This is a genomic window from Sphingobacterium chungjuense (assembly GCF_011316935.1).
GTDB lineage: Bacteria > Bacteroidota > Bacteroidia > Sphingobacteriales > Sphingobacteriaceae > Sphingobacterium > Sphingobacterium chungjuense.
Window position 1 is genome coordinate 346030 of the sequence record NZ_WLYS01000003.1, and the last position, 57671, is coordinate 403700.

The 57671-nt window shown below is 40.4% G+C and carries 55 protein-coding genes and 2 tRNA genes (1 of these 57 running past the window's edge); 22 read left to right on the forward strand and 35 right to left on the reverse strand.

Annotated features, from left to right (window positions below):
- Positions 1-739, reverse strand: the beginning of a protein-coding gene (locus GKO22_RS09200; protein WP_166334357.1) for an alpha/beta hydrolase family protein. It extends 2096 nt beyond the left edge of the window; 739 of the gene's 2835 nt are visible here — the first part of the coding sequence; the start codon lies at positions 737-739; its stop codon lies beyond the left edge, outside the window.
- A gap of 104 nt (positions 740-843) precedes the next feature.
- Between GKO22_RS09200 and GKO22_RS09205 the strand changes: the two genes are divergently transcribed.
- Both GKO22_RS09205 and GKO22_RS09210 read left to right on the forward strand, forming a co-directional pair.
- On the forward strand, positions 844-1578 hold the full coding sequence (locus tag GKO22_RS09205) for an SIMPL domain-containing protein (protein WP_166334359.1): 735 nt from the start codon (positions 844-846) through the stop codon (positions 1576-1578).
- Positions 1579-1608: 30 nt separating this feature from the next.
- Positions 1609-2451, forward strand: a complete 843-nt coding sequence (locus GKO22_RS09210; RefSeq protein ID WP_166334361.1) for an MBL fold metallo-hydrolase — start codon at positions 1609-1611, stop codon at positions 2449-2451.
- Between the two features lie 117 nt (positions 2452-2568).
- On the opposite strand, the gene GKO22_RS09215 is transcribed toward GKO22_RS09210, so the two are convergent.
- Positions 2569-3198 (reverse strand): porin family protein, encoded by a 630-nt coding sequence (locus tag GKO22_RS09215; RefSeq protein WP_166334363.1) that lies wholly within the window; start codon positions 3196-3198, stop codon positions 2569-2571.
- Positions 3199-3521: 323 nt separating this feature from the next.
- Here GKO22_RS09215 and GKO22_RS09220 point away from each other — a divergent pair.
- Together GKO22_RS09220 and GKO22_RS16665 are read left to right on the forward strand one after the other, a co-directional pair.
- Positions 3522-3592, forward strand: a tRNA-Cys gene (locus GKO22_RS09220).
- Between the two features lie 43 nt (positions 3593-3635).
- Positions 3636-3815: a spore protein gene (locus tag GKO22_RS16665; protein ID WP_166334365.1), complete on the forward strand. Its 180-nt coding sequence runs from the start codon at positions 3636-3638 to the stop codon at positions 3813-3815.
- A gap of 95 nt (positions 3816-3910) precedes the next feature.
- On the opposite strand, the gene GKO22_RS09230 is transcribed toward GKO22_RS16665, so the two are convergent.
- The 4 genes from GKO22_RS09230 to GKO22_RS09245 are packed head-to-tail and all read right to left on the reverse strand — an operon-like array spanning position 3911 to position 8354.
- Positions 3911-5197 carry a M16 family metallopeptidase gene (locus GKO22_RS09230; protein WP_166334367.1) on the reverse strand — a complete coding sequence of 429 codons (1287 nt, stop codon included), beginning with the start codon at positions 5195-5197 and terminating at the stop codon, positions 3911-3913.
- Positions 5187-6443, reverse strand: coding sequence for a M16 family metallopeptidase (locus GKO22_RS09235; protein ID WP_166334369.1), 1257 nt, complete (start codon positions 6441-6443; stop codon positions 5187-5189). Before GKO22_RS09235 ends, GKO22_RS09230 begins: the two co-directional genes overlap by 11 nt.
- 16 nt (positions 6444-6459) lie before the next feature.
- Positions 6460-7353 carry an oxygen-dependent coproporphyrinogen oxidase gene (gene hemF / locus GKO22_RS09240; protein ID WP_166334371.1) on the reverse strand — a complete coding sequence of 298 codons (894 nt, stop codon included), beginning with the start codon at positions 7351-7353 and terminating at the stop codon, positions 6460-6462.
- A gap of 8 nt (positions 7354-7361) precedes the next feature.
- Positions 7362-8354, reverse strand: coding sequence for an NAD(P)H-dependent glycerol-3-phosphate dehydrogenase (locus GKO22_RS09245; protein WP_166334372.1), 993 nt, complete (start codon positions 8352-8354; stop codon positions 7362-7364).
- 204 nt (positions 8355-8558) lie between these two features.
- Here GKO22_RS09245 and GKO22_RS09250 point away from each other — a divergent pair, with 204 nt between their 5' ends.
- Entirely contained in the window at positions 8559-9995 is a 1437-nt protein-coding gene (locus GKO22_RS09250; RefSeq protein ID WP_166334374.1) for an alkaline phosphatase, read from the forward strand.
- A 4-nt stretch (positions 9996-9999) separates the two neighbouring features.
- Here the strand turns inward: GKO22_RS09250 and GKO22_RS09255 are convergent, their stop codons facing one another.
- From GKO22_RS09255 to GKO22_RS09265, 3 genes are read right to left on the reverse strand one after another with little or no spacing between them, the layout of a single operon-like run.
- Positions 10000-11463 (reverse strand): efflux transporter outer membrane subunit, encoded by a 1464-nt coding sequence (locus tag GKO22_RS09255; protein WP_166334376.1) that lies wholly within the window; start codon positions 11461-11463, stop codon positions 10000-10002.
- Positions 11464-11466: 3 nt separating this feature from the next.
- The gene (locus GKO22_RS09260) at positions 11467-14634 is read right to left on the reverse strand and encodes an efflux RND transporter permease subunit (RefSeq protein ID WP_166334378.1); all 3168 of its coding nucleotides are present in this window, start codon (positions 14632-14634) and stop codon (positions 11467-11469) included.
- A 48-nt stretch (positions 14635-14682) separates the two neighbouring features.
- Positions 14683-15849 (reverse strand): efflux RND transporter periplasmic adaptor subunit, encoded by a 1167-nt coding sequence (locus GKO22_RS09265; protein WP_166334380.1) that lies wholly within the window; start codon positions 15847-15849, stop codon positions 14683-14685.
- A 359-nt stretch (positions 15850-16208) separates the two neighbouring features.
- Between GKO22_RS09265 and GKO22_RS09270 the strand changes: the two genes are divergently transcribed.
- Both GKO22_RS09270 and GKO22_RS09275 read left to right on the forward strand, forming a co-directional pair.
- Entirely contained in the window at positions 16209-17264 is a 1056-nt protein-coding gene (locus GKO22_RS09270; RefSeq protein WP_240920234.1) for a L,D-transpeptidase, read from the forward strand.
- Positions 17265-17339: 75 nt separating this feature from the next.
- Complete coding sequence (locus GKO22_RS09275) at positions 17340-18134, forward strand: murein L,D-transpeptidase catalytic domain family protein (RefSeq protein WP_166334382.1); 795 nt, start codon at positions 17340-17342, stop codon at positions 18132-18134.
- A 9-nt stretch (positions 18135-18143) separates the two neighbouring features.
- On the opposite strand, the gene GKO22_RS09280 is transcribed toward GKO22_RS09275, so the two are convergent.
- The 7 genes from GKO22_RS09280 to GKO22_RS09310 form a co-directional block, all read right to left on the reverse strand.
- Positions 18144-18908, reverse strand: a complete 765-nt coding sequence (locus GKO22_RS09280; RefSeq protein WP_166334384.1) for an MBL fold metallo-hydrolase — start codon at positions 18906-18908, stop codon at positions 18144-18146.
- Positions 18909-19082: 174 nt separating this feature from the next.
- A complete protein-coding gene (locus tag GKO22_RS09285) occupies positions 19083-20078 on the reverse strand; it encodes a glycosyltransferase (protein ID WP_166334386.1) in 996 nt (331 codons plus the stop codon).
- Positions 20079-21029, reverse strand: a complete 951-nt coding sequence (locus tag GKO22_RS09290; protein ID WP_166334902.1) for a glycosyltransferase family 2 protein — start codon at positions 21027-21029, stop codon at positions 20079-20081.
- A gap of 57 nt (positions 21030-21086) precedes the next feature.
- A complete protein-coding gene (locus GKO22_RS09295; RefSeq protein WP_166334388.1) occupies positions 21087-21710 on the reverse strand; it encodes a DUF4199 domain-containing protein in 624 nt (207 codons plus the stop codon).
- Positions 21711-21720: 10 nt separating this feature from the next.
- Positions 21721-22389 (reverse strand): hypothetical protein, encoded by a 669-nt coding sequence (locus GKO22_RS09300; protein ID WP_166334390.1) that lies wholly within the window; start codon positions 22387-22389, stop codon positions 21721-21723.
- A gap of 9 nt (positions 22390-22398) precedes the next feature.
- Complete coding sequence (locus tag GKO22_RS09305; protein WP_166334392.1) at positions 22399-23670, reverse strand: dihydroorotase; 1272 nt, start codon at positions 23668-23670, stop codon at positions 22399-22401.
- A 188-nt stretch (positions 23671-23858) separates the two neighbouring features.
- On the reverse strand, positions 23859-24419 hold the full coding sequence (locus GKO22_RS09310; protein WP_116776421.1) for a UbiX family flavin prenyltransferase: 561 nt from the start codon (positions 24417-24419) through the stop codon (positions 23859-23861).
- Positions 24420-24756: 337 nt separating this feature from the next.
- Between GKO22_RS09310 and GKO22_RS09315 the strand changes: the two genes are divergently transcribed.
- Positions 24757-25407, forward strand: coding sequence for an ankyrin repeat domain-containing protein (locus GKO22_RS09315; RefSeq protein WP_166334394.1), 651 nt, complete (start codon positions 24757-24759; stop codon positions 25405-25407).
- Here the strand turns inward: GKO22_RS09315 and GKO22_RS09320 are convergent.
- Positions 25402-26691: a DUF2851 family protein gene (locus tag GKO22_RS09320; protein WP_166334395.1), complete on the reverse strand. Its 1290-nt coding sequence runs from the start codon at positions 26689-26691 to the stop codon at positions 25402-25404. The two genes, GKO22_RS09315 and GKO22_RS09320, sit on opposite strands and share 6 nt — an antisense overlap.
- 32 nt (positions 26692-26723) lie before the next feature.
- Complete coding sequence (ribD, locus tag GKO22_RS09325) at positions 26724-27776, reverse strand: bifunctional diaminohydroxyphosphoribosylaminopyrimidine deaminase/5-amino-6-(5-phosphoribosylamino)uracil reductase RibD (RefSeq protein WP_166334397.1); 1053 nt, start codon at positions 27774-27776, stop codon at positions 26724-26726.
- 62 nt (positions 27777-27838) lie between these two features.
- Between ribD and prmC the strand changes: the two genes are divergently transcribed.
- The 3 genes from prmC (at position 27839) to GKO22_RS09340 (ending at position 30431) form a co-directional block, all read left to right on the forward strand.
- A complete protein-coding gene (gene prmC, locus GKO22_RS09330) occupies positions 27839-28696 on the forward strand; it encodes a peptide chain release factor N(5)-glutamine methyltransferase (protein ID WP_166334399.1) in 858 nt (285 codons plus the stop codon).
- 179 nt (positions 28697-28875) lie between these two features.
- Positions 28876-28951, forward strand: a tRNA-Lys gene (locus GKO22_RS09335).
- A 247-nt stretch (positions 28952-29198) separates the two neighbouring features.
- A complete protein-coding gene (locus tag GKO22_RS09340; RefSeq protein ID WP_166334401.1) occupies positions 29199-30431 on the forward strand; it encodes a site-specific integrase in 1233 nt (410 codons plus the stop codon).
- Positions 30432-30552: 121 nt separating this feature from the next.
- Here GKO22_RS09340 and GKO22_RS09345 read toward each other — a convergent pair whose 3' ends face one another.
- Positions 30553-31824 (reverse strand): hypothetical protein, encoded by a 1272-nt coding sequence (locus GKO22_RS09345; protein ID WP_166334402.1) that lies wholly within the window; start codon positions 31822-31824, stop codon positions 30553-30555.
- Between the two features lie 667 nt (positions 31825-32491).
- Here GKO22_RS09345 and GKO22_RS09350 point away from each other — a divergent pair.
- Positions 32492-32824 carry a hypothetical protein gene (locus GKO22_RS09350; protein WP_166334404.1) on the forward strand — a complete coding sequence of 111 codons (333 nt, stop codon included), beginning with the start codon at positions 32492-32494 and terminating at the stop codon, positions 32822-32824.
- Between the two features lie 113 nt (positions 32825-32937).
- On the opposite strand, the gene GKO22_RS09355 is transcribed toward GKO22_RS09350, so the two are convergent.
- The 4 genes from GKO22_RS09355 to GKO22_RS09370 are packed head-to-tail and all read right to left on the reverse strand — an operon-like array spanning position 32938 to position 38538.
- Positions 32938-33201, reverse strand: a complete 264-nt coding sequence (locus GKO22_RS09355; protein ID WP_166334406.1) for a hypothetical protein — start codon at positions 33199-33201, stop codon at positions 32938-32940.
- 13 nt (positions 33202-33214) lie between these two features.
- On the reverse strand, positions 33215-34687 hold the full coding sequence (locus GKO22_RS09360) for a RagB/SusD family nutrient uptake outer membrane protein (protein ID WP_166334408.1): 1473 nt from the start codon (positions 34685-34687) through the stop codon (positions 33215-33217).
- Between the two features lie 13 nt (positions 34688-34700).
- On the reverse strand, positions 34701-37898 hold the full coding sequence (locus tag GKO22_RS09365) for a SusC/RagA family TonB-linked outer membrane protein (RefSeq protein ID WP_166334409.1): 3198 nt from the start codon (positions 37896-37898) through the stop codon (positions 34701-34703).
- A 7-nt stretch (positions 37899-37905) separates the two neighbouring features.
- Positions 37906-38538, reverse strand: a complete 633-nt coding sequence (locus GKO22_RS09370) for a TlpA family protein disulfide reductase (protein WP_206367865.1) — start codon at positions 38536-38538, stop codon at positions 37906-37908.
- A 558-nt stretch (positions 38539-39096) separates the two neighbouring features.
- On the opposite strand from GKO22_RS09370, the gene GKO22_RS09375 reads away from it, so the two are divergent.
- A complete protein-coding gene (locus GKO22_RS09375; RefSeq protein ID WP_166334411.1) occupies positions 39097-39348 on the forward strand; it encodes a helix-turn-helix domain-containing protein in 252 nt (83 codons plus the stop codon).
- Between the two features lie 529 nt (positions 39349-39877).
- Here GKO22_RS09375 and GKO22_RS09380 read toward each other — a convergent pair.
- From GKO22_RS09380 to GKO22_RS09385, 3 genes are all read right to left on the reverse strand, one after another.
- Positions 39878-40138: a hypothetical protein gene (locus tag GKO22_RS09380; RefSeq protein ID WP_166334413.1), complete on the reverse strand. Its 261-nt coding sequence runs from the start codon at positions 40136-40138 to the stop codon at positions 39878-39880.
- 123 nt (positions 40139-40261) lie between these two features.
- On the reverse strand, positions 40262-40534 hold the full coding sequence (locus GKO22_RS16870; protein ID WP_240920237.1) for a helix-turn-helix domain-containing protein: 273 nt from the start codon (positions 40532-40534) through the stop codon (positions 40262-40264).
- 131 nt (positions 40535-40665) lie between these two features.
- Entirely contained in the window at positions 40666-41427 is a 762-nt protein-coding gene (locus tag GKO22_RS09385) for a hypothetical protein (RefSeq protein WP_166334415.1), read from the reverse strand.
- A gap of 538 nt (positions 41428-41965) precedes the next feature.
- Here GKO22_RS09385 and GKO22_RS09390 point away from each other — a divergent pair.
- From GKO22_RS09390 to GKO22_RS09410, 5 genes are read left to right on the forward strand one after another with little or no spacing between them, the layout of a single operon-like run.
- Positions 41966-42295, forward strand: a complete 330-nt coding sequence (locus GKO22_RS09390) for an ArsR/SmtB family transcription factor (RefSeq protein WP_166334417.1) — start codon at positions 41966-41968, stop codon at positions 42293-42295.
- Between the two features lie 48 nt (positions 42296-42343).
- Positions 42344-42814 carry a DUF6428 family protein gene (locus GKO22_RS09395; protein WP_166334419.1) on the forward strand — a complete coding sequence of 157 codons (471 nt, stop codon included), beginning with the start codon at positions 42344-42346 and terminating at the stop codon, positions 42812-42814.
- Between the two features lie 10 nt (positions 42815-42824).
- Entirely contained in the window at positions 42825-43241 is a 417-nt protein-coding gene (locus GKO22_RS09400; protein ID WP_166334906.1) for an arsenate reductase ArsC, read from the forward strand.
- A 29-nt stretch (positions 43242-43270) separates the two neighbouring features.
- Positions 43271-44362 carry an ACR3 family arsenite efflux transporter gene (arsB, locus tag GKO22_RS09405; RefSeq protein ID WP_166334421.1) on the forward strand — a complete coding sequence of 364 codons (1092 nt, stop codon included), beginning with the start codon at positions 43271-43273 and terminating at the stop codon, positions 44360-44362.
- 15 nt (positions 44363-44377) lie between these two features.
- Positions 44378-45115, forward strand: a complete 738-nt coding sequence (locus GKO22_RS09410) for a metallophosphoesterase family protein (RefSeq protein ID WP_166334423.1) — start codon at positions 44378-44380, stop codon at positions 45113-45115.
- A gap of 286 nt (positions 45116-45401) precedes the next feature.
- Here GKO22_RS09410 and GKO22_RS09415 read toward each other — a convergent pair whose 3' ends face one another.
- The 4 genes from GKO22_RS09415 to GKO22_RS09430 form a co-directional block, all read right to left on the reverse strand.
- Entirely contained in the window at positions 45402-46358 is a 957-nt protein-coding gene (locus GKO22_RS09415; protein ID WP_166334425.1) for a helix-turn-helix transcriptional regulator, read from the reverse strand.
- A gap of 11 nt (positions 46359-46369) precedes the next feature.
- Positions 46370-46948: a YdeI/OmpD-associated family protein gene (locus tag GKO22_RS09420; RefSeq protein ID WP_166334427.1), complete on the reverse strand. Its 579-nt coding sequence runs from the start codon at positions 46946-46948 to the stop codon at positions 46370-46372.
- A 9-nt stretch (positions 46949-46957) separates the two neighbouring features.
- Positions 46958-47374 (reverse strand): DUF1761 domain-containing protein, encoded by a 417-nt coding sequence (locus GKO22_RS09425; protein ID WP_166334429.1) that lies wholly within the window; start codon positions 47372-47374, stop codon positions 46958-46960.
- Positions 47375-47443: 69 nt separating this feature from the next.
- Positions 47444-47836, reverse strand: a complete 393-nt coding sequence (locus GKO22_RS09430) for a RidA family protein (RefSeq protein ID WP_066754018.1) — start codon at positions 47834-47836, stop codon at positions 47444-47446.
- A gap of 339 nt (positions 47837-48175) precedes the next feature.
- Between GKO22_RS09430 and GKO22_RS09435 the strand changes: the two genes are divergently transcribed.
- Complete coding sequence (locus tag GKO22_RS09435; protein WP_166334431.1) at positions 48176-49189, forward strand: erythromycin esterase family protein; 1014 nt, start codon at positions 48176-48178, stop codon at positions 49187-49189.
- 27 nt (positions 49190-49216) lie between these two features.
- Here GKO22_RS09435 and GKO22_RS09440 read toward each other — a convergent pair whose 3' ends face one another.
- The 4 genes from GKO22_RS09440 to GKO22_RS09455 form a co-directional block, all read right to left on the reverse strand.
- On the reverse strand, positions 49217-49384 hold the full coding sequence (locus tag GKO22_RS09440; RefSeq protein WP_166334433.1) for a recombinase family protein: 168 nt from the start codon (positions 49382-49384) through the stop codon (positions 49217-49219).
- A gap of 599 nt (positions 49385-49983) precedes the next feature.
- Positions 49984-50871, reverse strand: a complete 888-nt coding sequence (locus GKO22_RS09445) for a hypothetical protein (RefSeq protein WP_166334435.1) — start codon at positions 50869-50871, stop codon at positions 49984-49986.
- Between the two features lie 4 nt (positions 50872-50875).
- Positions 50876-51988 carry a DUF3696 domain-containing protein gene (locus GKO22_RS09450; RefSeq protein WP_166334436.1) on the reverse strand — a complete coding sequence of 371 codons (1113 nt, stop codon included), beginning with the start codon at positions 51986-51988 and terminating at the stop codon, positions 50876-50878.
- Positions 51981-53114, reverse strand: a complete 1134-nt coding sequence (locus GKO22_RS09455) for a DUF262 domain-containing protein (protein WP_166334438.1) — start codon at positions 53112-53114, stop codon at positions 51981-51983. Before GKO22_RS09455 ends, GKO22_RS09450 begins: the two co-directional genes overlap by 8 nt.
- Before the next feature lie 613 nt (positions 53115-53727).
- Here GKO22_RS09455 and GKO22_RS09460 point away from each other — a divergent pair.
- The 3 genes from GKO22_RS09460 to GKO22_RS09470 are packed head-to-tail and all read left to right on the forward strand — an operon-like array spanning position 53728 to position 56293.
- Complete coding sequence (locus tag GKO22_RS09460) at positions 53728-54057, forward strand: type II toxin-antitoxin system RelE/ParE family toxin (protein ID WP_166334440.1); 330 nt, start codon at positions 53728-53730, stop codon at positions 54055-54057.
- 21 nt (positions 54058-54078) lie between these two features.
- Positions 54079-55176, forward strand: coding sequence for an ImmA/IrrE family metallo-endopeptidase (locus GKO22_RS09465; RefSeq protein ID WP_166334441.1), 1098 nt, complete (start codon positions 54079-54081; stop codon positions 55174-55176).
- A gap of 7 nt (positions 55177-55183) precedes the next feature.
- Positions 55184-56293 (forward strand): beta family protein, encoded by a 1110-nt coding sequence (locus tag GKO22_RS09470; protein ID WP_166334443.1) that lies wholly within the window; start codon positions 55184-55186, stop codon positions 56291-56293.
- On the opposite strand, the gene GKO22_RS09475 is transcribed toward GKO22_RS09470, so the two are convergent.
- Entirely contained in the window at positions 56290-57060 is a 771-nt protein-coding gene (locus GKO22_RS09475) for a sce7726 family protein (protein WP_166334445.1), read from the reverse strand. The genes GKO22_RS09470 and GKO22_RS09475 overlap by 4 nt on opposite strands.
- Positions 57061-57671 lie beyond the last annotated feature (611 nt).

Consider the following 57671-nt stretch of genomic DNA (forward strand, 5'->3'; position numbering starts at 1 on the left):
TAATTTTCTTCAAGGATTTGTCACCAACAGAATAGATGTACAATCCTGCATCTCTCGCAGCAACACTATCCTTCTCCTCTCCTTTCTTACTCAATAATAGCTGCCGTTCATCTGCGCTCCACTCATATTGATCCACACCAACAAAGTTGGTCGTATCACCTGTAGGCAAATGCAATAGATGCAATATGGTTTTCGTCTTACTCTTTGCCGGAGTTTTTTTGGCTAGGGCTGTGCTATCCTTGGAAGCGATGGTATCAAGCGGTGCAGATGCTTTGCTTTCTGCAAGAAATGCGACATACTCGCGACTATTTCGCGCCATTTTAAAAGACTTCACGTCGGCATATTTTAGTGGAGCAGCTTTGCTTTTCAGATTATATACCAACAAAGAATCTTTGGGCATTTCTTCTGATTTCTTCTTTTTGATCTTCGCTTCTCTAACTGCGGAGAAATATGGCTTGATCCCTGCCACAAAAAATGCGTCATTACTGGTTAGACTCGCACCATCACCGCGTGGCACGCTTAGCAAAAGCGTATTTTTCTGATCTTTTAATTCTAAAACAGCATCACCTTCCTGCGGGGTGATCGTATAGTAAACCAATTTGCCCGATTTACTCAAGTTGGCTGTACCGATGCTCTTCCAATTATCGTATACATCGTGATTCAAAGGTGGTTTTTGCGCTACGGCTTGCACACTCACAAAAGTGCTGAGTGCAAGACATAATTTACTCCAATTATTCATAGTGAATGTTAAGTTGACCGTTTGTGAAGCCCAATAATAGCATTTTTTGTTTAACTTGCTTATGATTGCAATGCAACAAGTTTGGCACAATTAAAAACATGCTTATGAAAAACACCCCCATTATTGTCAGTATTATTGGCGCCATTGCGCTCATTTGTGTGGCTTGGATCTTCGGCTCGTCATACCGGTATAAATACAATAACAGTAATACAATCAACGTGACCGGCAATGCTAAAATGGACTTCGAATCCGACATCGTAAAATGGTCTGCGTCTTACAGTCGCAAATCTACGGATTTGAGTGGAGCGTCTGAACAGCTTGGTAGAGACCGGGATTTAGTCAAAAATTTTCTGCTGCAGCGTGGCATTCAGGAAAAGGAAATCCGCTTCAATGCGGTCAATATCAGTCGAGAATTTAACTACTACACCGATAGCCAAGGAAATAGTTCCAATACCTTCACCGGATACAATCTTTCGCAACAAGTGAGTATAGAATCTAAAGATTTAGAAAAGGTAGATAATGCTTCTCGAGAAATTTCCAGTTTAATTTCACAAGGAGTTGAATTAAGTTCTAACGCTCCCAACTACTATTTTTCTGGATTGGAAGATCTAAAATTGCAACTCATTTCTCAGGCGTCAGAAAACGCCAAATTGCGCGCTCAAAATATTGCGACGGAATCGGCCACTTCTCTAGGACAATTGGTAAAAGCGGATCTTGGAATTTTCCAGATAACGGGTCAGAATGACAATGAAGAGTATTCTTACGGAGGTGCATTCAATACCAGTTCACGTAGCAAAACAGCAAATATTACCGTCAAAGCCAGTTATTTAGCACGTTAGTTGTAGTCTGTTCTGTAAAAACGTAGAGTTATGAACTTATATACCATCGATACCGGATTTTTCAAACTGGATGGCGGCGCTATGTTTGGCGTCGTTCCCAAATCCTTGTGGTCGCGCACCAATCCACCCGATGCTAAAAATCTGTGCACTTGGGCAACGCGCTTGCTCCTGATGGAAGATGGAAACCAACTCACGCTCATCGATACCGGATTGGGCGATAAGCAAGATGCGAAGTTTTTTGGACATTATGATTTGCATGGAGACGCCACCTTGGATTCTTCATTGGCAAAACACGGCTTCCATCGCGATGATATTACCGATATCATCTTGACACATCTGCACTTTGATCATTGTGGTGGCGCGATCAAGCGAGAAAATGAACAATTGATTCCAGCCTTTAAAAATGCGAAATACTGGTCCAATGAAAAGCACTGGGATTGGGCCACTGTAGATCCAAATCCGAGGGAGAGAGCTTCGTTTCTAAAAGAAAACATCTTGCCGATTCAGGAATCCGGTCAGCTTAATTTCTTGGCCGAAGGCCAATCATTCAACGAAAAAGTTGGTATTCGCTACGCGAATGGCCACACCGAGGCAATGATGCTGCCGCAGATTCAGTACAAAGGCAAAACCATCTTGTATATGGCCGATTTATTACCATCGGTTGGTCACATTCCGATTCCATATGTCATGAGTTATGATGTGCGACCGTTAGTGACCATGGATGAACGGAAAGATTATTGGCAAGAAATCGTGGATAATGAATACATCCTCTATTTAGAGCATGATCCAGAACACGAATGTTGCACCCTGCAACACACGGAAAAAGGCATCCGACTGAAGGAAACGTTTAAGTTAAGTGAAATTTACTTTTAGATGACCTCAGAATCCTCCGCTTCATAATGATGATACAACACAAAAAAGGCGAGCTCGCGCTCGCCTTTTTACTGCATAAATTTTATCGTAACAAAAGATATCTACTCGATTCTTTCCTTAGAATTGGAAACCAACTCCGAACGACCAAACGCGGTTGGCAGCAGTCGTATTGCTATTGTTCGGAATCATATTGGTCAGACCTAGACCGTATCCAGCATTGATTAAAAACCCGCTGCTTAAACGGTAGCCTGCCAAAAAGTTGACACCGGCATCTAGTCTGTTCATATTCTTATCGTCTCCGCTAAAGTTGATGTCTCTGTCAACAGAACCCTCATTACCGCCTACTCTGGCAGAAATTTTGTCTTTACCACTTAGATTTAGACCAACATACGGACCAGCTCCTAAGAAAATACTTCCAGAATATCCTGTAGGGATATAGTAAACCGCATTTACAGGAATTTCTAATGACATCGTATTACGTGTTGTCGTCAGACCTGTGGTTTCGTTTCCAGTATCAAATTTTGTACCCTTACCCTGCAATGATAATCCAGGTTGGATGGAGAAATTTGGTGCTACCGGAAGATCCGCATAACCCGTTACGTTGAATGAGGTATTGTTTGATTGATTGTCTCCAAGATTTGAAATCTTTCCTAAGTTCACACCTGCGCGCAATCCATAAGAAACCTGTGCTTGTGCAGCACCAGCTAATAACATAGCTACACCGAATGATAGTAAAACTTTTTTCATCACTTTATTCTTTAAGTTTTGGACGCAGACTTATTATCTAGCGCCTCATACTTGGGTACATTGCAAAGTTCAGACCAAAAACGGATCTCGACATGCATGGTGAATTCAAAACACAGTTATTCAACACTTTAATAACACCACCATCGAATTGATATGACGCAGTACCGACAATGCATCAAATAAAATATCATCATGACCGCTATTGAACTATAGATAATGGCATGGGATCTATAGGTAAGAAAGCAATATATTTAGCAAGCAGATTCAAAAAAAACTTTATTATATCAAAGTAAAAGTATATTTTTGCAAGCCGAAAGGGCAATGGTCGGATGGCCGAGTGGCTAGGCTGAGGTCTGCAAAACCTCCTACAGCGGTTCGAATCCGCTTCCGACCTCGTACTTAAATAACAAAAGGTAAAAAATTAAATTAAGCACAAAATGGGAGTTACTCGTTTAAAAAGAAAAGATAGAAGAAACAAAACTGTTTCTCGTGTTGAAGTTCAGTTCTTGAAATTAGGTCGTAACATCGAGTTAGGTTCTAAAAGCAAAATGTCTGACAAAGACCAAATCTCAAAAAACAACGCGGTCTTAGATCAATTATCTAAAAGCGCAAACTAATCTTTACGATCAGAGATCGTAATTGTCACATAAAAAAAGGAAAGATTAAATAATCTTTCCTTTTTTTATGTGACATGGTATACAATTGGGAATCTTTACATCTTCCCAACCACCACCTTCACCATATCCTCGTATTGCAAGTATTTTTGTGCCATCGTTTGCACCTGTTCGGCATCCATATCGTGTAATACCTTCGTGTAATAGGCGTAATAGCTCAGATCCAAGCCAGACAAATGTACCGCCTTAAATTTGTCTGCGTGCGAGAATATAGATTCTAAACTTCCCAGCATGGCGCCCAGCATATAATTCTTCACTAATTTGATTTCTGCCGCATCGACAAGCTCTGTTTGTAGTAAGTTCATTTCTTTTTGAATCTCTTGCAACGTTGCCGTAGTCACATCGGTGCCTACTTGTGTCGAAATGACAAGCATACCAGTATGCTCAAAGGTCACTGCCGACGAACCGATTCCATAAGTATATCCTTTATCCTCTCGAATATTGCGCATCAATCGAGATCCGAAATATCCTCCAAACAAGGTATTCACAAACTGTATGGCTGGAAAATCTGCATCGGTGCGGCGCAAACTTTGTCTGCCTATACGAATCGACGATTGCACCGCATCGGCACGCTCTTGAAATTGCAATTCCGTGTGGTACGCACTAGAAATATGAATCTCACTTTCTACCGATTTAGAAGCTGTCGTATTTTTCCATTTGCTGCCGCAATAGTCGGACACTTCTCGAATCACATCAGCCGTAATATTTCCCGATAAGAATAAGGTGCAATTCTCCGGTTGGATTTGCTGCGTATATAATTCCGCTAGCTCTCCACGATTCAATGCTGACAACCCCTCATCAGTCACCACAGCGCCATATCTATTACGACCAAACAAGGTTTTATAGAATAATTGCTTGGCAACAAAATCATTTTTCTCCAAAGAGATCTGTAGACTTTGACGATTAGTACGTTTGAAATTATCTAGTTCATGATCTGGTAATTGTGCATCTACCAAAATATCATAAACCAAAGGAAATATTTGCGGCACGTATTTATTAAGCGTATACAGTGTGTATGAGGTGTGATCAAAACTAAACTCGGGCATTAGAAATGCGCCGTAGTAATCCACCGTTTCTGCAATCTGTGCGCAAGTCATACGGCTCGTCCCCTCTTTCATCAAGGCGCTTAACGCGGTATTACGCAATGGATCTTCTGATTTTGCACCAAATTTGTTTTTAAATACAAATTCGGCCTTCACCAAAGGTTGGTCTTGCGATCTAAATATGTAAACAGGCAAGCCATTATCCAATACCATATGTTCTGGATGAACCAACGTCATCCCCTGAATATCGTGCGACTGCGGTGCTTGTGCTCTATTCAACATGTGATTCCTGATTTTTTGCGTGGTAAATTAAGGTAGATGAGTTCTCTGCCCTAAAAATTTCGGCTGAGACTCGCTGAATATCCGAGTTGGTGATAGCGGCATATTTTGCGACTTCGGTATTGTATGCATTCGCATCGCCCAACAACTCAAAATAGGCTAGATTCATCGCTTTGTCCAAGACAGAAAGTTCTGCAAAGACCATGGTCGATTCTACTTTATTTTTGACTTTATCTAGCTCCTTTCCAGCAACCAATTCCGTCTTCAATTGATCCAGTTGCTCCCAAAGCGCTTCCTCTGCCTGGGCTAAATTAATACCTTCCGAAGGCTTACCTTCTACGACAAATAAATTAGTATCTACACTTCCCATCAAGTATGCATTCACATCGACAAACAATTGCTGTTCTTTTACCAAAGCACGGTACAAGCGAGACGAGCTTCCGCGCGAAAGCAGATCAGAAACTAAATCTAGTGTATAATAATCATCATGATGCCGATCCGGCCCATGAAATGCAATATATATACTATCGACAGGTACATCTGCTTCGACCGATTCACGCCGAGCAGCTTGCTGGGGCGACTCCTGTGGCAAAGATCTTTTTTTCACAGGATGATCCGGGATCGTAGCAAACCATTTTTCAACCAGCGCTTTGACCTCCTCGACTTTTACATCTCCTGCTATCACCATAATAGCATTGGAAGGATGGTAAAATGTCGCAAAGAACTGCTTCACTTCATCCATCGTTGCTTGTTCGATGTGCTCGATGTTTTTACCAATCGTAGCCCAACGATATGGGTGTGCTTTATAGGCAAGAGGCCGCAGTTTCAACCACACATCGCCATAGGGTTGATTCAGATAGCGTTGCTTAAATTCTTCGATAACCACTTGTCTTTGCACTTCCAAACTTTGCTCGCTAAAGGCCAAACTCAGCATCCGATCACTTTCCAGCCATAGCGCCGTTTCTAGGTTGACTGCAGGAAGCGTGATATAGTAATTGGTGATATCATTACTGGTAAAGGCATTGTTCTCGCCACCCACTTGTTGCAAAACTTCATCATAATTGGGAATGTTGACTGAACCGCCAAACATCAGATGCTCGAACAAATGCGCAAAACCCGTACGTTCGGGATCCTCATCGCGAGCACCTACATCGTACAAAACATTTACACAGGCCATCGGCGTGGTATGATCTTCATGCACCAATACACGAAGTCCGTTTGCTAACACAAACTTTTTATAATTTACCATCTAAATATTGAAATGATTATACCCACGCAATATCTTGCTTGAGTAACGAAAGTGTTTGTTCTTCACGAGAACCTGGCTCCGCTTGGTAGTTATAAAACCAATTGGCCTGTTCTGGTAAGCTCATCAATATGGACTCTATGCGCCCATTGGTCTCCAAACCAAATTTGGTGCCCGAATCATACACTAGATTAAATTCTACATAACGACCGCGACGCAATAATTGCCAGTTTTTTTCCTGTTCGGTGAATGTTTTGTGCCGCGATTTATTGACCAATCCGCTGTATACTTTGGGGAATAAACGGCCTAAATCACAAGAAAAATCAAAGATTTCTTCGTAACTCAATTCTGTATTCTGTGGCGTGATTTTATCGTAAAATATGCCGCCAATTCCACGTGTTTCCTGTCGGTGCTTGATATAAAAATAGCGATCCGCCCAAGCCTTGTACTTCGCATAAAACTCCGGATGGTGCTTATCACAAACATCTTTCAAGCTTTGGTGAAAATATTGGGCCTCTTCTTGATCAACATAATGCGGCGTGAGATCGATGCCTCCGCCAAACCATTTCACCTGATCATTCAACTCAAAATAGCGTATGTTCATATGAATAATGGGTACCCAAGGATTATTAGGATGAATTACAATAGACACACCCGTCGCAAAGAACTCATCTTCTTCCACACCGAAAGATTTACGAATGGGTTCGGGCAATTTACCATGCACTTCAGAGAAGTTTACACCACCTTTCTCGAAGATAGCACCATGCTGAATCACACGTGTGCGCCCTCCACCACCTCCATCACGTTGCCAGTTTTCTTCTACAAACCGAGCGCCGCCATCCAATTGCTCTAAAGCATCGGTGATTTCTTGTTGAATTTGTTTATAGGTATTTGCGATGTGTTCTCTCGTCATGTTTTTCATTAAGTAAGGGAATCTGCTAATTTTTTGATCTCCTGCATAGGCTGTGCTCCTTGATACAATATTTGATATACCGTATCACAGATGGGCATGTGCAGTTTATTCTTCTTGATAATGGATTGGATACAAGCCGAAGCATAATAGCCTTCGGCAACCATATTCATCTCCACTTGCGCAGATTTCACACTATATCCTTTACCAATCATCGCACCAAAAGTGCGATTGCGACTATATTGTGAATAAGCAGTTACTAATAAATCTCCTAAATAGGCCGAATGGTTAATATCACGATCACTCGGGTCGAGCGCTTTCACAAAATAATCGATTTCACGTATCGCATTGGATATCAATACCGCTTGAAAATTGTCGCCAAAACCTAATCCATGACAAATACCTCCGGCTAAGGCAAAGATATTTTTTAATACTGCCGCATATTCAATACCGATAATATCGGAGGAAATGATGGTCTTGATATAACGCGTTTCTAGCAAACTGGCCACCGTCTTGGCGTGATCCACCGTACGCGAAGCAATGGTCAAGTAAGACAATCGCTCGGAAGAAACTTCCTCCGCATGACAAGGTCCGCCTACGACGACAATTTGCTCCAAAGGAACTTGGTAAGCATAGGGCAGGTAATCGCCTACGACCATATTTTCGTCGGGTACAATGCCTTTGATAGCAGAAACCACTACTTTTCCTTCAAAATCCACTGCTGATAATGGTGCTAACACCGCTTTTAGGTAAGCTGCTGGTGTGTTAAGGATAATAATATCAGATTGTGCGACGACTTCGCGGAGATTGGAAGTGACGAATTCGTCTGCGAAATCCACTTCTACCGAGCTGAGGTAGCTCGGATTATGTTTGTATGCACGAATGTGGGCGACATCTTCTTCTTTGCGGACCCACCAGTAAACTTGCTTTGGCTGTTTGTTGTCGGAAAGCATTTTGATCATGGCTGTTGCCCAACTTCCGCTACCAATTACGCCTATCTTCATACTTTATATTTGCTGCATTTGATAATCTGGTAAAGGTACGTAATCCGAGGCAATACTCGAACGATTAAACCGCTATCGAATCGCAGGTCGCAGGACATACTTTGCAGTGCAATTCGTATATTACTTATCAATTACCAATGTATTAACCTCAAATAGTAACAGTGCCTTAACATGAAGCGCATATCTTTGCAAAAAAAGCAACCCATGAGAAAACAGATTTTTTACGTTATTTTATTATTTGTCCTGCAAATTAGCGCATCATTTGCGCAAAATAAGCCCAAATATATCTTCTATATGATTGGAGATGGCATGGGATTGAACCAAGTACATATTGCTGAATCCTATCAGGCAGCTTTGGAAAACCGCAATACCGTATTTCCACTGACTTTCACCAAATTTCCGTTTAGCACTTTCGCCACTTCCTTTTCTTTATCGCATGGTGTGACGGATTCTGCTGCGGCGGGTACAGCATTGGCCGTAGGCCACAAAACCAAAAATGGGGTGATCGGTATGGATTCTAGCCGTACAGAAACGTACAAAAGCATTGCTTACTTTGCTAAAGAGCAAGGTATGAAAGTAGGAATCACCACGAGTGTAAGTATCGACCACGCGACGCCGGCCTCCTTTTACGCGAACCAAGCAGACCGCAATATGTATTACGAGATTGGTCAGGATTTAATTAAGTCTGGGTTTGATTTCTTCGGCGGAGCCGGCTTCCTTAGTCCTGAAAAAACGTACAAGAAAGAAGCTGCTCCTTCCCTGTTCCCACAATTTGAAAAAGCGGGCTATACGCTGGCTTATGGATTGAAAGAGTATAATAAGATCGCAAAATCGGCCGATAAGGTGATTTTGATGGCCGACAAAGGCACTCCTGCTGATGCGCTCACGTATGCGATAGATCGTACACCAGAAGAATTGACCTTGCAACAAATCACGGCATCGGCCATTCAGACTTTGCAAAAAGATAACGACAAAGGATTCTTCCTCATGGTGGAAGGCGGCAAAATTGATTGGGCTTGCCATAGCAATGATGGCGCTACAGCGATCCAAGAAACGAAGGATTTTGACGCAGCAGTAGCCGAGGCTTTCCGTTTTTATGAGCAACATCCCGAAGAAACTTTGATCTTGGTAACCGCCGATCATGAAACGGGTGGTATGGTATTGGGCAATGGAAGCTCGACCTTGCAACTTGGCCGCATCCAGCATCAGAAAGTATCGCAAGGTGTACTCAGCACCAAGATTTCTGATTTGCGCAAATCTACCCCGAATGCTTCTTGGGATGTCGTAAAGCAATTGTTGGAAGAAAACACAGGATTGTGGAAGTCGGTAAAAGTCAGTGAAACGGAAGAAAATGAGATCAAAGAAGCCTACAACCGCAGCTTTGTGCAACACCAGAGTGAAACTGAGAAAAGTCTATACGCGATCGACGATCGTATTGCGGCATTAGCAGTGAAAGCATTGAATAGAGCAGCTAGCATTTCGTGGGCATCTGGCAATCACTCGGCGGCATATATCCCAATCTACGCGATTGGACAAGGCGCAGATCTATTCCACCAAAAGATGGACAACATCGATATTCCACGCAAAATTGCGGAAGCTGCAGGATTGCCGATGGCACCCCGAGCTACCGCAACTCGTTAAACGCTTATCGCCAACCTCCGCCAAGGGAGCGATATAAATCAATATAAGAGGCTAAGTATTGCTGACGCAATTCTACCAAAGCCAAATCACTGTCCAGCGCGTTGCTCTGGGCAGTGATTACTTCTAAATAGGAAGCATAACCACTTTTGAATAACAAACCTGCATTGCGCACCGCTAAAGCCGAATTGCTAACGCGCTGCTCCGCAAATTCCAATTGCTCACGCTGCTTACCTACCGTAATCACGGCATCCGAAACTTCACCAACGGCTTCTAGCACTTTTTGCTGCAAACCAATTTCAGCCTGATCTCGCTCCAATCGCGCGATTTCATATTGCGTTTTGAGCTGTCTATTTTGGAAGATAGGTGCTGTGATATCGCCTGCAATGCCGCCGAGTAAAGCGCCAGGAATATTAAACCAATTTTTGGGCAACATCGCATTCACTCCCAATGTACCGCCAATCGTAAGCGCTGGATAGCGCATCGCTTGTTGCACATTAGCATTGGCATTAGCAGAGATCAATTGCAACTCGGCGCTACGAATATCGGGTCGATTGCGGATTACCTCGACCGGAGTTCCCAACGAGATATCATTAGCATCGTCTAACAGCTCATTAAAGCTATTACCGCGTCCAATACGAGCAGGCATCTCACCCGCTAGCACACGCAAGGCGTTTTCTTGCAAGGCGATCTCCTGTTCCAATTCTGGCACCAGCGAAGCGGCTAATAATCGCTGCGACTCCGTTTGTTGAATCGCTAATGCGGTGATCTCTCCGGCTTCGTATTGTAGCTTGATAATCTGCAATGTACTATCATTAAGTTGTACATTTCGTTTAGCCACTTCAATCTTCGCATCCAGCATCAGCAAATTGAAATATCCCATGGCCACGCGCGCAATCAAATCAGTTTGTACCGCTTTGCGGGCTTCATGCGTTTCTAGATAATCGGCCACCACCATATCTTGGCGATTGCGGATTTTGCCCCAGATATCCAACTCCCAACTGAAGCTGATATCAGTACCAAATTGTGAAAGCAATACGTACATGTTCTCGGGCAACTCCCGACCGCCATCACCATAATACTTGGAAGGCGGTGCCGAAATGAAATCCCGTGAACGCCATTGCCGATTGGCACTAGCGATGCGCGCTTCTGCCGAAGGCAAAAAGTTCGCCCGGTTCTGACGTACTTGCTGATCGGCGATTTCGATATTGAGCAAAGCCGTCCGCATATCGTTATTGTTCACCAAAGCCGAATCGATCAGATCCTTCAAGATGGTATCCTGAAAAAACGTACGCCAATCAATTCGTCCAATGCTGATGGTGTCTGCAAAGTAAGCGATCGTGTCGCCACGATAGGTTTCTGGCAGATCTAACTCAGGTTGTACATATTTCTTCCCGACCTTGCATCCTTGTATACCAAAGAATATCCATAAGGTTAGACCGAAGAAACCAAATAAAAACTTGCTACGCATAATTTAGTCCTCCTCCTCTTTAAATTTATCCCTCATTTTTTCGTCCAATGTCTTGAAGACAATAAATAGCATCGGGATCACAAAAATACCAAAGGCTACACCAGAGAGCATGCCGCCGGCGGCACTAAAACTGATGGAATGATTACCAATCGCAGACGGGCCAACCGACCACATCAACGGCACCAAACCGGCTACAAAAGCCAAACTCGTCATTAGAATCGGGCGAAGTCGCAAACGCGCACCCATAATGGCGGCATCCACAATCGTCAACCCCTTATCCCGTTCCTGCACGGCAAACTCGATAATCAAAATGGCATTCTTCGCCAGCAAACCGATCAACATAATCAATCCAACCTGCACATAGATATTGTTTTGCAAGCCCACTAAACCAATGGTAGCGTATACGCCGACCAAACCTACGGGAATGGAAAGTAGCACAGCGAATGGTAGAATATAGCTTTCATACTGCGCAGACAATAAAAAGTAAACGAAGAGAATACTCAGCGCAAAGATCAAAACCATCTGACCGCCAGATTGACTTTCTTCAAAGCTCATCCCTGTCCATTCGAAACCATAGTTACCCGGTAATTCTGCATCGGCCAAAGTTTCGATCGCTTCCATCACGTCACCCGAGCTGTAGCCTGGCGCAGGCGTCGCATTGACAGCAATCGCATTGTACAAATTGTAGCGAGTGATTGTCTCTGGGCCAACTTCTTTCTCTAATGTGAGCAAGGTATTGATCGGCACCATCTCGCCGGCTTTGTTGCGCACAAAGATCGAATTGAAGGATTCAGGATCTTTCCGATAATCGAAATCTGATTGGATATATACGCGATACTGTCTGCCGAATCGACTAAAATCTCCAGCCTGCACACGCGCATAATACGATCGAATGGTCGACATCAAATCGCGCACATCTACACCCAAAGATTTTGCTTTCACCACATCGATGTTCACTTCGTACTGAGGAAAGTTGGATTTAAAGGTGGTGTAGGCATTGTCGATCTCCGGCAAGGTATTAAGCTGATTGATAAACGTATCTGCGATCATATTGAAGTCGCGAATATCGCCACCCATACGATCCTGTAGTACTAATTCCGTACCGGCAAAGTCACCAAATCCCTGCACCGTTGGCCGTGCAAACACGGTAAATTGTGCTTCGTGAATCTGAGCAAGATCTTTGCGAATGGTATCCATAAATGCTTCGATCTTTTTAATCCCTAGGCGCTTGGCATGCGGATGCATATTGATGTAGCCTGCGGCGAATGCCGGACTGGCGCTCGCGTCGAGTGCGTTGAAACCAGAAACAGTCGTCATCCCCAGCACATCTTCTCGCTTTCTTAAAATACTATCTGCTTTGCGCAACACTTCTGTTGTACGCGCCAGTGAAGCACCTGGAGGCATAGCCAAGTTGTAGGTAATAAATCCATCATCCTCCGTAGGAATAAAACTTTGAGGAGAACGTGACATCAGCACTAATCCTATTACGGTGATCAATGCTAAACCAACCCAAGCTACTGTTTTATGTGTGATTAGAAACTTAACCGCCCCGATGTATTTCTCCGTAAAACGATCGAATGCCGTATTGAAAGCTGTAAAGAAGCGATCGCGGTACAAGGCAAATTTCTTTTTCCTCACTACCGGATGTTCGCCTTCGGCGTCTTCATGCTTTGGTGCTTTGAGTAATAAGGCACAGAGCGCCGGACTTAAGGTCAGCGCGTTCAGCGCGGAGATTAAGATGGCGGTGGCCAATGTATAGGCAAACTGTCGATAGAAAATACCGGCAGGCCCTTCCATAAAACCGACTGGCAAGAACACCGCAGCCATCACCATCGTGATGGACAAAATCGCTCCGGTAATCTCTGACATCGTCCGGATCGTTGCTGCTTTGGGCTTCAAACCCGTACTATGCATCTTCTGGTGAATGGCCTCCACAACCACAATGGCATCATCCACGACGATACCGATGGCGAGCACGAGTGCAAACATCGTGAGTACATTGAGCGAAAAGCCAAACATCTGCAAGAAAAAGAATGTACCCACCAACGAAACCGGAATAGCAATCGCTGGGATTAGCGTAGAACGTAAATCTTGCAGGAAGATAAATACAATGATAAATACTAAGATAAATGCCTCGAAAAGCGTATGCTGCACTTGGCTAATGGATTCATCAATCTGCTCCCGAACCGAATAGGTAATCTCGTATTTGATACCATTGGGGAAAGAGCGCGCTTGCTCCTCTAATACTTCGCGAACCGCCACATCAATGTCGTGCGCGTTGGATCCACTGGTTTGCGTGAGGTTGAGCGTCAGACCCGGATTACCATCCACCTTATTATCTGAATTGAGGTTGGTTGCGCCAAACTCAATGCGCGCCAAATCTTTTAGATATAGAACAGATCCATCGTTATTGGTCTTGATGACCATGTTTTCGAATTGCTCTGGCTGTGAGAATCGTCCCTTGTGGCGTATCACCGTTTCAAATACTTCCTCGGATGTCTCCCCAAACTTGCCGGGTGCCATTTCAAAGTTTTGATCGCTGATGGCTTTCGTCACATCCTGCGGCACGAGATTGTATAAGGCGAGTTTTTCTGGATTCAACCAAAGACGCATCGCATAATCACGCGCTCCTAATCTAGATACCTGCGCTACACCATCCACCCGCAAAAGCGGACGCATCAGATTGATCTGTGCATAGGCTTGTAAGAACGTTTCGTCGTACACCGTATCGCGATGATCGGAGTACAAATTGATCGTCATGATTACACCACTCTGCCGCGGCATAGTAGTAATACCCGCTTCATTTACTTCGGCAGGAATCGAGCTGATAGCGCGCGAGATACGCGTCTGCACGTTCACCGATGCTACATCTGGATTTGTTCCGGTTTTGAAGAATACAGTAACTGTTCCAGCTCCAGAATTGGAAGCCGTAGATCGGATATAGGTCATATCCTCTACACCGTTGATTGCTTCCTCTATCGGAAGCAAAACGCTTTTAGCAACGGTTTCCGCATCCGCACCGGGATAACTTAACGACACCACCACACTCGGTGGTGCAATTTCCGGAAAGCGTGTAACCGGCAATAATTTCATTCCTACTAATCCGAGGATGACTAATACGATGGATACCACCGTAGCCAACACCGGACGTTCGACAAATACTTTCAGCATAGATAGATCTTAATGTAAAAAATAGGACAAGAGAATCAACCGTTCTCCTTACTTCTGAATCGGGATGATCGTCGAACCGTCCGTCAGCTTATCAAAGCCACTCAATACGACACGATCTCCTTCTTCAACACCTTCAGAGATAATATAATTGTCCTTACTTTTTCCGCTCACGACCACATTTCGGCGCTGTACTTGGTTGGAGCTGTTTACTACATAGACAAACGTACGGTCTTGCAACTCATTGGTGGCCAATTGAGGAATTTGCAAAACAGCTTCTTTGACTTCGGCAATTTTGAGCGTACCGCTACTACCCGAGCGCAGTATATTGTCTTGATTGGCAAAAGTGGCTCGTAGTGAAATCGCACCGGTACTACGATCAACTTGCCCGTTTACAGCGTCTACAACACCTTTAATCGGGTATTCTTCGCCATCTGCCAACATTAAGGTCACCTTTGGAAAGGTGAGTTTATTGTTTCTATTGTATTCGCGGCCTGCAATACTATCCTTCTTCGCTTGCGCTTTAGAGAAATACAGGAAATCCGATTCATTCATGGCAAAATAAACATAAACCTCCTGTATATCAGACAAGAAGGTCAGCGGCTCTTTATCACCTTTGGAAACCAAGTTACCAATGCGTTTTGGAATACGACCAATATAGCCGCTCACAGGCGCCGTAATGAGTGTAAAGTCTTTATTGATCTCAGCGCTTCGCACCGCAGCCTGTGCTTGTTGTAAGGTGGCTTGTGCCACCTCGTAATCGGACTGCGCTGCGGATAATCGTACATCGGAAATCACATCATTGGCGACTAAGGGTTTGAGTCGATCAATCTCTAGCTGCGCATTCTTTAATTGCGCTTTGGCTACTTCAGCCGTAGCCAGCATATTATTCAGACTCTCTTGGTAGGCTGATTGATCAACCTTAAAGAGCTTTTGGCCTTTTTGCACGTATGCACCTTCGTCAATGTAGATCTCTTGTAATAGGCCTTCTACTTGCGGCCTTACTTCGACGTTTACCTTACCTTCTATGGTACCTAGGTACGTCTTCACGGTGACGGCGTCACTCCGTTTTACTTCATACACGGGCAGAGCAAGGGCTTTCTCCCCTTTTTCTTTTTCTTTGGACTCGCTGTGGGTACAGCTATCCAATAAAAAAATCGCACTGAAGAGTACGACAATCCATTGTGGTTGGAACCAGTTGTTTTTCTTTATTAGCATAGATGTCCTTAAGAAGTAACGTTTTTATTACAATTCAATCTACTAAACGTTAAAATGAGGCGAAATTATATGTTAAAACGAAAATTAACGTCAATTTAACGCATAAAACTGCTATTTTTAAACTCGCTAAATGGAGTTAAATCCATTGTAAATCAGCCATCTAATGTAACCGCTAAATTCCAATAGAAATTCTTCCAATGCAGCTGTCTTTCGTTAGTAGATCATTTTGTGGCAACAATATACGAATATCACGTAATAATTGGTCGGCTTTTTGTTTCTTGATCTAAATATATATTTCCCTCGAGAAATCGTCTACCGCTTTGTGAATAGGGCTTTTCTCTTTCTTTTAAATGGATAAAATGATTAAAAACGTCTACACGATACGATTACTATTTTGCGCCTTAATGTCGATGACACTTATCTTCTCCTGCCAAAATAAAACGGCAGAGGAAAAGGCAATATCTGATGCGGAAAAAAGAACCGCCGATTCGCTAGCACAGATAAAAGCGGCAGAAGAAGAGGTACGCAAACAACCTGTTAAGGCAGCCGATATCAACTTGACAAAAGATCTCGAGTACGATAAACATACTTTGGAAGATAGCTACGCGTATGAAGATACCACCAGAGTATTCCAATGGGACAAAATCAAAGAACGCTTGGCGGATGTGGAGAATTTCCAACGCATGCCACATCAATACGGCGTGTTGCAAAATCATCGCAATAAAAATAAGGAAGCACCTTTAGTGAAAAACTGGAAACGAAATGCCTACAAGCGCGTGGCCGATTCGTTGGGAACTGAACGCTGGCAAGGTGTGCCGTTGTATGCAGCGGGTCAGCATGACGCACCAGAATTGTACGGTCGTGATGGATATCTCGTGATTATAACCAAAAATGACACCACCGCAGATATGATGGAAGTAGAGGGCATCTCACTACCTGGTAAATTCGATGTGCCGGATCGTTATGTCAAAGTCTTAGGAGATACTGTTGTATTTGATCGTGTCGCCATAGTCGATGTAACAAACCAAAATATCGCCACCTTCCAAAAAACAGATAAAGGAGCTTGGAAAGTATTAAGTATGAATCCAGCCACCAGCGGCATGCACAAACCGCCATTTTCTACCGAGACGCCTTTAGGAGTTTATGTGGTACAAGAGAAGAAAAAGAAAATGATGTTCTTAAAAGATGGCACTTCAAGCATTCAGGGATATGCGCCATTTGCGACCAGATTCAGTAATGGTGGCTATATTCACGGTGTACCGGTCAACAATCCTAACGGAAAAATTGTAGAATACAGTTGGTCGCTCGGTACAGTACCTCGCTCCCATATGTGTGTTAGAAATGCTTCTTCTCACGCAGAATTTGTGTACAATTTGACTAAAACGCTATCTTCTTTGATTATTGTAATCGAATAGTTTTACATAATTTAACATTTTCGTAACACCTTTATTACTAGATTTGTGGATTCACAAAAAAGGGAAGTAGGGATTATGAGGAAGATTTTTTTTGGAATTTTGGCTTCAGTATGTTTAGTATTTATTGCATTCGCCAGCTTTAAAGACAGATATGTTGACCAACCTGCCGAAAAAATAACGGCTATTGATATCGCAAAACCAGATCCATTTTTTCAGATTCGAGCCATATATGACAGCTTGCATGTCGATAGCATCTTGAACTATCAGGCATTCGAAGAGGCGATGTACGGTTATGAATCGATGCAACACCGCACAAAAAAGGAACTGATCACGGTGATTGATTTTACATTACCATCTACCGAGAAACGGCTTTACGTTATTGATCTAAAGAACAAAAAGCTACTACATCATAGTGTGGTGGCTCACGGTCGTAATACGGGCGAAAACTATGCCACAAATTTTTCAAATAGACACGGATCTTTTCAAAGCTCCTTAGGTTTTTATGTCACGGCCGAAACTTATCAAGGTGGAAATGGCTATTCCCTGCGCCTTGATGGCTTGGAAAAAGGCATTAATGATCAAGCAAGAGCGCGTGCTATTGTGATGCACGGCGCAGATTACTGCAATGTCAATCTAGCAAAGAGTATGGGAAGATTGGGGCGCTCTTATGGTTGTCCAGCGCTTCCGCGCGAAATTAATGCGGCTGTCATTAACACGATCAAAGGCGGTTCTATGATGTACATCTATGCGAACAATAAAAATTACATGGCGAGTAGCAACATCTTAAAAACCAAAACAACCTCTAAAACTATGCTCGCTCAGCACGATGAGGTCGAAAATACCGCTGCGCCGACCGTGGTATTGAATTAATACTATCTGTTAGATTTCAATCTGCAGACCATCATAAGCTAGAGATACATGCGGAGGCAACTCCGCATGTATCTCTGTATGTCGGCCAAAACGATGACTGATGTGCGTAAAATAAGTTTGCTTCGGCTGTACCCGATCTACCACTTCTAGCGCTTCCGCCAGCGTAAGATGAGAAATGTGCGCTTCGCGTTGCAACGCATTTAATACCAACACCTCCACTCCTTCTAATAAACTGTAAGATTCTTCAGATATGGTCTTCGCATCGGTGATATAAGCAAAATCGTCGATACGGAAGCCCAAAACGGGCATACGATAGTGCAGCACCTCGATGGGCATCACTTCTTTGCCAAATAAATCAAAAGCTTGTGCGGCATGAACCTCTTCTAATTCTAACTGTGGAACGCCAGGATATTTATGATCTGCAAAAGCATAGTAAAACTCTCGCCGAAGCGCATCATGCGATACATCTGTACCATAAATAGGAATGGATTCTCGTTGGAGATAGTTGAATGCGCGCACGTCATCCAATCCAGCGATATGATCTTTGTGCGAATGTGTGATGAGCACTGCATCTAATCGCGGCACTTCTTCGCGCAACATTTGCGCGCGAAAGTCGGGTCCTGTATCCACCACAATCTGGCGACCACCGTACGAAATTAGGATCGATGAGCGTAAACGTTTGTCTTTATGATCTGGAGATGTGCATACGTAGCAATGGCAACCGATCATCGGCACACCTTGGGAGGTACCTGTTCCTAAAAATGTAACTTTCAAATTATTGATCGATTATTGTGATGTACACCGCTAATTTCGCTTCTCCACACCGACAAATAGGAAATCTATTGATCGAAATAGCTCGTCCTTAACAGTTGTTAACAGACGGTCGGCAATGAGATAAATTGCCGACTTCAAGTTAAGAAGGATTCTGCTAAGATACAAGCTCCGAGCTTATTTCTGAAAGCAGATTTTATCCATATAATTTTGGATGAAGCCTGATCCATAGGCTACCAGTTGTACGTAAGCGGCTGGTACTGCATTTAGTGCAACTAATAGATCTTTTGTCGTGTTTAAAGCGTGGAAAAATAGCGCGATGGTATATAGGGATAAGAAGGCATAGCCTAGATAGGCGATTTGTACAAACAACGTAATACCTCCATAGGTCAACACATTCAACAATGTGAGCATCGCTATAACAACTAATCCGACCACGAAAACTGCCGGCAAGGCATGGACCCATTTTAACTCTTTTGGATAGATTTTGTAGATATCTATTCTACCTTTTCCGAAAAGGTAGGTTTGTCTGAAGAATTGGGATAGATCCGTACGTCTTTTGTGGTATACAAATGCTTCTGGTATTAATCCAACCTGGAAGCCTTCGGCAATCATTCGGATGCTAAACTCAATATCTTCCGATCTTCTGGAAAGACGAAAACCTTTCGTACGCTCCCATACAGCACGCGAAATGCCCATATTGAAACTGCGCGGATGAAAAGGTCCGATATGTTTTTTGTTTCCACGTATTCCACCAGTCGTCAGTGGAGAAGTCATGCTATAGCTGATCGCTTTTTGCATATCGGAGAAGGAAGCGTGCGCCGCATCTGGCCCACCAAATGCATCGAGCTGCTGTGCTTTGATGCCAGCAGCAACCTGTCGCAAGTACTGCGGTGGCACGATGACGTCAGAATCTAATACGATAAAAAAGTCGCCTTTCGCTTTTCCGAAACCATAATTACGTGCAAAACCTTGCCCCGTATTTTCGGTCAGGTAGTAATGCACATCTAAGCGATCGGCAAATGCTTGAACAATATCTTTTGCCTGAATGCGCGAACCATCTTCTACGATAATGATTTCGAAATCGGAATACTGCTGCTCGGTCAATGATTGCAACAGCTCGTGAATCTCCTGCGGCCTATTATAGAGCGGTATAATGATCGAGAAAAACATCTAAATAACTTGCTCGATATGATATTTATTGCGGTCGGATCCATTGCGGGATACCAGTTCTGCGATGAAACCCGTCAGGAAAAGTTGTGTACCCAATATAATCGCCACTAAAGACAAGTAAAATAATGGTTGATCCGTCACATTGCGATAGGGCGTGGCATTGGCTATGCTAGCTAATTTATCGAAGATCAGATATAGGGTAATCACGAAGCCAATTAAGAAACTCAGCACGCCAATCGGCCCAAAGAAATGCATCGGACGCTTGGCAAACTTGCCCACAAAAAAGATAGATGCGAGATCCAAAAATCCTTTGATAAAGCGACCTGGACCAAACTTGGTCGTGCCATATTTCCGGGGATAATGTTGTACGACCTGTTCTTGAATCTTGCTAAACCCCGCCCACTTGGCCAATACAGGAATATAGCGATGCATTTCCCCATATACTTCGATGCTTTTGACTACATCTTTGCGATAAGCTTTCAATCCACAATTGAAATCATGCAGATTGTGTATGCCCGACATACTTCGTGTCACAGAGTTAAACAATTTGGTAGGAATCGTTTTTGAAAGCGGATCATGGCGTTTCTGTTTCCAACCTGAAACGAGATCTGCCTGCTGATTGGTGATGCGATCGTATAGTTCTGGAATCTCATCCGGGCTATCCTGCAAATCGGCGTCCATCGTAATCACAACTTCTCCCTCTGCTGCTGCAAAGCCAACGTTGAGGGCAGCCGATTTACCATAATTACGCCGGAATCGGATTCCTGTAATCTTCGGATTTGATTCTTTTAGCTGTACGATGGTTTTCCAAGAGCGATCTGTACTCCCATCATCTACTAAGATCACCTCATAAGTAAATCCATGTTGCACCATCACGCGATCTATCCAAGCGGTAAGCTCAGGTAGCGACTCTTCCTCATTATACAATGGTACTACCACCGAAATATCTATGCTTACAGGCTGTAACATCTAGCAGAATAAATTATTTAAATACAAGAACAAAAGACCTTAATTTGTAGGACCTTGTGGAGCTTGCCAAGGGTGAGCATTATCCGCCGAATCATCTACAAATATGGGTTGCTCTTTTTTGAAGATGGCCGCTAAGATCAGCGCTAAAATAAAATACATGATTAGCGATACTGCCAAAGCTTGGATGAGATTAGCGAAAGAAAAAGTATACAATCCTTCTTTTTGCACCTCAAGTTGCTCCACGGTAGAATCGATCTGCTCATCCGGAAAACCCATAGATTCTAGTGATTCAATGGATAGGTTCATCATATTATCGATAGCGCGCTCTTCCAATGCAGGCATTACACGACTTACAATTTTCGAACCTACGGTGGATAACACCACAGATACTGCCAATACGATAAAGATATGGCTCAACGCGGTACGAAAATCCCAATAACCTCCCGCCTGACGACGCAATCTCACAGCAAGTAGGCAAGTGATCACCAAAGGAACGACATACACCAATAATATGCTCACGAAAGAAACGGTCATAATACCAGTCGCATTAGCACCGATAATCAGGGTGATAATACCTAATACGAAACTGATCACACCAAGAATCACTCCGTAGATAGCGGCTTGTTTCTTTAGATCTGTTGACTCTACGGGTATACTGCTCATAAAAATTGTTTTAGTTGTTGAATTGAATAATTAGTTGGTAAATAGCCAAATCTAATGATTTGCGATCACTTTGTTCTAAAAATTCTTCGATAGCGGCTTGATCCGGACGTGGCTCTGCGAAAAACGACATCAATGGATAGAAGATATCTTTAATCTCTTCTTCTATGTCAATCTTAGCGCCTACTTTCGCAATTTCTCCAAAGCTGCTTTCTACCAAAATTTGGTTTTTGATCACTTCTTCGTAAATGCGGTGTTCATCTTGGAATTCATCTTCCTCGACCAGTAAAAACTCCTTTAAGTAGTCATCCAAAGATGGCTCAACATCAGCATCTTCACACTCCTTTAGGTAAAGCAATACATTAAGCAATTCGCTACCGCGATCCAATGTATCTTCTTCAATAGCTTCCCATTCCTCAGAGTCTAAATAATCCTCTTCTAACTTCTGTACATCTTCGGCAAAGAAGTTAATCATCAACAAATCGAAGACGTACTCGCGCAGCTCTTCAAAGCGGGGATGATTGTCAAAAGCTTCATCCGACTTCGAAACTTTATCCATAAATGGAAGGTCCGCGTCAAAAGTTGCCCGAAGTTCGGTTTCAATACCGCTAAAATCTTGTTCTTCTACCGTAGCAAAATACTGTAGCGCATTGTGCAAGGCATTATTTACATGTGCATCCATATCGATGTATTATTTTGTGTTGCGTGTAAGTTGTTTATTATTGGCTGTTAGCAATACTTTACCAACGAGTTCTTGACCAAACCAAGGATTATTAGTTCCTTTTGATTGGTTGCTTTTCTGATCGTAACTCCATTTTGCTGTCGGATCGAATAGTACGAAGTTAGCGACCGCGCCTTCTTCAATAGTTGGCAAAGCCAATCCTACCACCTGACGTGGTCGAATAGCTAAAAATTCTACAATTTCTTCGGCCGATAGGCCAGCGGATAGTAACGTTGGCAACACGGTCTGCAACGAAGCAATTCCATCTGCTGCGATGTGAAACTCCACTTGCTTGAATTCGATCTCATGCGGTGTATGTTGTGATACCACGGCATCGATCGTACCATCACGTAAACCATCGCGTAGCGCATCTACATCTTGCTGTGTACGTAGAGGCGGACTAACTTTATAATTACTATCGAAGCTTGTGATAGATTCATCCGTCAGCAACAGATGATGTGCTGCTACATCGCAAGTTACGCGTAACCCATTTTCTTTCGCCTGGCGAATCAAGTCGACGCTTCCAGCGGTAGAGATTGTCGAGAAGTGAATGCGGGCATCGTGGTAAGCGGCTAATTTGATATTGCGCGATACCATTAGTTCTTCTGCAAGATTTGGAATACCTTTCATGCCGAGGTAAGTACTCACCTCACCTTCATTCATTTTGTTGCCACCGGCAATAGACTCATCTTGCGCAAAAGCCATGATTAAGCCATCAAATCCTTTAGAATACAACAATGCGCGGCTCATCAAACCTGCCTGTTGCACACTGCGATCACCATCGCTAAAAGCGATCGCACCAGCCAGCTTCATATCGTAAAGTTCTGCTAACTCTTCTCCTTGGCGTTTTTTGCTGATTGCCCCAACAGGATGTACATCGACTACTGCGCCACGACTTTGATTGACTATTAAAGCCACCTCGGAGCGTGTATAAATAGCTGGGTTTGTATTTGGATGGATCGCGACGCCGGTAAAACCACCTGCCGATGCGGATGCAATACCCGTCTGCAAATCTTCTTTGGTTTCTAACCCAGGCTCGCCAAAATTAGCATTCAAATCAAAAAAACCTGGTGCTATGTAGCTACCCTTGGCATCGATCACTTCGATGTCAGCACGATCAATGCTATTTTGCTTACCAATAAATTTGATGATACCATCCTCCAGCAATACATCCACCTCCGAAAGGTGATGCGCATGCTCGGGCGATAGCAACACTGCTGAAGTAATTAGAACAGTAGCCATGTATGTTTGTACGTGAATAGGTAATGTGGATACAACAATTTATTCACCATTTGATTAACTTGTATCAAACGGCTTCCAGATGTGATCTGGCTGCACTCAGGTAGATTTTCCAACTTCAAATATCTAAGTAGTGTCATTGGAGAACAAATGTACAAAATAGGATCAGATTTGCCTATAGCTATGCCAAATCAATTCCCCCACTGATAACCATTACTCGGCAAGTCGACTAAATTCAGTACGCGGTCAGTCACTGTTTTAATCAATTGCTCTAACGATTGCGGGTTGCTGTAAAACGATGGACTTGCAGGACAAATGATTCCTCCGGACTGCGTAATCGTTGTCATATTATTCAGATGAATCAGACTGTACGGAGTTTCGCGCGCTACCAATACTAGTTTTCGACGTTCTTTTAGGATCACGTCGGCAGCACGTGTAGTCAGGTCGTTAGAAATTCCTTGTGCAATACGCGCCATCGTTCCCATAGAGCAGGGACAAATAATCATCGTATCATAACCGGCCGAACCGGAAGCAAATGGCGCATAAAAATCATTGCGATCGTAAAATGTCACGGGATAATCCTGATAAGACTCATCGCCCAGCTCCACTTTCCATACGTCCTTGGCATTTTGCGACATGACCACACCAATAGCACTTACGTGCTCTTTCATCTGTACCAGACTATTTAATAAGACTTTGGCATACAATGCACCGCTGGCGCCAGTAATCGCAACAACTATTTTCCTGCTCATTCGTTTGATTTTGTATATCTTGGGATCAAAAATAAAAAAAAGGGCCGAATAAGAACTTAATCGACCCTACATCTACCTATGAAAAACATGCCCTTGGGAGGGGCATAACAAAAGTAGCTATTTTATAATAATAAACAATACGAATAACGACATTACATTACTTTTGTGGCGAAAAAACCACAATTTCAGTTAAAAAACATGGATTTATAATTTAAGTTATTATATCAAGCAATCGTTGCACTAATAACACATTTTCAACACTTAAAACAAATAGTTACGATATATTCATTATATTTAGTAAAAAATGAATTTTTCGTAAAAATTAATTTTTATTGCCATGAGCATCATTATTTTGGAGGAATATGTCGAAACAGGGAATATTCAAGACCTAGATATGCTATTATCTCGGCAGCCTGAACTACTTGATATGCTAACAAGTCACCAGGTTTCGGCTCTTTTACTAGCTTGCTATTACCGCAAAAACCAAATCATACAAGTCATTCTTAAATACCTCAAGAATATCAACATCCACGAAGTATGTGCATTAAACTATGCCGAACAATTGGAATTAATGATCGCTCAGAAACCTGATGTCGTCAATGAGATATCTACAAATGGTTTTTCCCCTTTAGGTATTGCGGCACATTTTGGCCACGAAACTATGGTAAGGCTTCTATTGAAACATCATGCCGACCCTAATATTTCGTCGCAAAATGGTTTCCATGTATTCCCTATACATGCCGCACTAAGCACTAACAATACAGCCATCGCAAAACTCCTTATCGAAGCAGGCACGGAGGTAAACGTTTCCCAACAAGGTGGCATTACGCCATTACATCTGGCGGCGCAACATGGCAATATCGAGATCATAATTATTCTTTTGGAGCAAGGTGCGGATGTGGCATCGCGCACAGGTCAAGGCCTGACTGCAGCAGACATTGCTTTTGATAAAGGTTTTAAAGAATTAGGAGAAATCTTGACCTTATGATCTAGGCCGACTCAACAAATGAATGCCAATAGCACAAGATAAACATTGCTTGGGCTCACAATATGCGCGATGCAACTGAATCAATGCTTGGCTATCCGCTGCATGTTGCGCTGATAAGCCAATTTTTAAAAAATGAGACGTGATGGTGTTTTGCTCCAAAGGTATTTGATTGAGCCAGTCTACGGCGCGCATCTGCATTAATTCATCGCCATGACGGTGCCCATAAGCATACAAAATTGGAACGAAGCAATTAATAGCAATGTGGTCTAGAAAAGTCGAAGTGATGCGCACCGCACGTTTTTTGATGCTTTTCCCAAAGTTATTATGCGTTAACCAATATGCCGAAGTGGATATACCTGAAAAATGCTGTTGCAAGGCACGAAGATCTTCTATGGATACGATCAACTGACAAATGCGCGTCATTTCCGAGAAAAAGGAAGCTAACTGTGCAATACGAACCGTCGGAAAGTTGGCTGGTCGCATACGCAAGAAGCGCCACTCCTGCGAAGACATTGGCGTGAGTTGATAAAGCTGCTGCAAATAAACATATTGATCACTTAACTTGGCGGCATAGCTGTCCGGAGGATCTTGCGAAAGCAAACCAGCTTGCCCAAAGAGTAATGCTTCTATTTCTTTTTGTTTTCCTTGATACCGATCCAAGATATTTGCTGGCAATGAAGCGATCAATTGTGAAAATGCATGCTTATTGACCCGCATACCGAATGATTCCGCAAATAACTGCTGCGTTACTTTCTCCCAATCATTTTTGTAGTGCACCAATAGCTGCGCTATTTCAGCTGCTTTCGCTTCAAGACGACTCTTCGCCATACGGTCCAGCATTTGGAGCTTAACAAGTAATGGGACGTCTTTTAGTTGATCGGCGCAAGGAATCCAAGCACGTGACTGCTGAAGAACGTGATGTTGCTTTAAAACATCTGTAGAGACATAATTTTTTAGTTGAAGCGTAGGAATGATACTACCGTCTTTCCGGCGTATTTCGCATTCATTTTCCCAAACTACGTGAAGGATTACATTGTCGTATCGCAGATCATCTTGATGCCGATGTGCAAACCAACTTTTTGCATCCCAGTGAATCTCTACATGACCCACCCACAAAAGATTATTGATGCGGAGCTTAGCGTGTAGAAAGTCAGGACCCGCGTCTCGATTGTAGATTCCCGGAGATAGAATTCGCACCTGTTCACCACCAACACATTGGATATCTGTATTGGCATAAAGCTGGCATTTCCACAAAACCTGTATTAATTCCTCCGGATATTTCACCTTTAAAATTAAACAAATTAATCAAAAAGAAATCAGGCTCTGCATATAATTTCCAAACTGTCGTTACCCACCTGCATTTTCTCTACAAGTCTGCCATTTACAGTTGGTGCCGGTAAGCCATTTTCCCATTCAAAATCAGCAGAAAATATCCGTGCCTCATCCCACAGCCCTGCATCGATAAACATTTGATGGGTCTTCGAGCCACCTTCGATAATGATGGATTGCACATCCATCAGATGCAGTTGATAGAGGATATTATGAGGCAAATAAAGATCAAAATTCTCTAATTCGATATACTTGACATGCGTGCTCCAATCGGTCTTCTTCGCATTGAATACCAAGGTCTCTACCTCTGCATTAAGAATCGAAGCATCAGCCGCCACGGAAAGATTTTTATCGATCAATACTCTCTTCGGATGACTTCCGACCCAATCACGTACGGTAAGGGACGGATTATCAATCAACGCGGTTCTAGTACCGACCAAGATCGCATCTTCTTCTGCACGCCATTTGTGCACCAACTGTTGGCTGGCACTATTAGAGATCCATTGTTGTTTGGGTTCGAGCGAAGCCAAAAAACCATTACTTGTCTGCGCCCATTTAAGAATCACATACGGTCGTTGCTGCTCCAAGCGTGTGAAAAATCGCCTATTCAACCATTGAGCCTCTTGCTCCAAAAGGCCTAATACAACTTCTATTCCGGCGTCCTGCAAGCGTTGCACTCCTGCCCCATTCACTTTAGCAAATGGATCTTGACAAGCGATAACGACCTTTTGCAATTGATAACGCGCCAACATATCGGCGCAGGGCGGTGTTTTCCCAAAATGAGCACATGGCTCAAGACTCACATAAATCGTACTGTTTTTGAGCATCTTTGCCGCATCAGTCTCACCGTATTTTGTGATTACTTCTTGAACGGCATTAACCTCTGCATGCGGACCACCATAAGGAGAGGTATAACCTTCCCCAACAATCTGCTGATCGTGCACAATCACAGCGCCCACCATCGGATTCGGACTTACCGTGCCGGCGCCCATTTCGGCCAATTGCAAACAGCGACGCATGTATAACTCATCCAGTATCATCCAGCAAATCTATCAAATACGCATCAATAATAATAAAAGAATCGGCTTTCGTAAGTTTGCATATGCAAACGCTACACTCCTTACGTACCATATTCGGTCAACGGCTCGCTGAGATTTATCCAGCTGAGGAAATAGACAGTCTTTTCTATATTGCCGCCGCCGAGACATTGTCTATCTCGAGACTTCAAGTGAAGATGAATTTGCACCATCCAGTGAATGATGCACAACTGGCCGAGTTTCATCGTGTGCTGAATGCGTTAAGGGAGCAGATGCCCATACAACATATTTTAGGTCACGCGCCTTTTTATGGATTCGTGTTTGAGGTAAATGAACACACCTTGATTCCGCGCCCGGAGACCGAAGAATTAGTAGACCTCATCACCAGGCAAGAAAAATACAGAAAGCGAGCACAAGTGCTAGATATTGGCACCGGAAGTGGATGTATTGCCATTAGCTTAGCAAAAAAATTCCCATATGCTAAGGTCGAAGCTATGGATATTTCGACCGAAGCCTTAGCCGTAGCGCAGCGCAATGCGGAGAAGCTGGATGCAAACGTTGTTTTCACGCATGGTGACATACTAAATCGGTGCAAATGGGAAGGTGAAAGTAAAAGTTATGATGTGATCGTGAGTAATCCTCCTTACATCACGCCTATGGAGAAATTGGAGATGAGTAACCAAGTGCTTGACCATGAACCGCACAGCGCTTTATTTGTGGAGGAATCCGATCCCTTGATTTTCTACCGCGAGATTGCAGCTTTTGCAGCACAGCATTTAGCGCCTGATGGTGTACTGTATTTTGAGATCAATCAATACCTTGCCGCCGAGACAAAAGCGATTGTAGAAACACGAGGATTTTCTCAAGTAAAGATTTTGGAAGATATTAATGGGGCCAAAAGGATGTTGTACTGCCGTAGATAGTACATTTCCGATGATCTTGAGTATTAGGATCAAAATAATTGATATTTTTTTCCAGCTGATAAACAATGATTTATTGCATAATAGCAGATTTTTTATGCTAATAATTTGGACTGAATGCATGATTTTTCTACTTTTGCATCACTTCAAACAACGAAGGTTACTTCGAAAATGAGAAGTTCGATTCCGTAGCTCAGCTGGTAGAGCATTACACTTTTAATGTAGTGGTCCTGGGTTCGAATCCCAGCGGGATCACCAAGAGTAACACTAAAAATCATTAAAACCCTGCAAATCAACAGATTGCAGGGTTTTTTATTTGGTATAAAGCACCAAAATATGCACTAAATAGCATATTCGTGGTGAGTCATTCGGTGAGTCATTGCTATTTTTAAAAAGACTCACCGAATAAGGGGCTAACTAATTGATTTCAAACAGGTTCAAATCGAAAACATCTTGTTAAAATAGTACTGCAAAGCTAATTTTGTTTCACCTTAACTCATCAGTTATGAAGACTAATTTTAGTGTACTCTTCTTTTTGAAGAAGTCAAAAAATCAAAAATTACAGAATCCATCCTTCATTTATTGGCGTGTCACGCTGAATGGAAAGCGCTGGGAATGTCCAACCGGAAAAAGAGCGTTTCCTGAACAGTGGAATGTTGAAGCTGGAAGGTTCTTAGGAAAGTCCCGACAAAGCAAAACAATAAACGCTTTTCTGGACAACTTGAATGCTAGATTGCATGCTATCAATCATGACCTTCGCATGGATGCAATCGATTTTGACATTACTACTTTCAAAAATCGATATTTAGGCATTTCAAATGCTGGTTACACATTATGTTACGCCATCGAGCTACACAATGAAAAAATGCAAACGTTGGTGCAACATGGTGAATATGCTATGGGTACGCTCAAAAGATATCAAGTACTTTTTAGGCATATCAAGAGTTTCTTAGAGCTAACTTACCAGAAATCCGATGTTGATCTGAAAGATCTAGATCAAACTTTTATCGATGACTTTGAATTCTATCTCAGGTCTATTAAGCTCAATGACATCAATACCTCCAATAAGCACCTAAAGAATCTTAAAAAGATCATCTTGATCTGCATTCGTTATAAGTGGATAGATGGCGATCCTTTTGATGGTCGCAAGCTTCAATCAAAACCTGTTAATAGAACTTTTTTAACGGCAGATGAATTACGCAGCATCGTCGATAAGGAACTTACGACACAAAGATTGGAACAGGTGCGCGATTTCTTCCTTTTTAGCTGTTATACGGGACTCTCCTACGCCGATGTACACAAACTGCAGTTGACAGATATTGGCGTTGGCGTAGATGGAGGAAGATGGATTTTCACCTACCGTCAGAAAACGGATACTCGGGTTTCGATTCCCCTACTACCTGTAGCATCAAGTATACTTGAAAAATATGCTGATAATCCTTGGTGTGTCAATAACAATCGCGCCTTGCCAATCTCCAGCAATCAAAAGATGAATGAATATCTAGTAGAAATTGCTGCTATATGCGGCATCAATAAGACTTTGGGTAACCGCGTAGCCAAAAGAACTTTTGCGACCACAGTAACACTCATGAATGGTGTACCTATAGAAAGCGTATCCAAAATGCTTGGTCATACTAATATTCGAACTACTCAGCTGTATGCAAAAGTTTTAGATAAGAAAGTGAGTGAGGATATGGCTCCACTGATGAAAAAGTTCGCAGTGCTAGCTGAAAAATAACGTCAGATTTCAAAATTAGTATATAGTTATTACTGTTCAACTTTGTTGCGATTAATAGGATAATCATTTACAATTAGCTTAGCAAGATTAATTGAAAATATTAGTATTTCGGTATTGAGTTTCAATTTAAACACAGGGGATACGATAACTTGAGATCTACGAATCGTTTATTGAGTTTGTCTTTTAAATAGGGTTTCCTTTCTAACATTCTTTTAACCTCATGTATTAGTTTATTAGGTGTAAAGTTGTCTTTAACAAAATTGTTATAAAGTATGACAATAGATTCGTCATGCCAATCAAAAAATTCTAGATATTGAACATACAGTGTAGACTTTTCATTAAGAAACATCCAGAATTTAATTCTTTGTGGACCGGAATACTTGAATAGAGTATCGTTTAAAACTTCTCCGTATCCAAAATATTTTAATGTTTCCTGATCTAGCTCGTTTAAATTGCTTCTACCCAAATTAACCACCAATTTATGCGCTTCCAAAATTTCGTCGGGGGGAATCAGTTGGTTCCGTAACAAGTATGCGTATACCGATATAACATCTCGACAACGCTTTAAATTTGTTTGCCAAAAGTTCCTAATTTTATAAGGTTGATCATAGAATATTTGGATATAGTTTGGGAAGGATGACATTATGCTGTATATTAAGTCATCTTTTCTAATCAAATATTTTACTAGTTCTAAAGTAATGTCATTTATATCCAGCTTCAAAATGCATATACACAAGTTAGTTTCCAAATCCCAGTCGAATGGATTCCATGCAAGTTTGAATATATCTTCTAAAAATTTTTCTAAATCAGGTTTATCAACTGCCAGGGGAATTTCTTTTACCAAATCGTCGACATCTGATCCATACTTAGTGTATCTTGTATCATAGTGTCTTGAAAATTTATTCAGCAAACTACCTACGCTTCCTTCTACACTTATTTTGTGGTAATTAGATTGAAGAAATGCCCAGAATAGTTCAACATGTCCGGAAGTTATTTCATTATCTTTGTTATGGGCACAATCATTTCTCCTATCTTTCCAATATCTTATCTGACTTCTCAGGCTATCGCTTATTTGGAAAATGGGAGGTCTTGAATCTGTTGGTTCTTTACCATTATTGCCTTTCATCATTAATGTATCAAATACAGTATTCTCCCAATTGTCCTCATTGGCGAGTTTCTTCAAAATATCTATCCATAGCCGCTCAGGAAAATTTTCTGGTTTGTTACAAACCATTAATCTTTCTTTAATAGCAATCATAAACCCTAGGTAACTCATAATCATGGCCGCATTATAAACAGAGGCTTTATAACATGTCACGCCTGAATTAAATAAGTGTTTTGCATGCAAGTTAGTAATTTGACCGCTGAGCCACTCTTCGTATTTTAACTTCATAAAAAAATATTTAGCTAAAATAAGGTATTGATTGCATATTATCTATTTCTGAACATTTGATCACGGCTCTTTCCGATTGTGTTTCAGTTGATCATTGAGGTTAACCAGTTAATTCCGAAATTACCGTACGCCGAAGGCTCTTTTTGGCTCTTTCTTTTGTGATTATCACTTTTTGGTTCGTTTCTGATTTCTGTATAGCAACCAGTTGTTTATCTGAGGTCTGTGCACCTCACATGCTTTTTAACGAGCAGCATATATCTACCCTTTTCTTAACATCTTAAATTCATTCGGTTGCGACTAATATGTATTTAAAATGTAATAACTCATATATGCCTTTCCTAGAAACTTTATTTTTAAATCATTTGGATAAATGATAGATCGCAAATATTTGCGATCATTTTGCCAATTATTTGCGACGTTTTCCCAAAAAATTGCGATCGCATGTCCCTAATTTTGAAATGTGAAGCGATAGGGATATCGCCCATATGAATCTAACCCTGTCAAATAACATGGATTATGACCACATTCAAAATATATCACAGAAGAAAGTTCGCGGTATTCCCGATCTAGGTCTACTGGACACTTCCGACCAGTAGGCCTTTTCAATATGAATTATATTTATGCTTACACAAAGTAAGCGATTGACAAACATTCAAAATTTTAAAAAATGAAAAATACATTTGTAGTGAAGACATCACTCTTCACATTAATATTAGCGTTAATTGCAATCGGAACGTTTGCATTTACCGCAGTGATGAATAAAACAGTTGCTTCTGCTACCATCCAAAACACCTTCCATTACATTGGAGATAGCGAGGCACCCAATGCATTTTCTGATGTGAGTAATTGGGAGCAAGGTGGTGGAGATGCCTGCGGATTCGAAGGTAATAAACCTTGCCAAATCACCGTCGAGGCGAACGACCTGAGTGAATTACAGGATTATCTAAGCGGCATGGACAATAATACCGTTTTGTCGCTTGATGATTCACGAAGACCGTAAGTTAATCATATAAATAGGTAGCATAAGGTCAGTACAAAATTGTGCTGACCTTATGTGTTTTTAAGTACACCTGTTCTAGATTTGGATCAATTCACTACTGGTTGACACAATATTTAACTTTCTCTGAATTCGAAGCTAGTAAAATTATTATGGCCAATAGCATGGATAACCTCCACTAGTCCTGCTCCTTTTTCCAGCTCCTTACTGATGGTCGATAGCATCCTAGCCACTTTTTCAATAAAGCACTGATCATCTACCGCGATCTCAACGCGCAGCAAACGCTCCAATAAATCCCGCTCCATAGAGTTCCACACCCTTAGCTCCGATTTATTCTCCAAGTAATGTATTACCACATTTTCTTTCTTTATAAAAAGCATATCTTCAATTTTATTAGCGTGGATTTTGCTGCATGCCTGAAAGCATAATCACTTCCTCAGGGATAGCAATAGCATACCGCGGATCATTTGGTGGTAAGCTGTGGCGCTGCCCATCCGCAAATCTCTCGAGTGTAATGTTAGCACCATCGCGGTTATATCTCTTAATGTCTGGCCATCTCAGTCCACGCATTACAAGCTCCTTTCTACGCTCACTTTTGATAATATCTATAGCGTGCTGCTGCTGGGAAAAGCTATATGGCACAAAACTACCCTGCTTATAACGTTTAACTAGCAGTTGGTTTAGCACATTTGCAGCTTGCTCCAGATTGTTGACTTGCGCGTAACATTCAGCCTTCATCAATAACACCTCACCTGAGCTTAATCCCGGAGTAATAGTCATTGAGCCGGTATGTGCTCCTCGAAAAAAGTAGGTACCGCTGGGGTTAGGTCGGAAGTAAACTGTTTTCCTTAAATCGTTTTCATCATACGATTCATAAAGGGTAGTATCTATTTTAGCAACCGTTGTATTTAGTGGCGCCGCCAGCAGTGCGTTTGTTCTAAGCAAGATCTCTTGGCTAGTATTTGCTGTTACAGGGATTGGATACAGCCTGCTGGCATCAATGGTATTGAAATCGATCAAATTTAGCATGGAGGCATCGATCTTCTCTAGGTACGCCAGCGCTGCTTCATAGTTACCCATATACAGATGTACTCTGGCAAGCATTCCCAGCGCTACGGTCTTAGTAGGCTGGGTCTTACCCAGCTGCCGCTCAGCAAGAAGCCCAAGCGCCTGCTGCATATCTTCTAAGATCTTTTGATAGGTTTGCCCTAGCGTGGATCGCGACGAGGGAATATTTGGATCAGGATCCAGTTTTAGTACAATCCCTAGATCACTGCTGGCTGTAGCCGCTGAGTATGCTACGCACCAAGTTTGAGCAGCATCTAGAAAACGTACCGCACGCATCATCAGTGCCTGCCCACGCACATTGTCGACCTCTGAGCCCGAGAGATCGTTATCCGCGATTCCCTTAAGCACCAAATTGCAGATGTTCACCCCGCGGTAACAGTTGTACCACTCATCCCCTGCTGAGCTTTGTGGCCTAGCCACAAAGTCTGGCTGCCAGGTGTATAATCTTCGATCAGTCTCGTAGTAAAGTCTTCGTAGATCAGCGTCCGTTAAGTAGAAATCATCTGAGCTTACTTCTCCCGCTGAGGCGAATTCATTGTTAAGCTGAGAAAAATTATCCATCATCGCCTGAAAATCTTCTACAGTTGTGGGAACCGTGAGCCTCCCATCTGCCTTTTGCTCTAAAAAGCTGGAGCACCCCACCAGTATACTGATGATAAGTATTGCTAGTATTGAGGCTAATCCTTTTGCTGAAAATTGGCTTTTAAAGGGATTATGGAAAGTACCCCTTTTACGTACTGTCTGGCTATTGTGGTTTTTAGTGCGCTCACTATTTAATAAAGCTTTATTATGTCTCATTGTCGTGCTGCTTTTAAAAGTTTGTTCGAAGTCCCAAGGTGTAGCCTGCTGGGCGTATTAGTCTTGGCGAATTTGGCGAATGAAAGTCTGGATCAATGCTCTGCTTGTTTGCCCGCCATAGTACTCCCAGGTTATTGGCGTTTAAGTAGATCTGGATATTCTTCTGTTTACCCCCTATATTTAAGGGAATGAGATAGCCTAGGTTTATAAACTGCAGGCGGATATGGTCTGCTTTCTCTACCAGCACGCTGGAGCCTGCATAAAAACTGTCTCGCTGTGAATTTGTCGTATAGGTGTTGCCAGGAATATGAGTATGTAGTTCATCGCCGGGCTGCCGCCAGCGATCCGCGTAATCGCTATGTCCACGCCAACTATTCATTAGATCGGTATAATGTATGGATCCTTGCCTAAACCAGTAACCAAACTTGTAGGATAAGCCTATTTGCAGACTAACCGATTTATAAGTAAATGAGTTAATAAATGAACCAAAGGTCGTCGGGATTGATGATCCGAAATACTCCAGCTCATCGATACTTGTGCCTGCTCCGATCATATTGCGGTAGTCTGTACTAATCTGGCCATCAAGATATCCCTGAGGCTGTCCGTTTTCACTATCCAGCCCTGCCCACGAGTAGCCGAACATGGCATAGACGGGCTTGCCAGCAATGCCTGAGATCGGCACCGATGCTGGATTGACATATTCGCTGGCCAGCGTACGGTTAACCATGTACTCCTGTATGCGATCCTTAAACATGGTGAAGTTTAAAATGCTCGACCATTGCAAATCAGTCGATCTGATGTTATCCGTTTTTAGTTCAATATCTAAACCATCTCCCGACATGCTGGCTACATTGCGCAGCGTGGCAGGTGGTATGCCCGTGGTATAATCAATAGGTGCTGCGCCAAAAAGATCCCGCCCCTGCTTACGGAAATATTCCACGCTGGCGCTGATCCGATCATTTTTACTACGCAGATCTACCGCCACATTGATCATGCGCGAGGTTTCCCAGCGTAGTGAAGGGTTATGGTAGTTCGCGATCTGAGCATTTGGTCTTCCGGTAAATGGCGAGTTGTTTTGAAAGAAGCTGATCGTATTAACCGCGACCATTGCTGGATCAATATTACCACTAAAGCCATAGGTTGCCCGGATGTTTAGATAGCTCAGCAGATCTGTTTTAAAGAATCTTTCATTTGACACTTTCCAAGCCATACCCACCGACCAGAAAGGATTCCACTGCTCATTGGTAGTTAGACCAAACAAATTACTGGCATCTCTTCGCGCACTTGCCGATAGCGTATAGCGCGCACGGTAGGTGTATGCAGCATTAGCATATTGCGATAAAAAGCGCGTATCAGATGCCGAGGCGAAGCTGCCATACTGAATAAAATTGTTCCCAGTAATAAATCCTGCATATGAGCGCGTATAGTCTACTCTACCGCTGGTCAAATTATTGGGATTGTAGCCATATAGCCTATCTTGAGCAGAATTGCGCGCCGTGCTACGCATCTCACTTCCGGCAATCGCGCTGATGTGATGATCACCAAAGTCTCGATCAAAGCTCAGCTGTCCGCGCAAGCTACTGGCATTAAGAACGCCGCTTCTACGATCCAGTATTCCTCCTCTGGGCACTGGAAAGCTTGCCTGTCCGCCAGAGATATTGGTAAAGCGGTTAATGTAGTCTCTGGTAGAATAACTCTGCTCATCTGCCAGAGATTCACTTCGGTTGTTCTGACGCTCGTACTGATAGTTTACCGAGCCGCTCAGTCCGGGGAGAATCTCGTAGTCTAGCCCCGCAGTAGCCAGCATACTGGATGAACTGCCTGAATTGGTATTGTACCGCCAGTCATCTAGCGGGTAGTAGTTCCAGTCTAAAAGCTGCCCCTGTCCTACCGAATTGATATAGGTATTGTTCAGATTATAGAACACAGGCCGTGCATTACCCTGCTGATCTGCTAGTTCCATGTAAGGCACGATATTACCTGCATGCATGGATACATTATCATAGCCGAGCCGGCCGGAATGGGTGCTGCTCTGGGTATAGTAAGCGCCCGTACGTAGCGATAGCGAAGGCATAGGACGGTACGTGTTTTCAAAGCGTAGGTTTACCCGATCGTAGCTTTCGCCTAGATTATCTATTGTGCGATCCCAACCTGCTGCCGAAGACCAGGAGAAAGTTTCACTACCACCTCTAGCCCCTAGGTAATACTGCTGGTTTGTACCATGCTTATACATGTATCGATTGAAGTCATTCCTTGCATCAATGCCGCGCAGACGGTTAATCTCCTGCTCCGCCTGCTGCTCGCTGAGTGAACCATTGCGTACTTTTTCGAGCAGATCTACCACGGGTGAGATCACTGGGCTCGATGCTGAGCCAATGCGGCTATCATAAAACCCGCGACCAAATAGTTCTATTTCCTGATCGATATAATCGCTGCTAGACATTTGTGGTAAGTAATCCAGATTGGGCTTGCCTATAACAGTCAGCTGGCTATTAAACTCTAAGGCGATAGGTCGGTTAAACTGTCCTTTTTTGGTGGTGATGACAATGACCCCATTGGCCGCTCGTGCTCCCCAGATACTTGAGGCGGCGGCATCCTTTAAGATCGTGATACTTTCCACGATATTGGGATTGATGTTTTGGATATCGCCTTCGTATGGAAAATTGTCCAGCACAATTAGCGGATCCTTTGGCCCTTGAATGGTGCTCAGTCCTCTCACCATAAGTCTTGGGGTCATGGAACTATTATCGGTCGTCAAGCTGCTGGCAATAGCGGGCAAGCGAGATAGGATATCTGGGCCGACCTGTTGGTTAAAGAGCTCGCGGTTCACGGTAGAAAATGATCCTGTAGCTCGCTCTCGAGGTAGCTGCTGGTAGCCTGTTGATACGACAGTAACCGAATCCACCACTTTATCGAGCTGCTCTAATTGAATGACTAGAGTGTCGGATATGGAAGTAGGCGTTGTTTGGTAGGTTTTATACCCTACATGCTCGATAACGAATTCCTGAGAACTACCTGTGTGCACGCCGATACTGAACCATCCCTCCCGGTCGGTGTTCACGATATTATTAATTCCTTTTTGTTTTACTGTAGCACCGATAATTGGTTTTTGGTCACTAGCGGAGAGCACTTTGCCACGCAGCTGTTGGGCGCCGAGCGAATGGTAGATAAACCCGAGTAGTATTAAAGTAAAGTATATTTGTTTCATCATATCGCGCTTATAAACTGTGTTGATTGATTTGGTGTTCAATGGTTTGGCTAAGCACGCCACCGCTACCGGTGAATCCTCTAATAAAACCTCCTTTTGATATCCATACATAGTTTGGGATCAGCTTATGAGGAAACTGATCGATCAATGTTTCATCTAAGATGATCGAAGGTAATTCAGCACCGCCGATTTCCACTAAGACTTCATTGTAGCATCGGTCGATCTTTTTGAATGTATCTTTGTAACGAGCCGGGTTAACCAGTATAATGGCTAGATCATGTGGATACTGGTATTGCAATGAGTCTAGCTTTGGAAAGCTGCTTCTGCAAGCCCCGCACCAGCTCGCCCAAAAGTCCAGTAACACGAGCTTTCCCTTGAACTGTTCTAGTGTGCCGCGAATCGTATCGCCTTGGTGGTAAAATAGGTGCTTCTGGTTCCAGAACTCTTCGGGCACCTTCTCCCCCATAATAAATGGGCTTACTTCTTTGGCCTTTACTCCAGCCTCGCCATCCGAACGAGACTGGGAAAAGGCACTATTAACAAACACGTATGAACTTAGAATAAGAAAAATGTAAAGCGGTAAAGCTTTACTGGTATATTTTGATTTAGGCCAAAGCGCGGCCAAGGCATTGGAAAATGTCATAATTTTTTGGGATTAAATGAATTAAAGGTTAGGCTATCGCAAATATCAATTGTTTAATACCTGCGAGATCGAAATCTCAAGTAGTAGCAGGAATCGATCAAGTTTCCAGCAGACAAGAATATTAACTTGGAGAGCGTATTATATTTTTGAAGAGTTGTTTTTTTGAAGGTATCATATCTATTTCTGCTGTTACACGAAAATCTGGAGCAGAAGATATATTCCCATTAAGACTGGTGATGGGATACCTCTCTATATATGCGCTGAAGCTTGTAGGAAAGCTGAACAACATACAAGAGAGGGCCCACCATGTCTTTTTTTACAAAGATATGTAATGGGCACCGAACTCTTGCAACTTGCTGTTCAGAAAGGTTCCTACATTTTCAGCGCAAGTGCCGATTTCCAAGTGCCTTGGACATTTAATTACTAATTGCGTGTCGCAAATTCGATCTGCGACACACAAATATAATAAACAATAGAAAATTCTCCAAATTAATATACTCTTAATTAAGAGTAATATATAAATCTGATTCTGTTGAGATTTATGCTTTAGGACAAAGCATGAGTAAAAAAGTATCGAAAGACCTTCCCAAGGAAGTAAAAAAAATTGGGTTAAGACTACGGCAAGTTCGCAAAGAACTGGGATTTTCTAATTCAGATGATTTTGCATATAAATATGAACTTAACCGATCGCAATACGGAAAATACGAAGCCGGTTCAGAAGATTTAAGGATTAGTTCTTTAATTAATATTCTGGAAAAGATAGATATGTCACTGAACGATTTTTTTAATAAAGACTTTGATAGCCTATAACTTAAAATACAGTATATCCCAATCTATTTTTAATCTGCGAATATGCCCTTCACCTTCAAAAATAACGATTTTGGTAAACGCAGGATTTTTTGTTAAGTTACTTGCAAGTTGTGTCTTTGTACGTACAGTTTTCCTGCGTCAAACCTGCCATACAAAAAACGAACTTGCCTTAATTATTTGCAAGATCTGATCTCGCAAATAATTAAGGGGAAATAAAAAGTTCGCAACTCACTTTTTTGTATGTTTGGAAAATACACTTATTATAAGTTGCATAGAAGTATTCTGAAGAACTATCCAGCATATCTATATAGCCAGATATATTCACATCCTGATGTCTAGATATCTAGGTATATATTGAATTTTCTATTGCCCTTTGCTACTTCATGCGCCCCTCGGGAGCAGAAAGAAAGTGCCCCTGTTCTGCTGGCTTAAGGGAGTTTTTGTGTAACAGAAAACACAAACTTACTTCCTACAGACCGCATAAGTTAGCTTGCTAGGCTCTTGGCTTTTATCTCTGCAGTTTGCGTTATCAGATCGTTTCTAAAAGTAGTTTCTCGTGTAATACTCTGTGTGGATCTGTCTGCACTAATTTGATGGTGTATTGGCTCAGCTCATTCACGCGGCCAATAAACAAGGCTGCCCATCTTGGGATGGTAGGATGGCTTGTAGTGGATATACCCAAATGCATCCAGTTCACGGATGCATTTGTGATAGGTTGCGATGGATGCAATTCGGCTGTGTGCCATGAGCTTTCTACGAGTAACAGCGAAGGGGTTGTTAAAACCTCCATGCTGCCAGCAGACAAAAAGTGCAGCAAATAAACTTACATGAGTGGACATTATCCGCCTATCTGAACTCATTCTTCCAACCCACTTGCTGTACTCCATCATTTTATTTTGAATACTGACTTTGGTCATGATTTCCCTCCTTCCATCATTTTCTGAATATCTTCTATGGCATAGAACATAATTCCGCCAACTTTGCGGTATGGTAAAACGCCATTAATTCGGAGGTTTTGGAGTGTCCCTGGCGAGATACTCATAAGCTTTCTAACTTCAGCACTGCGTAGCCAGCGTGATTTGTTTGAAACGGAGTTGTCACAATTCGAAAGTAGTTGTTTAAACTCCTGAATTAGTTCTGTCTTGAATTGGTTTAGGTCTTCTTTAGTCAAGATGTTTACTTGCATAATGAATTGAATAGTTAAGCGTTCAATTGCAATAGGACTCTCCTACGCATTGATAGCAAAATTCGCAAATACGATCTATCAGCGGATGACCACTGGGAACCCTTGGTCACACCAAAAGAATATAGATTAGATCAATCCTTTACCATTCTTGGAATAATGGAAAACAACTTTTTATCTTCTGGGATTTTAGACCCTTTAGTAGCATCTCTTGCAGACTTTTGGACGAAATAATTACGTGCTGTATTAATAGGAATTTCTTTACCCTGATGCGAGAAGTATTTTGAAATAAGTTTATAGTAAGGGCTATCATAATCTGATTTCAAAAGCTTTCTGCCAGACCTTGGTAATGACAAATCTTTGATCTGGTGAATCAGATCTATAAACGTTGGTAAATGATCATCCTGAATCATAATCTTAAGCGACACTTCGTACTCCTCCAGTGTTTTTAATCTCCTCTCTCTGTCTTCAAGTTTTTTATGAAGTTCGGCTATAATAGTATCCTTTTTCTTGATTAATTCTGCCTGTGGAAGCATATTATCATGATCGTAATTAGAAAGGAAGTCTCTAAACTCTGTTAGTTTATGGATATTGGAGACATACCGTGGATGCTTGGCCGAAAAGGGATCTCTAGTTTCAAAGTAGCTAACTCGAGCATTGACAATAGACCAAACGTGTGAAAAGAAATCTTTCTCCCCTTGGGAAGGATTTCGGTTTGAAAAGTATTCCAGATGAAAACTATAATAGCTCTTGAAATCAGAATGGTCGATACTATACAATTTCAATAAAAAGTGATTATCATCATAACCTTTTTTCAATCCCAATATATTGCCAAGCTCATAGGGATGAGCATTTATTTGGAAAGGCTTTCTGCATTTAAAATATCTAACCGGCATATATCAAATTTAAGAAGTTCATTGCTAAAAAGTGATTTGAGAGATCAACATCGTGTATAAAGCTATTTACATAGGATAAACTACCATTTGATAGGAGGATATTTATTTAAATGACATAAAAATATGGTAACGAACAGGCGATCTTAGTGATTTCTACATGACTGGACATACATATATCGAAATGCTCAGATAAGGAGATGAATAGATATCCAGATCTACAGATATTTAGATATACGAATAGACAAATCTATAAGCTCACGGATAACATGCTAGTGATTTTTCGCCCTGCCACACCGAATGTATTACTAATGAAGAAACTCTTTACTCTAATCCTTACTACCAACATTTTGGAAAGAAAAAACAAAATCGAATCAGTAAGGGATATAACGAAAACACGTTTTAATGGCTAACTATCAAATAAGGTATTTCAATGTGCAGTAATATTAAACCTTCGTTTTGTGAGACAAATTTTGACTTCGCATAGCATATTGATATATTTGCATCTACCAAATAACAATCGTAATATTGCGATATAATTATGGGGCTTACAAAAACTGAAATATTTACTGAGGAGCAGAATCTGCTGGCTAGCTTATTTAAAGCGATGGCTCATCCGGCAAGAATTGCGATCCTTCAGAGGATCATTTTATCGAATACTTGTATTTGTGGAGATTTGGTAGGTGAGCTTGGATTGGCACAAGCAACTATTTCCCAACATTTGAAAGAGCTTAAGTCGGCTGGACTTATCCAAGGGACAATTGAAGGAGTGAGCGTATGTTACTGCATCAATCCAGAGGTATGGAAACTACTTGAAAATAGGCTTGGAGAATTTCTAGGCTCCTATAAAAGTACAACCGAATGTTGTTAACTTTTTTTCGCAGCTATTAATCGTAAAATTGCAATAATACTATATAATATGAATATATCGAAAGTAAAGTCTATCCTTTCCACTGCGGAGGTTGTAAATTTCAAGTTAGAAAGCGGACAATACGTGCCCGATCACTTTCATGTGACTGAAGTTGGCGTTATAACTAGGGATTTTATTGATTGTGGCGGCACTGTCCGTCACGAAAGAGTAGCGAACTTTCAGCTTTGGGATGCGGATGATTATGAGCATCGTTTAAAACCTGGAAAACTCATGGATATTATCTCACTATCAGAAAAGGTACTGGGTATGGAAGATTTTGAGGTTGAGGTTGAATACCAGTCAGAGACGATTGGCAAATATGAACTCGGATTTGATGGCAAAGATTTTATTTTGCTATCCAAAAAGACAGCCTGCTTGGCACTGGATAAATGTGGTGTTCCAACTGAAAAACAAAAAGTTAAATTGGTAAACCTCGCTAAGGGAGCATCAGAATGCACACCTGGAGGTGGATGTTGTTAATCATTATATGATGAAAAAAGTATTGGTTCTCTGTACCGGTAACAGTTGCCGCAGTCAGATTGCAGAAGGCTACCTGAGATATTTCGGCGGGGATAAAGCGCATATTTATAGCGCGGGAATTGAGACCCATGGTGTCAATCCCAGAGCCGTTCAGGTTATGAAGGAGGAAGGGATAGATCTCTCTGGTCATACCTCCAATCATATTGACGAATACACGGGAGTTGATTTTGATTATGTTATCACGGTCTGTGATAACGCCAAGGAGAGCTGTCCCTACTTCCCGACAAATGCACTAAAATTCCACTATAATTTTCCAGATCCCGCTAAAGCGCAAGGTTCTGCGGAAGAAATAATTTACCAATTCAGAGCAGTTCGCCAGTTGATCAGAGATTACTGCTCGGATTTTGTCAGCAAAAACCTAGCCTAGTAGTTTATAAGGTATTTATAGATAAGCATATGTCAGTAACGAATTGCGCTCCTGTAGCGCAAAGAAAGAAATTAGGATTTTTGGATAGATACCTCACGCTATGGATCTTCATTGCTATGGCTATGGGTGTGTCCATAGGCACCTTTGTTCCTTCAACCTCGTCTTTTATAGGATCGTTTTCCAGTGGTACAACTAACATCCCGCTGGCCATCGGTTTAATCCTGATGATGTATCCTCCCCTGGCCAAGGTTAAGTATGAGAATATAGGTAAGGTCTTTAAAGACGTACGTATACTCAGCGTATCCCTTGTGCTCAACTGGATAGTAGGCCCGCTACTGATGTTCTTTCTTGCTATTACCTTTTTACATGACTACCCTGAATATATGGTAGGTCTTATTCTTATCGGTCTGGCGAGATGTATCGCTATGGTGGTGGTGTGGAATGAGCTCGCTGAAGGTAACAGAGAATATGCTGCCGGATTAATCGCGCTTAATAGTCTATTCCAAGTACTGTTGTACGGAGTCTTTGCCTATATTTTTATTTCGTTACTTCCTCCATATTTCGGCGTACAAGGATTAGAGATTGACATTACCGTTGCTGAAATTGCTACTAGTGTTGGAATATATCTTGGTATTCCTTTCGCTATGGGGATACTAAGTAGATATGCTCTAATTAAATTAAAGGGAGAAAAGTGGTTTGAAGATAAGTTTATACCTGCTGTATCTCCCTTGACCTTAGTAGCGCTGATCTTTACGATCATCATTATGTTTAGCATAAAAGGTAAACTGATCGTTCAGATCCCAATGGATGTTTTGCGTATCGCTGTTCCGCTAATACTATATTTCTGCATCATGTTTGTTATCAGCTTTTTTGCTGGTCGTTATTTTGGAGCGGATTACTCTAAGAGTACGTCGATCGCTTTTACTGCTACTGGAAATAATTTCGAACTAGCTATTGCTGTAGCTATCGGCGTATTCGGAATAAATTCCGGCCAAGCATTTGCAGGTGTTATAGGTCCTTTGGTAGAAGTTCCTGCACTGATTGTCCTTGTTAATCTGGCATTCTGGTTTAGAAAGAGATATTACGGTGCATCGACCTTATCTGAGGAATCTAAGTATTGATAAAGAACGACTCATATGAAAATCGCTTTCTTTTCTGATATTCATGCAAACCTACATGCTTTTAAGGCTATGCTAGAAGATTTGGACAGCCAGAAACCTGATACTGCTTATTGTCTGGGCGATCTAGTAGGATATCACATCTATCCGAATGAGATTATCGGTGAAATACGCAAACGGGGTATTGCTACGCTAAAGGGAAATCATGATGAAAAAGTCGATAGCATCGACTCTACACCGGTATCTTTGAATGAGAAAGGTGAGAACTATGCATATCACCTAATAAGCGAAGATAATCGAGGCTATCTTAAAAAACTTCCAGCCCTCATAAATATCGAGTTTACATTCGTGGAAGCGACTTTCAAGATTGCTTTGGCTCATGGAAGCACAAGACGTATCGATGAATATATTCTGATTGATACTGACGAAAATTATGTGCTGGAACTCTTGGATGAAGCAGATGCAGACATACTTATTGTTGGTCATTCCCACAAGCCCTACCATCGGATTATACAGACCGTACAAGGAGTTTTTAAACATGTAATAAATTTGGGTTCGGTAGGAAAGCCCAAGGATGGCGATCTCAGGGGATGCTATGCACTGCTTACCATAGATAATAACAGTTCATTATTACTTCGCAACAGCATCAACGTTGAATTTAGAAGGATTAGCTATGATTTGGAAGCATCCGCCAAAGCTATAGAAGAAAGTCCATTACCTGCAGAATTTGCCCTAGCTCTAAGATCAGGGCGATAGTCAGTCTAGTTATTCTTCGTTTTGCGAGACAAATATCTAATACGCCATGTTATAATTTTCTAATTTATAGCTACAAATTGTTGGTGAGATTACGGTAAATTTAATGCCAATAACCATTAATGGTTTGTTAAAGAGAAAGCGTTCGATAGATTTATCCTATCGAATGCTTTTTTTATAAATGTTATTAATAGCTTTCAAGCTATCGAACCACAGTATCTATACCTTCTTTTTCCCGGCTAAGCCCGTTAGCTACGCAGATAATTATAAGTTTTACTAAATTCCCAGATTATTTACTAGATGTCAATCTTTTAACGCCATTTCGCACAATTTCTGAAAGTTCATCTTTTAAAACCTTTGGCTCTAAGATATCTGCAATGTCTATAAACCTCAGAAACCAACGTACAAATGCTGTAGGATGCGCCGCACATCTAAAATACATCCTTGCATGGTCAGATGTTATTTCCTCTTTATAAAAACCGTATGTGTCTCTCTCGAATGATAAAAAATGGGCAAATTCTTTATCGGATTCAATAACGATATTTACAGTAGGAACTTCGGACAATGTAGACCGTAAAATCTGTATTGACTGGTGTTTACGGGTGAAGGGTATATGGGTAATTTTAACCCGCTTAATTCTATCTAATCTGAAGTTTCGATACGCCAAACGTGTGAGACAAAATGCTAATACATACCAAAAACCACGCTCGAAGAATATGCCTACTGGTTCCATTTCACGAGTGTGCTTCGCCATATTGCCAACTTTTAAATAATCAATCTGTAGAATACTTCGCTCTGAAACACTTTCCAGAATAGTATTGATGATAGTTGGTAAATATGAAGTAGCCTTGGTATCAGGCATGATATGTAGCTTATCTTCCAATTCGTCAAACGCTACTTTCTGCTGATACTGAAAAGAACTTTTCACCTTAACTAATAACGAATCAAACTGTTGCCGAATAAAATTTGTTTGATGTTGCTTCATCATCTTTTCGGCCACTAGAAGGCTAAGCATTTCCTCATCTGTAAATCTAGAGGCGTGTATTCTATAGCCTTCTAAAATACCAAAGGAACCGTTCTTGGACAAAATCGGAATACCAGCAAGTTCCAAAGACTTTATGTCTCGATATATGGTCCTTTTGCTAGTTCCAAAAACTTGCTGTAGATCTTGTATAGATACTGACACCTTGGATTGTAATAAAAAGTATAATCGCAAGATGCGATCAAAACGTTTGAGTGTATCCATAATTACCTTGTTTAGCTTCCTGATTTTGGCGGTAACGTATTGATGCCTAGTGACTGCACGATTTCGGCTATTCGCTTTGCGCGCGTTTTAGGGGTTTTAGCTTTCTGAAGACGCAGCAATATTATTTTTTTTGCAGAGTTACTCAGACTATTGTAATAGGTATACACACATTTTTCGCTGTTGATAGCTGCTTTCAGATCCGATGGAATAACCAGTGCTTCTACATCATCCAGTGAACTCCACGATCCATTTTGTTTCGCTAGCTGTACAGCATCCAGACCAGCCTGAAACATCATTTTACAGTCTATTAAAATTCGTACTTTTTCTTTATTAATCTTAGACCAAGCACTATTGGTTTTACGTTTGCAAAAAAATTGCATATACCTTTCTTCGTCGATCGCCTTTCGTCGGCCATCGATCCAGCCAAAACACAAGGCTTCATCAACAGATTCCTGCCAAGTAAGGTTATGCTTTTCAGATTCTTTTTTGTAGAAAACTACCCATACAGAGGAAGTGGAAAGATGGTTTCCTATTAACCATTCTCTCCACTCCGCACGGTTGGAAGGTGTATATCCGGTTCCAGGATCCATATCAGTGTATTATCGCATATATACTAACACAAAGCTAATGATATAAATACCTAATAAGTGGTAAGACCCTGTTATAAAACTATAGTGTAACGGATTAGGTATGTTTGGATTTATCGCAATATTGACGGTGTTGGCCACCAAATAACCAATACCGACAACGCTCGCAAATTCAATCGTGCTAAACAGCGAAGATATGTCTAAGACATTAATTAAGATAGCCGTCGCGAACGTGATAATAAATGTACAAATGGCCGGTCCGATAACAAAGATTGGTTTGGGTCTATCAGGGAGCTGCCCTACTTTGCCTAAAGCTTCCTCGTAGGATTTCTTGAAGATCGTGGTAAACCATAAAGCGCCTAATACGAAGTAAATGATAAACGCAAGGGCAATGCTTCCCCAGTTTAAAGTGTTTATATAATTGATCATCTAGTTTGTCTTATAAGGTTATTACTGATTCAATAGGCAAATATTCATCATACCTGCCTATTGAATTTACTATTTTACAACAGTCGCTTCCAGCTCTATAGTCAATGTAGAAAATAGTGCTTTCACTTCTACCAGCGTCGTAGCCTGCTTTATTTCATACTTTTTAAGAAATTCGCTATAGATATCCATACTGGTTGAAAAGAGCTCATTAATAGATGTGGTGTATACATTCAACCGAACGATGTTTTTCATCTCATAACCTGCTTGCGTGATGAGGTGTTCCAAATTCGCAATGGTTTGCTTGAGCTGGGTCCGCATGTCTTCAGAGCTTGGCTGGCCCTGATGGTCTATAGCCACTTGTCCTGAACAGTACAGCGTTCCAGTTACGTTTTTTACTTCTACTGCCTGAGCCGAATTTGTGTACTCACCCCACTTCCAAGGATCAATAGTAATTTTTTCCATTTTCTTTGCTTTTAAGATTTAGAACAAAGGTCTTCAAAGCTGTGACAGCTGTCTGTCACAGTGGAATGAAATAGTATTTAAACAGGTAATGGTTAAGAGTTCAGGTGTAAGTTTTGTAGCTCATTCAAACATAAGACCAACAATAGTATTCAATCGAGCAAATAATTACCTTAAGATATATAATTAGTTCTTAGTTCGTTTTGTGAGACACTTTTATAGTGTCCATCCTTCTATAAACATGATGATGTAGGCACCTAAATCTTTCATCAATTTTGTCACAAACCTTTATGGAAAATACACCTTTTTTTCATCATACAATGAAACTATTTAAGCATATCTATGAAATTTATTACTACTATTACTTTTTCAGCATTCATACTGCCTTTTCTATTTGAAATCTGTACTGCTCAGACATTATCTCAAAAGGATTATAATAAGATACTTAATAAAACAAACAATCACACAATAATTGGGCTGGGCGAAGCTGAGCATTTTTACAAGGGATATTATAATACAAAAGTAGAAGTTGTTAAATATCTGATTAATAATGAATCAATTGATATTATAGCCCTTGAAGCATCTGTAAACGCGACAGCTCTTTTAAATAATTATATCAATGGGAACATTACAATTGATCTACCACAAGCATTGACTGCGCTTAATGAGCCATATGCTTTACAAGAAGCAGGGCTATATAATTGTTCGGAAATAGTAGAATTTATTGAATGGCTTAAAGATTATAATCATTCGCATAACAAAACAATCAAATTGGTGGGCATAGATTTTCAAAATTATTCCTTACCGCTTGAGAAGCTAAAAGTATATTCTTCAAAACATCAAATCGAAAAAATTGATCAAACTAAAGCCTTACTTGATAGTTCAATGCGCTCTGTGATAGATAGTAATATCATGATTATAACTTCCCAACCATGGATTAAGCGTTTACAACTTGCACAGAATTATATAAAAAATTTGAAGGACGAAATTTATAATGGTGCAAACCAAAGACTATTCAGTGAACTTGAACAGTTTACTACTTTGTGGGATAACCCGATGTTTCCTAGGGATTCTATCATGTATGAAAACTTGACTCCTTACATCGATGGAAAATCAAGAGTTTTAATTTGGGCAGCTAATTTTCATCTTGAAAAAGATCCATTTTTTAAAGGACCAAAGAAACTGGGAGTTTTCTTGAATGAAAAATACGGGGAAAAGTATTGTGTGATTGGTGTTTCTGATCAAATTCACGAATATAGTAAAAACTTGATTCACCCTCCAATGGATCAATTATCTGACAAATACGAGATGATCATTAATGTACCAAAAGGGGATAAATGTGTTATAATAAATTAGTAATTTAAGGGAGAACTAATTAAGGCGTCAGACGACACTTAAATTTTCTAAGGACTTTAAAAGCTCTGGGCGTTCTTTTGATTTTCCTAAAATCTTCTCATCTAAAATGATTTCGCAACCAGCATATTTCAACGCATCGATCTGCATATTTAAGTTTTGATCTTGGGTACTGAACATGGCAAATCCTATTTTCATAAAAACGTATGATATGCTTATTTATGAAACATAGATTTGTGAAACAACATTTTGAGACAATATATAGTGTTGGAAATAGATCATCGGTGAACCAAATATTTTTGTCGCATAAAACGACGGTATACTTGTAAGTATACCTCAAATGATCCCCAAATCAACTTAACACAAAAGAAGTATCCCTGGAGGATACTTGAAAGCACGATTGCAAGGCATGGAGCTATAAAAGTGAGGCCCTGCCCTACTTCGGCTTGCTAAGCTAACTAGCTTGATTCTTAGATAAGTCCTGATCTTGGTGTATTTCATTAAGATATTCTGCAAGGTGCTTTCATTCATGTCCAGAAGTCGGAGATGTTTGGATCACTGATAAAATAATCAGAATTATGACTCCTAAACTCTTTGAAAGGAAAATACCCAAACTTATTCATCAGTTCAAATCAACTGGCATTCTTGGCTAAATGAATTGTTCGTTTTTGAATGAAAGGCGTCTTCATATCGTTATAGATATCTTCGGAATAGGGACTGAAATTTTTGAGATGATAGAAAAAATATGCTCGTCCTTTAGAATTCATATCGTCTACTATAATCTGAAACTGCTCAATTTACAGATGTTTTCCAATATGACCAATAAGAATTTTGCCATCTTGTATTTGCTTAATTCCCTCATGAAAATAAATTCTTCGGTCATTACTAAAGACATTTCTATCGTCATGACTTATCTTAAGATGTAATTCACAATAGACATTCTCACTACAATTTTCCTTATTTAAAAATACAAAAGTTAAGTCTCTTTTTTTTCTAATATCTCCTTGAGGTGATGCTGCTTGCCCATCATGCACATATTGCACATTGAAATTATCTAGCGTATTCAATCGATTGTATGGACTTGTTTTAGAGTTTGGAAACTTATCATTTAATTCTGAAAGATGATGAATTATCTTTTTTACACAACTTGGAAATATTCTTTTTACAGAATTTTTATTATCCTCGTGGAAATATAAAAATTCAAAATAGATTTTACACTCGTCTATGAAAAAGTCCGCATTTTGTGGGTAAATTCCTAAGAAATACCTTTTAAATTTGAACCATCCGTCGATGCCGTATATTAATTGATATTCTGGAGAGATATCTTCTATCTGATTAAAAGCGATCAAACCATAGCATTCCTCTTCGTTATGGCTAGGTAGATAAACTTTACATATATCATCTATTGAATCGCTAGTTTCCTGTAATTCCCAAATGATTCTTAATTGCTGAATAATATCTCTATCAAGAGAACTTGAATTTGGGTCATTCAAGATATCACTAATAGTTTCACTATCAATAATTTCTACACCATATACGTCAATATGGCAAAAAATATGATTTCCAGAAATTCCCTTTATTCTTTGAAGATCAATTGCAAAGTTCTTAAGCTTATCTTCGATATTACATTGCGAATCACCACTATACTTAAAGCTTTCTGGTATAATGAAAAAATTAGCTTTCATATTATCAGCGAGACCACTTAAAAATTGAGGAAATATCGATATCCTGTTGATCAAAAAAACCAGTTGGCCAATTATCTATCTTACCTTTTTCGTTAATCTGTATTTCATGATGCTCAAATCCTTCATTAAAATACAAAATGTTAATGTCGGAATGATCAATAAATACATTTTGATTTAGGGATGCTACCCGAAGTCCGTTTAAAATGTGCTCACTATGAGATTCAATAAAGACCTGAACTCCTGTAGATGCTACCTTAGCAAAAAATTCACTAATCCTAGACTGTGCTCTTGGATGTAAATGCGCCTCAGGATTTTCTAAAATAACTACCTCTCCAGGTTTAGCTATCAATCCTGTGACAATTAGTGGTAAAATATAACTGTACCCAAACCCGATGTTGACTGATTTGTATGTCTTGCCATCGTTCTTATTATTCATTAATAGCGTTAATACGCTACTTTCCTCTTCTTTCCCAATTAAGTTCAAATTTGCACCATCCAATATATAATTTAACCATTCTTCTGTTTGTATTACAATTGAATAGGAATCATTACCTAAATATAAGTTTTCATGTACAGTTAGATCTAATTTCTCTGAGTAATAGAGGACGTTAATTGTATATTCACCTTTAGCTCCAGTGTGGATACTTTTTGGAATAGAAATTTTTTCGAAATATTTTTTTGGCCCAATTCTATCTGCGGACACGTAATGGATATTTCTGAAAAAGGTTGAAATTTCCTTGACACTCAAGTCTTCATTCTCAAGATGCAATTTGGCATTTAAGGTTAGGTTATCCTGTTCATTTTCTTCTATTACGTAACGAATATTCGTTTCTTCTCTTATCGCTAAATCAAATCCAACACTTATGTCTCTCTGAGTCGTATAGCTATTCTTAATGTCCTTATAGCCACCTAGTTCTAAATAGGAACTATTAGGGTAAATCGGATTTTCATTTTTGTCCCAAATATTCCAGTTGGATTGAGTAATCAGCAATATGGACTGTAATAAAGATGACTTTCCTCGTCCATTGATACCTGTTAACAGGTTCAATCTATTAGTTTTGAAAATAGTTTCATCTTTAAAACATTTAAAATTTTTAAGAATGACATTTTTAAGCATGAGTACCTTGTTTTAATATGTTCTCTGATAAGCGGAACCGATCATCGACTTTCGTTTTGCTATTCGTAGATCTTGTAACCGCATCATAGTATATTTCATTACTTATTAAATGGCTATAGTTTTCATGAAGAATTGCTTTATTTTTTTCGATGAAATCATCCGACATTTTGGATACAGTGTGACAGATCGTTTCAAAAATAGCCATATTGATAGTCCCACGAGTTTTTTCCGTTCGAATTCTAAAATTGTTGTCTCCCCATATGTTATGTGTCCACTCCATTACTCTTTTAAATTCAGTCCTCACATCATTTAATTTTTCGTCATCCCACATATTAATTTCTTTCATCCCATTTTCAATAAATGCACTTAAATTACCATCATAGGTTTTCTTGAAATCGAAGTAATTGAAAGCTATAAATCGCAAAATTAATTCCCTATCTTTCATTCTAATTGGACTTACACCATTAAAAATTGCTTTTTTGAAGTAATCTTGTTCTGAAAGTTCTTTTAACAATTTCGTCGATTTGCCTATATAGATGCAATTCCGAACTTCTTGTCTATTTAATTGAGTTCCTCCTGTATTAATTCTATTAAATAGATCGTAAACAACTTCCATCGGAGTAGATGGTTTTAGCACAAAAATATTTAACTTTTTATCCTCGAATTTTGTACGTAAAATTTCAGGTAGCGTCTCGAAGGTACAATTATTATACTGTGGAATAGCATCTAACTCAGTCAACTGAAATTCATTCTTGTAAAAAGATTCCAAGGTTGAAGTTCTTTGAAGTCCATCAATAATCATATACTTTGATTCTGCTGTATTTCCTTTTTTTTCAACTATTTCGTTCAAGTAAATAAAAGGAATAGGGAAATTAAGCAATATAGATTCAATGAATTTTGATTTTGATTTATCTTTCCACACCAAGTTTCTCTGAAAATCTGGTTGTGTTATGATCTTACCCTTACCTTTTTGACGCAAATATTCATATACTGAAAATTGTTCCGCACTCATATCTAAATCATTTAGCGTAGGTTCGTATGGATAGAGACTAGATCGAGAGCCCTCAGAAACATCGTCGCCATCTAATAAAATTACTCTATCATTTATTTCTTCGTTATCAGCCATAAATAATGTATGTTACAAATTTGTCGTCGTAAATTTAATAAGAAAATAAGGATATATGCTAAGTTCCAATCTAAACTGTAATTATACGAGAGGTGCTTTGACAGTATCAAAACTGGGTAATTTCAATAAATATAAATTTACTGATCTCTAAAGCTGAGAAACAATGAAAGTTAACAAACTCGATCCCCGCAAAGCATTGTATCCTGCATATAAAAATTAAAGCTTTTACGTAAGGATTTAGAGTCCATCTTAAAAATTAGAGGATTGCATATAAACTATAAAATCAATTGATGAACGCAATAAGAGTGATGAACAGTTACCCACCCTATAAAGCAATTTCTGGGAGGTTGTCCCCCATCACCATGCTCTATATATCTTTGTCTTTTCTGCTTGAACAAATCTGTATGAAGACTTACCAGAGCCTTCCCCGAATTATATTATGGTTTACCATAAAACAAGGAGAAAGGAATACCTATTTTTGCTATAGTAAGTTCAATACGCGAACCTATCAAAAGGAAATAAATAAAATAATCACCTAATATTTTGGTAATTACAAAAATCAAAACTAATTTTGAGAAATAATATTACCTAAAAAAGGTAATAAAATAAAAAAATGAAGATCACGTATTCTAATAAAATCAAAAAGAAATTCGGATCCCCTGCAAATCTACAGCGCGCCTTCGGGTCAATGGCGAAAAAGGTGCAGCAACGCATCGACGATATAGAGGCTTCCCCCAATCTCAAGGTGCTTCAACAGATTCCTGCTGCAAATTGTCATCCGCTAAGTGGTAACAGGAAATACGAATGGGCAGTTGATATATCTGGAAACCATCGTCTAATCTTTGAATTGGAACACGATCCAATTCCAAAGATTGAAAATGGCGAAATTGATAGCATTAATGTGACAGATATTCGAATTATTGAGACGACAGATTATCATTAATTCCACATTTAAGAGAGTAAAATGAAGAAGGACTTGCATATTGAAAAAGAATTATTAACTAAACCTGGAGATACCATCCTAGAGACCTTGGAGTTTTTAAAAATGTCCCAGGTCGAACTTTCTGAAAGACTCGGAAAGACACCAGGTAAAGTTAATGATATTATCTCCGGTAAGGTACCAATTACTGTGAATACGGCGCTACAGCTGGAAAAAGTACTAGGGATAGAGACACAGTTTTGGTTAAACAGAGAATCGAACTATCGGGAAAAGTTAGCTCGCTTGGAACAGCAGGAACAACTTGACGAATCAATTGACTGGCTTAGAGAGCAACCTGTCAAAGAATTGTTTGAACAAGGTTATATAAGTACAAAGAAAGTACGTGCAGATCTTGCACAAGAATTACTACAATTTTATGGAGTAGCTTCACCCGTGCAATGGAAAAACTTATATGTAAACAGTTACGTTCATACAAATTTTCGTAAAAGCGAAAAACAAAGCGAAAAATTGAGTTGCATGGCGGCTTGGCTTCGTATTGGCGAATTAAAGCTAAGACAAAAACAGTACAATTCCTACAGCAAAGAGGAATTTAAATCTGCCCTACATCAGATAAAAAAACTTGTCCAACGTCAACCAGAAGATTATGCAGAGAAACTTGCATCAATCTGTGCCCGTGCTGGAGTTGCATTGATATATTCCAAGAGCATGAAAAAGGCGCCAATCAGCGGAGCTACCCGGTGGGTTGCTAATATCCCTTTGATACAGATTACGGACAGATACAAGACTAATGACAGTTTTTGGTTCACATTTTATCATGAAGCAGGGCATATATTACTTCATGGCAAGAAGGATACATTTATCGAGGAATTTGAAGAAGTTGAAATTGATAACGAAAAAGAAGCTGAAGCCAATTCCTTTGCTAGGGACTGGCTTCTTCCTGATAGCTTTTTAGATCAATTATCGAAGCCGATTACTGAAGGACAGATTCGTCGAATAGCAAATGATTATAATGTTCACCCTGCGATTGTAGTCGGCAGACTTCAACATCTTAAAATCGTACCGCATCACTTTGGTACTAATTTAAAAGTCAAGATTAACCTAACACATTTTATAAATTTATAATTATTGTATGATGTTTTCACCTACTTACGTCCCTATTTTTAGACTTAGACAAGAAGAAAAAAAAGTACTCGTGTCTTTTAATTTTCAAAATGAAATATATCCTTATATAGAAATTTTTAAACACAGAGAAAGAAAACTAACAATCTCCAAAAGGAATCGTTCTAAAATGGAGAAAACCTTCGATCAGGAATATCTTCCAACTCTAGAGCGCATTAAGAGCGAAAAAATATTTTTAGACCTACCTGTTCATCTAAAATCGAGTAGAAAAATGACCCCGGAAGTCTTAAATTTCCTAAGGGGAGTCATAGAGAAACGGGAAGAACGAACAAAGTATATTATACTCCTACAGAAGTTGAGTGATAAAATTATTCCAGTTATCAGCACCTACAGTCAGCTAACTGCTGAACAAAATTCAATTATATCCCAGTCGAATGATCTAAGATCGATTTACAAGACGTTAAGTTTTAGAACTTCATCGACAACATTTTATAATGATATGGAGCAAATTAAAAAAGTTATTGAACCCCAAGACTATCTTTTCGTCGATCTTGAAGAATATTGCCTTTCTAACGAAGACGATTTGTATTCCATCGAATTCATGTTAAACGAGATAGAGAATTTCAAGCAATGCCACGTTGTATACATTAATAGCCCTATAGCCCGAAGCACCACAAACTCAGGTCTAGATCATGGAAAAAGATTAGCTCATGCCGACAATTCGCTTATGGATATTGTATGGGGGTACGGCGGAAAAAGCTTTAGTGATTACGTAGGTATAAAAAAGGACGTTGTGGAATCAGGGGGAGCTATAAGTCCCGGTTATATCATGTATGATGCGGTAGAGAACAGTTTTTACGGATTTAAAGGGCGATATAAAAAAATAGAGGATTTCGAAGATATCATTGTACCGGCGGTAATGAACTCCATTCCTGTCGAAAGGATGAGAAATACTGATGCGGAATATTTGAGTCGAGATAATGTCGGCTGGCGAATGTTAGAAGATATTGTATCAGGCGTAGAGAAACCTAAAAGTCAATCTAAGTTTAAGCGTATATCCATGGAACACTACCTTTACTGCATCCGAAAAAAGATTCAAGATGGATACTTCTTGCTTTAGCTATAAATAATTTCCGGACAAACATTTTTAGTAAAAAAAAATTGGATATCGATAGGGAATATACTATTTGCATGCTGCTTGATAAACCCCCAACGCTTGGCATACCTAATCTTTAGCAAATTTTTAAATATCATATTTATTTGCGAAGCGTCAAATGCTTCTAAAATTGTATCTGGTACATTCATATTGAATCCCTTCAAAAGTTCTTTCTTTGAAAGTAAACTTATTTGGGTTCGAGCGTCGAAACCTCTATTGAAAATAGGCTTCCTAATAACTTGATGACTATCCTTTGTTACAGCAATCACTCCGAAATTTTTCGGAATAATTTCTAGACATTTTGCCAAATGTTTTTCGTGAACAACAATATTGTTTAGCTCGAAAGCACTGAGATAGTCGGAAGACTGCTTTGCCAGTTTATATAGATTATCTAAGCTCGATTTTATCTCGTAGCTGGTCGTGTGACCGTTCACAGTCAGAAAATCTACACGACTATTTCGTACTTTCATTTCGTAGGCAGCAACTAAATCCTTTTTTTTAAATTCTTGAAAAAGACGATACTTCAAAACCTGTTCGCCCTCATAACTTTCCAACAAGAGCCTGTTAATTTCTTTATGCAGACCACGCTTGGATAACTTCTTAATCTTTTTCTCTGAGATAACCGACGACAGCAACGTGCGCAATTGTGGTACATAGTCAAGTGTGTTATACGTCTTGGCTATATCTCTAATCATTTTTAATTCGATTATCTTTCTTTCAGAAGTACGCATTAAATGAAAAATTTAAAAAATAAAAAAAGAAGCTGCTTGGGCTACCTCATTAATGAGCGACGGATCGCTATTAGCGATAGATTTTTTATTACAAAAAGTATTAAACGCAAATATAATAAAAAGGCCTCACCATTGAAGTTTGAAAGGTCAAAAAACATCAATCCGTATTCTAGTGCAAGACGCAGTTGAAACTTGGTATTAAACCGGTACCCTTACCTGTTTTTTTTCCTTAAAAATGCTAAAATGCAGACCTTTCTGGGATTTTATCGTTAGTTTTAATATGATGTTATATATAATATTTTATAGCGTTTTAGTGTAGCATATCCAAGGTATCTTCTACGAACATTGTAGTACTTTCTCTGTAATCCTGATCTTTTTCGATTCTTACCTCTTTTCTATATCGCCTATTACTTGGCCGTAATCATTTAAGAAACTCTTCAAAACTTCAGCCTTCACTTTAATAATCTGTAATATAAAATAATTTCGTAGATTTAAGATATAGCATTTGCAGCTAAAATTAAGGTGAGCTTTTCGGTGAGTCGCTTTTTAAAATATGGCTTTAATCATTATTAGACATCGATTTTATACTCAAAATATGATCCCAGCGGGAT

What these genes read in the sequence shown, in the direction of transcription:
- GKO22_RS09205 (WP_166334359.1), top strand. Translation starts at nt 844, where the DNA reads ATGAAAAACACCCCCATTATTGTCAGTATTATTGGCGCCATTGCGCTC.
- GKO22_RS09210 (WP_166334361.1), top strand. Translation starts at nt 1,609, where the DNA reads ATGAACTTATATACCATCGATACCGGATTTTTCAAACTGGATGGCGGC.
- GKO22_RS09215 (WP_166334363.1), bottom strand. Translation starts at nt 3,198, where the DNA reads ATGAAAAAAGTTTTACTATCATTCGGTGTAGCTATGTTATTAGCTGGT.
- GKO22_RS16665 (WP_166334365.1), top strand. Translation starts at nt 3,636, where the DNA reads ATGGGAGTTACTCGTTTAAAAAGAAAAGATAGAAGAAACAAAACTGTT.
- GKO22_RS09230 (WP_166334367.1), bottom strand. Translation starts at nt 5,197, where the DNA reads ATGTTGAATAGAGCACAAGCACCGCAGTCGCACGATATTCAGGGGATG.
- GKO22_RS09235 (WP_166334369.1), bottom strand. Translation starts at nt 6,443, where the DNA reads ATGGTAAATTATAAAAAGTTTGTGTTAGCAAACGGACTTCGTGTATTG.
- hemF (WP_166334371.1), bottom strand. Translation starts at nt 7,353, where the DNA reads ATGACGAGAGAACACATCGCAAATACCTATAAACAAATTCAACAAGAA.
- GKO22_RS09245 (WP_166334372.1), bottom strand. Translation starts at nt 8,354, where the DNA reads ATGAAGATAGGCGTAATTGGTAGCGGAAGTTGGGCAACAGCCATGATC.
- GKO22_RS09250 (WP_166334374.1), top strand. Translation starts at nt 8,559, where the DNA reads ATGAGAAAACAGATTTTTTACGTTATTTTATTATTTGTCCTGCAAATT.
- GKO22_RS09255 (WP_166334376.1), bottom strand. Translation starts at nt 11,463, where the DNA reads ATGCGTAGCAAGTTTTTATTTGGTTTCTTCGGTCTAACCTTATGGATA.
- GKO22_RS09260 (WP_166334378.1), bottom strand. Translation starts at nt 14,634, where the DNA reads ATGCTGAAAGTATTTGTCGAACGTCCGGTGTTGGCTACGGTGGTATCC.
- GKO22_RS09265 (WP_166334380.1), bottom strand. Translation starts at nt 15,849, where the DNA reads ATGCTAATAAAGAAAAACAACTGGTTCCAACCACAATGGATTGTCGTA.
- GKO22_RS09270 (WP_240920234.1), top strand. Translation starts at nt 16,209, where the DNA reads ATGATTAAAAACGTCTACACGATACGATTACTATTTTGCGCCTTAATG.
- GKO22_RS09275 (WP_166334382.1), top strand. Translation starts at nt 17,340, where the DNA reads ATGAGGAAGATTTTTTTTGGAATTTTGGCTTCAGTATGTTTAGTATTT.
- GKO22_RS09285 (WP_166334386.1), bottom strand. Translation starts at nt 20,078, where the DNA reads ATGTTTTTCTCGATCATTATACCGCTCTATAATAGGCCGCAGGAGATT.
- GKO22_RS09295 (WP_166334388.1), bottom strand. Translation starts at nt 21,710, where the DNA reads ATGAGCAGTATACCCGTAGAGTCAACAGATCTAAAGAAACAAGCCGCT.
- GKO22_RS09300 (WP_166334390.1), bottom strand. Translation starts at nt 22,389, where the DNA reads ATGGATGCACATGTAAATAATGCCTTGCACAATGCGCTACAGTATTTT.
- GKO22_RS09305 (WP_166334392.1), bottom strand. Translation starts at nt 23,670, where the DNA reads ATGGCTACTGTTCTAATTACTTCAGCAGTGTTGCTATCGCCCGAGCAT.
- GKO22_RS09310 (WP_116776421.1), bottom strand. Translation starts at nt 24,419, where the DNA reads ATGAGCAGGAAAATAGTTGTTGCGATTACTGGCGCCAGCGGTGCATTG.
- GKO22_RS09315 (WP_166334394.1), top strand. Translation starts at nt 24,757, where the DNA reads ATGAGCATCATTATTTTGGAGGAATATGTCGAAACAGGGAATATTCAA.
- ribD (WP_166334397.1), bottom strand. Translation starts at nt 27,776, where the DNA reads ATGATACTGGATGAGTTATACATGCGTCGCTGTTTGCAATTGGCCGAA.
- prmC (WP_166334399.1), top strand. Translation starts at nt 27,839, where the DNA reads ATGCAAACGCTACACTCCTTACGTACCATATTCGGTCAACGGCTCGCT.
- GKO22_RS09340 (WP_166334401.1), top strand. Translation starts at nt 29,199, where the DNA reads ATGAAGACTAATTTTAGTGTACTCTTCTTTTTGAAGAAGTCAAAAAAT.
- GKO22_RS09345 (WP_166334402.1), bottom strand. Translation starts at nt 31,824, where the DNA reads ATGAAGTTAAAATACGAAGAGTGGCTCAGCGGTCAAATTACTAACTTG.
- GKO22_RS09350 (WP_166334404.1), top strand. Translation starts at nt 32,492, where the DNA reads ATGAAAAATACATTTGTAGTGAAGACATCACTCTTCACATTAATATTA.
- GKO22_RS09355 (WP_166334406.1), bottom strand. Translation starts at nt 33,201, where the DNA reads ATGCTTTTTATAAAGAAAGAAAATGTGGTAATACATTACTTGGAGAAT.
- GKO22_RS09360 (WP_166334408.1), bottom strand. Translation starts at nt 34,687, where the DNA reads ATGAGACATAATAAAGCTTTATTAAATAGTGAGCGCACTAAAAACCAC.
- GKO22_RS09365 (WP_166334409.1), bottom strand. Translation starts at nt 37,898, where the DNA reads ATGATGAAACAAATATACTTTACTTTAATACTACTCGGGTTTATCTAC.
- GKO22_RS09370 (WP_206367865.1), bottom strand. Translation starts at nt 38,538, where the DNA reads ATGACATTTTCCAATGCCTTGGCCGCGCTTTGGCCTAAATCAAAATAT.
- GKO22_RS09375 (WP_166334411.1), top strand. Translation starts at nt 39,097, where the DNA reads ATGAGTAAAAAAGTATCGAAAGACCTTCCCAAGGAAGTAAAAAAAATT.
- GKO22_RS09380 (WP_166334413.1), bottom strand. Translation starts at nt 40,138, where the DNA reads ATGGAGGTTTTAACAACCCCTTCGCTGTTACTCGTAGAAAGCTCATGG.
- GKO22_RS16870 (WP_240920237.1), bottom strand. Translation starts at nt 40,534, where the DNA reads ATGCAAGTAAACATCTTGACTAAAGAAGACCTAAACCAATTCAAGACA.
- GKO22_RS09385 (WP_166334415.1), bottom strand. Translation starts at nt 41,427, where the DNA reads ATGCCGGTTAGATATTTTAAATGCAGAAAGCCTTTCCAAATAAATGCT.
- GKO22_RS09390 (WP_166334417.1), top strand. Translation starts at nt 41,966, where the DNA reads ATGGGGCTTACAAAAACTGAAATATTTACTGAGGAGCAGAATCTGCTG.
- GKO22_RS09395 (WP_166334419.1), top strand. Translation starts at nt 42,344, where the DNA reads ATGAATATATCGAAAGTAAAGTCTATCCTTTCCACTGCGGAGGTTGTA.
- GKO22_RS09400 (WP_166334906.1), top strand. Translation starts at nt 42,825, where the DNA reads ATGAAAAAAGTATTGGTTCTCTGTACCGGTAACAGTTGCCGCAGTCAG.
- arsB (WP_166334421.1), top strand. Translation starts at nt 43,271, where the DNA reads ATGTCAGTAACGAATTGCGCTCCTGTAGCGCAAAGAAAGAAATTAGGA.
- GKO22_RS09410 (WP_166334423.1), top strand. Translation starts at nt 44,378, where the DNA reads ATGAAAATCGCTTTCTTTTCTGATATTCATGCAAACCTACATGCTTTT.
- GKO22_RS09415 (WP_166334425.1), bottom strand. Translation starts at nt 46,358, where the DNA reads ATGGATACACTCAAACGTTTTGATCGCATCTTGCGATTATACTTTTTA.
- GKO22_RS09420 (WP_166334427.1), bottom strand. Translation starts at nt 46,948, where the DNA reads ATGGATCCTGGAACCGGATATACACCTTCCAACCGTGCGGAGTGGAGA.
- GKO22_RS09425 (WP_166334429.1), bottom strand. Translation starts at nt 47,374, where the DNA reads ATGATCAATTATATAAACACTTTAAACTGGGGAAGCATTGCCCTTGCG.
- GKO22_RS09430 (WP_066754018.1), bottom strand. Translation starts at nt 47,836, where the DNA reads ATGGAAAAAATTACTATTGATCCTTGGAAGTGGGGTGAGTACACAAAT.
- GKO22_RS09435 (WP_166334431.1), top strand. Translation starts at nt 48,176, where the DNA reads ATGAAATTTATTACTACTATTACTTTTTCAGCATTCATACTGCCTTTT.
- GKO22_RS09440 (WP_166334433.1), bottom strand. Translation starts at nt 49,384, where the DNA reads ATGAAAATAGGATTTGCCATGTTCAGTACCCAAGATCAAAACTTAAAT.
- GKO22_RS09445 (WP_166334435.1), bottom strand. Translation starts at nt 50,871, where the DNA reads ATGAAAGCTAATTTTTTCATTATACCAGAAAGCTTTAAGTATAGTGGT.
- GKO22_RS09450 (WP_166334436.1), bottom strand. Translation starts at nt 51,988, where the DNA reads ATGCTTAAAAATGTCATTCTTAAAAATTTTAAATGTTTTAAAGATGAA.
- GKO22_RS09455 (WP_166334438.1), bottom strand. Translation starts at nt 53,114, where the DNA reads ATGGCTGATAACGAAGAAATAAATGATAGAGTAATTTTATTAGATGGC.
- GKO22_RS09460 (WP_166334440.1), top strand. Translation starts at nt 53,728, where the DNA reads ATGAAGATCACGTATTCTAATAAAATCAAAAAGAAATTCGGATCCCCT.
- GKO22_RS09465 (WP_166334441.1), top strand. Translation starts at nt 54,079, where the DNA reads ATGAAGAAGGACTTGCATATTGAAAAAGAATTATTAACTAAACCTGGA.
- GKO22_RS09470 (WP_166334443.1), top strand. Translation starts at nt 55,184, where the DNA reads ATGATGTTTTCACCTACTTACGTCCCTATTTTTAGACTTAGACAAGAA.
- GKO22_RS09475 (WP_166334445.1), bottom strand. Translation starts at nt 57,060, where the DNA reads ATGCGTACTTCTGAAAGAAAGATAATCGAATTAAAAATGATTAGAGAT.